Source organism: Pseudomonas sp. 3B-A001-10F, from assembly GCF_056313565.1.
The window spans coordinates 171,296-226,391 of the sequence record NZ_JBQYFW010000004.1; the positions used below are offsets into that span (position 1 = coordinate 171,296).

The window sequence follows — 55,096 nt, forward strand, 5'->3', positions numbered from 1 at the left end:
AACTCAGCCGTGTCCTTCGGCCCCTTGCGGCTGTCCGGCTCTTTCACCGCCAACAAATGCGCCACACCAAAATCCCGCGCACTGCGCAGAATCGGCAAGGTGTCGTCGATAAACAGACTGCGCGCCGGATCAAAGCCGATGTCCGCCTGCAAGGCATCCCAGAACTGCGGTTTCTCCTTGGGAAAACCGTAATCGTGGGAGCTGATCAACCGCTCGAAATACGGCGCCAGTTCGATTCGCTCAAGCTTCAGCGACAGTGAGTCGCGGTGTGCATTGGTGATCATGATCACCCGTTTGCCGGCGCGTTTGATCGCCGCCAGAAACGTATCGGCATCCGGCCGCAAGGCAATCAGGTGCGCGGTTTCCTGTTTCAACTCACGCACCGACAACTTCAGCTCGGCACTCCAGAAATCCAGGCAGTACCACTGCAACTGGCCGGCATGGCGTTCGAACAGCGGCTGCAATTCCATTTCGGCCATGGCCCGGCTGACCCCGTGCAGTTCGGCGTAACGCTGGGGCAGGTGTTCCAGCCAGAAGTGATTGTCGAAGTGCAGATCCAGCAGCGTGCCGTCCATGTCCAGCAGAACGGTATCGATGTCGGACCACGGTAATGAAGGCATGGCAACGTCTCGAACGGTAGAAAGATATCCGACATAAACAATCGGGAAAGCCGCGTTATAGTAGCGCGTTCACGCCAAGGAGCTTTGCATGCGCCAGAAACCCACCGTACTTGCCCGCGAGATCGTCGCCACCAGTCGCCTGTTTTGCGTCGAAGAACTCAAGCTGCGCTTTTCCAACGGCGTGGAACGCACTTACGAACGTCTGGTTGGTAAAGGTGCGGGCTACGGCGCGGTGATGATCGTGGCGATGCTGGATGCCGAGCACGCGGTATTGGTCGAAGAGTACTGCGGCGGCACTGATGAATATGAATTGTCCTTGCCCAAAGGTCTGATCGAACCGGGCGAGGATGTGTTGGCCGCAGCCGAGCGTGAGCTCAAGGAAGAGGCCGGTTTTGGCGCGCGGCAACTGGAGCATCTGACCGAGCTGTCGCTGTCGCCCGGTTACATGAGCCAGAAGATTCAGGTGGTCCTGGCGACTGATTTGTACGAGGAACGTCTGGAAGGCGACGAGCCTGAGCCGATGCGTGTCGACAAAGTGAACCTGCGCGAACTGTCGTCGCTGGCGCTCAATCCTCAGTTTTCCGAAGGCCGTGCATTGGCTGCACTGTATCTGACCCGCGATCTGCTGACCGAGCGCGGGTTCTTTCCAGCATGAGTGAGATATCGATGACGTTTCCCCACCCGTTGATGGCGCCGGTCGTTGAGCTGGCATTGCAGGCCGGCGAGGCGATTTTGCCATTCTGGCGCGCCGGCGTTGAAGTCACGGCCAAGTCCGATGACTCGCCCGTGACGGCGGCGGATCTGGCCGCGCATCACCTGATCCTCGCCGGGCTGACGGCGCTGGACCCGAGCATTCCAGTGTTGTCGGAAGAAGACGCCAACATCCCTCAGAGCGTGCGCGCCGGCTGGCAGCGCTGGTGGTTGGTCGACCCGTTGGACGGCACCAAGGAATTTATCAGCGGCAGCGAAGAGTTCACCGTCAACATTGCGCTGATCGAAAACGGCCGCGTGGTGTTCGGCGTGGTGTCGATGCCGACCAATGGTCGTTTCTACGTTGGCGGCGCAGGCCTCGGTGCCTGGCGTTGCGACAAGGGCGGCACGCCGGTTGCGATTCAGGTGCGCAATGTACCGGGGCCGGGCGAGGCGTTTACCGTAGTCGCCAGCCGTCGCCATTCGAGTCCCGAGCAAGAAAGTTTGCTCGCCGGGTTGAGTGCGAGTCTGGGCGAGTTGCAATTGGCCAATATTGGCAGCTCGCTGAAATTCTGCCTGCTGGCTGAAGGCGCGGCGGATTGCTATCCGCGACTGGCGCCGACTTCGCAGTGGGATACGGCGGCGGCTCAAGGTGTGCTGGAAGGTGCGGGCGGTGAGGTGCTGGATCTGCGCGGGGAGGCGTTCTGTTATCCGGCGCGGGAATCGCTACTCAATGAGTTCTTTTTGGCATTGCCGGCCAAGGCGGCCTGGCGTTCCAGATTGTTGGAGTTGGCTCGCGGTTAAGTGGGCTGATCCGAACCCCCCCTCACCCCAGCCCTCTCCCCCAGGAGAGGGAGCCGACCGAGTTGTCTTGTGTCTCACATCGACCTGAAAGATCAGGTCGATTATGGATTCAGCAAAGCGCTTTCAGGTCGATGCATTTCTGAAGCATCCCCCAATCAGTTCCCTCTCCCTTTGGGAGAGGGCTAGGGTGAGGGGCTTTTGATTGTCAGCGATGCAAAACGTACTGCCCGGTAAATGTCACGGCGTCTTCTTCGCTACCCTGATTGACGATCCGCGTATTCAACGTCAACCGCGCCCGCCCATAACGCCGATACATCGCCAGAAACCTCTTCCACTCCTTCGCATCAGGCGCCGGGCAAATCGCCGTAGCGTCCCCGGTCACCGGAAGCGGATAACTGATCTGCCCTTCCTGAATCACAATGTGCCCGTCGGTGATTCCTTCTTCTTTCAGGCGCAAATGCAACCAGCCCCACCCGGCCAGCACCGCGCCGCAGTAGAGGCTGCCACCGAACATCGTGCTCTTGTGGTTGACGTTCGGGTCGAGTGGCAGATGCAGGCTCAGTTGCTGCTCATGCCAGTCGAGCACCTTAAGGCCCATGTCTCGGGTCAGCGGGATATCGTGATGCAGGACCGATTCCAGATAGCGACTGTCTGTACTCATTCGTTCTCGTCCCCATGGCTGCTGTCGCCAAAGTTGAGGCCATGCTTGCGCAACTTGTCATGCAGGGTCTTGCGCGGAATGCCCAAGGCTTCGGCGAGGCTGCGCACCGAACTGTGCGAGCGCGCCAGTTCAGCAGCGATCAGCGATTTCTCGAAATTTTCCACCTGCTCGCTGAGGCCCCCATTGATGACTTCGACCGTGGTACTGCCACCGCCCTCGGCGTCAGCGTTATCCAGCGCCAATTCCAGGCCGAGGGCGAAACGTTCGGCGGCATTCTGCAGTTCGCGTACGTTGCCCGGCCAGGTGTGGCGCAGCAGCAAGGCGCGTTGCGCCGGTTGCAGTTCATGGGGCGGCAAACCGTGGCGAGCGCTGGCTTCATCGGCGTAATGCTGGAACAGCACCAGCGCATCTTCGCCGCGCTCACGCAGTGGCGGAATGCGCAGTGGCGCGACGTTGAGGCGGTAATACAAGTCGGCGCGGAAGCGGCCCTGGTCAGCGGCCTGACGCAGGTCTTCCTTGGTCGCGGCGATGACGCGGATGTCCAGCGGGATCAGTTGATTGCCACCCAGACGCTCGACCACGCGCTCTTGCAGCATGCGCAGCAACTTCACCTGCACATCCATGCTCATACTCTCGATTTCATCGAGAAACAATGTGCCGCCATTGGCGAATTCGAATTTGCCGATCCGCCGTTTTTGCGCGCCGGTAAACGCGCCGGGTTCGTGACCGAACAGTTCACTTTCCACCACCGACTCGGCAAGCGCGCCGGCGTTGATCGCGACGAACGGGCCGTTTCGGCGGCTGGATAAATCGTGCAAGGCGCGGGCGACTACTTCTTTACCGGCGCCAGTTTCGCCGAGGATCAGCACGTCAGCCTTGGTCGCGGCCAGCGCGCCGATCTGCTCGCGCAGGCGCAGCATTGGGGTCGAATGGCCGACCAGCCGCGCGCTCAGCTCATTGCGATCGCTGAGGGCCAGGCGCAGGCTACGGTTGTCCAGCACCAGGCGGCGCAAGGCCAGGGCGCGGCGCACGCTGTCGAGCAGCGCATCGCTGGCGAAAGGTTTTTCAAGAAAATCATAAGCGCCGGCACGCATGGCCTGCACCGCCAGCGGTACATCGCCGTGGCCGGTGATCAGCAACACCGGTAGTTCGGGATCCTGCGCGTGCAGTTCGCTGAGCAATTCGAGACCGTCCATGCCCGGCATGCGGATATCGCTGACCACCACACCCGGCCAGTCACGCTCAAGCTGTGCGGCCAGGCCTTTGGCTTCGGACAGCGGCAGAATTTTCAGGCCGGCCAGGTCCAGGGTCTGGCCGAGGGCCTGACGCAGGTGCGGATCGTCGTCGATCAACACCACCTGAATGCGATTGTCGATGGTCATGCACTTCGATCCTCGGACGGTTGCAGGCTGACCCCGGGCGCACCGGCGCGCAGCCGCAGGGTAATCAAGGCGCCACCTTGCTTGTGGTTGGCGAACGACAGTTCACCGCCGAAGGCGCGCATCAGCGTTTCACAAATGGCCAGCCCCAGGCCAAGGCCTTGAGTGCGGGTCTTGGTGGTGTAAAAGGGCTCGCTGGCGCGGCCGAGGGCTTCCATGCAAAAGCCCGGGCCGTTGTCGCGAATGTACAGATTGACGCCTTCGGCTGTGGATTCGGCACTCAGCCAGAGCTTGCGCGGCGGGCCTTTCTCGGTGAGGGCGTCGAGGGCGTTGGCTAGCAGATTGCCGAGCACTTGGCGCAATCGGGTTTCCCCGGCCTCGACCCACAGAGTCGCGGCTGGCAGATCGCGGATCAGTTCGACTTCCATGCTGCGACGCCGTTTGGCCAGCAGCGCCAAGGCATCGTCGAGCGCCGGTTGCAGGGCAACGCTTTCCGGCGCGTGGCGATCGCGGCGGGCAAAGGCGCGCAGGTGGGCGATGATCGAGGCCATGCGCCCGGTCAGTTCGCTGATCAGTTTGAGGTTGCCGCGCGCATCGTCGGTGCGCTGATGATCGAGCAGCACTTCGGCGTTTTCCGCGTAGCTGCGGATCGCTGCCAACGGCTGATTGAGTTCGTGGCTGATGCTCGCTGACATCGTCCCCAGCGCCGACAGCTTGCCGGCCTGGACCAGGTCATCCTGGGCACGCACCAGTTCCTGTTGGGCTTGTTCACGCTCCAGCACTTCCTCCTTCAAACGCCGGTTGAGGCCTTCGAGGTCGCTGGTACGTTCCGCCACGCGGCCTTCCAGTTCACGGCGTGCCTTGGCCTCGAAGGCGATGCGCTCCAGATAATGGCGGCGGCGCTGCATCATCAGACCGAGCAACAACATCAGCACCAGCAGCGTGGCGCCGCCGATGGCAACCACAGTGCGCACTGGACGGTCGATCAGCGTGCGCGGGGCAAGGATGCTGACGCTCCAGCCGGTTTCGGCGATGTCGTGAGTCTGGATCAGCCACGCAGTCGGGCTGAGGTTCAGGGGGCGCGGCTCGCGGGTCGGGTAAGGCTGGATGGCGGTGATCGCCGAGCGTTCGCTGTCGCTCAAGTTACGGGTCGAACGGAAGCGCCATTCCGGGCGCGAGGTGAGGATGACCACGCCGTTGTGGTCGGTCACCAGCAGTTGTTCCGGGGTTTTGCCCCACAGGCTTTCGGTGTGGTCGAGGTCGACCTTGATCACCAGCACGCCGATGATTTTTTCGCCGTTGCGCACGGCGGCAGCGAAGAAGTAGCCGCGTTTGGCCGAGGTCGTGCCGAGACCGAAAAAGCGTCCGAGGCGTCCGGCCATGGCTTCACTGAAGTACGGACGGAACGAGAAATTGCGGCCGACGAAACTATCGTGTTTGTCCCAGTTCGACGCCGCCAGCGTCTGCCCGCTGGTGTCCATCAGGTACATGACTTCGGCACCGGTCTGTGCAGCGATGTTCTTCAGCAGGCGATTGGCGTTGCCTTGGCTGACGCCGTCGTCTGGCGCGCCGAGTACCGCGCGCAAGGCCGGCAGGTCGCCGAGAATTTGCGGCAACACTTCATAGCGGTGCAGGGTGCCCAGCAGGTTGGCGACGTACAGGTCTAGGGTCTGCCGGTTCTGCCCGGCCAGTTCACTGCGGTAATAGCGCTCGGCGAGATGTTCCAGCGGCCACAGCAGCGGCGCCAGACACAGGGCCAGCAGGGCGAGGCTGCGCCAGCGGGGTCTGCGGGGGAGGGTTGGTTTCATGAGCCGGATGCGCCTGAGATGTCAGGCGCATTATGCCTAGGCTCAGGCGAAGACGTCAGCGTCCTTGAGCAGGGTTGCAGCCTGATCCTTGGCGGACAGCTTCGGCGCTTCGTCCAGCTGCCAGTCGATGCCCAGCGCGGGATCATCCCAGCGAATGCTGCGCTCGGATGATGGATCGTAGTAGTTGGTGGTCTTGTAGAGGAATTCAGCGAACTCGCTCAGCACCACGAAACCATGGGCAAAACCTTCCGGCACCCACAGTTGACGATGATTTTCGGCCGACAAGCGCACAGCCACCGATTTGCCGAAGTGCGGCGAGCTGCGCCGAATATCCACGGCCACATCCAGCACTTCACCGACGGTCACACGGACCAGTTTGCCCTGGGTGTTTTGCAACTGGTAATGCAGGCCACGCAACACGCCTTTTTGCGAGCGCGAGTGGTTGTCCTGAACGAATTGCGTGTCCAGACCGGTAGCGTCCTGGAACGCCTTGGCATTGAAACTCTCGTAGAAAAAGCCGCGCTCGTCACCGAACACCTTCGGTTCGATGATCAGGACACCGGGCAGGTCGGTGGTGATTACATTCATGGGGAGTTCCATAGGCAGGTGTGAATGGTCGACATTCTTGCGCAAAGTGCCATTTAACGCGAGTGCGGACCGTAAGGGGCGATTCAGTCGACCTCGCCAAAATACCAGCGTTGTTCCTCATAGGTCTGGCCATCGCCATCTTCAACGGTATAGCTCAGGCCTCTCTCTCCAATGCCCGGCGGTAAAACGAGTCCCCATTCCTGGGCCAGGCTCTTACCGGTTTCGACGTATTCACTATCAGCAGGCGGGATATGACCTCGGTGATATTCCATGTCGGTATAGATACATATCTCGCTGGAAAACATTCCTGGCAATAAGATGGCGGCGACCACTCTGCAATCGATAGCATTTTCCGGTCGGGACATACGCAGGTGCTGCGCCGCGTTGATCAAGTGCTGCGCGCACTGCCGACGCAGATCCGCGGTTGCTTGTTTTCCTTGGACCATCGACATGTGAATCGGGATTTTCCAGTTGCTGTATTTTTCCTCTTCGGTGAGGTCGGCCGGAAAGTAACCTTCGAAGTCAGCAGCCCAAGCGGCTAACGCGCGTAGACGGCGAGGGATATTGCGGACTTTTTTGTTGGAGAGGGCGAGGCGGCGCTGGGACATTTTGCGGATTGCTTCCGTGCGGATAACGTTCGAGGGGGCAGGTTGAACAGTGAAGTGTTCAAACGCAATCTGAAATTGCTGTAGGAAAAGTTATTGGTGGGGGGCCGTCACAGTGATGTGCCCTTGATCCGGTCGGGAGTTGGTATAAGGGGTTGCGTCTCGCCAAAAGCAATGGCGATATAGGCGCCTAATAAAATTACAGGGGTCGTTTCATGCCGCTCGCCACGTTGATTCATCGCGCCAGTTTGCCCAGCCCGCAGGTTTCTGCAGAGCAGGCCCAGCAATGGCTGGCGGAGCATTACGGGCTCAGCGGCAGGCTGCAGGCGCTCGGCAGCCAGCAGGATCTGAATTTTCGCGTCGACAGTCCGCGCGGTCGGTTCGTGCTGAAAATCTGCCGTGGCGATTACGCCCTGGTGGAGCTGCAAGCCCAGCATGCCGGGCTCAAGTATCTGGCCGAGCACTCGGCGGTGACGGTGCCGCGGGTGATCGCGGCCAATAACGGCGAGGATCTGCTGTCACTCGAGGTCGGCGGCGAAGCCGTCCATGTGCGGCTGCTGGATTACATCGAGGGCCAGCCGCTCACGCATCTCGAATACTTGGGGCGCGACGTGGTGGCGGGGTTTGGCCGGCTCTGCGGTGAGATGGATCTGGCGCTGGCCGGGTTCGATCACCCGGGCCTTGAGCGCACGTTGCAGTGGGATGCCCGTCACGCCAGTGCCCTGATCAGCCATCTGCTGCCGGTGATCAAGGATGAGCAGCAACGCATATTGATTGCCGATGCGGCCGAACAAGCCGAGCGCCGCTTGCAGCCGTTGCAGGGCAAGCTGCCGGTGCAGGCGATCCACATGGACATCACCGACGACAACGCCGTCTGGGCGCGCGATGCCCTGCGTCACTGGCAGTTGCAGGGCGTGATCGACTTTGGCGATCTGGTGCGCACCTGGCGCATCACCGATCTGTCGGTGACCTGTGCGGCGTTGCTGCATCACGCTGGTGGCGATCCGTTTGTCATCCTGCCGGCGGTGCAGGCCTACCACGCGGTCAACCCGTTGCAACATGAAGAGCTGCAAGCGCTGTGGCCATTGATTGTCGCGCGCGCGGCGGTGCTGGTGCTCAGTGGCGAGCAACAGGTCAGCATCGACCCCGCGAATACCTACAGCCGTGACAACCTAAGCCATGAGTGGGAAATCTTCCGCGTAGCGACATCGGTGCCACAGGCACTCATGGAAGCGGCGATCCTCACTGCCGTCGGTCACGCATTGCCGGTGATCGATAGCGAAGGTTTTGCGCCCTTGCTGCCCGGTCTGGTCGGACGTGAATTTGCCCTGATCGATCTCGGTGTCCTCAGCCCGCATTTCGAGGCCGGCAACTGGGAGCAGGCCGGCATCGATCAGCACCTGTTGAACGAAGCGGCGGCGGCCCATGGTTTGGCGGCAAGCCGTTATGGTCAGTACCGTTTGTCGCGCACCCGTCCCGACAGCGCCGTTGAACCGGATACCTTCCCGCTGCACGTGGAATTGCGCGTGCCCGATGGTACCGCCGTGGAAGCGCCGTTCGCTGGCGTCGTGCATCAGCCAGCAGACGGTGTGCTGCAACTGGATGGCCCGCAACTCAGCGTGCGCCTGTGGGGCGTGACACCTTCGCTGCACAGCGGCGCGGCGCTGGTCAAAGGCCAGGTGCTGGGCGCAGTCAGCGGCCCATTACGGGTGCAGTTGTGCCGGGGCGCGCAGATCAATGCGCCGTTGTTTTGCACCCCTGCGCATGCAGCAGCGTGGCAGGCCCTGTGCCCGTCGCCAGCGGCGTTGTTAGGACTGGCCTGCGATGCCGAGCCGGAGCTGGACGCAAAAACCCTGCTCGAACGCCGCGATGCCAGTTTCGCCCGCACGCAGAAACACTACTACGTTGATCCGCCGCGCATTGAACGCGGCTGGCGTAATCACCTGATCGACATGCAGGGCCGCTCCTACCTCGACATGCTCAACAACGTTGCCGTGCTCGGTCACGGCCACCCGCGCATGGCGGCAGTGGCGGCGCGGCAGTGGTCGCTGCTCAACACCAACTCGCGATTCAACTATGCGGCGGTGGCGGAGTTTTCCGAGCGCTTGCTGAAATTGGCGCCGGAAGGCATGGACCGGGTGTTTCTGGTCAACAGCGGCAGCGAGGCCAATGACCTGGCGATTCGTCTGGCCTGGGCCTACAGCGGCGGGCGCGACATGATCAGCGTGCTTGAGGCCTATCACGGCTGGACGGTCGGCGCCGATGCGGTATCAACGTCAATCGCCGACAACCCGAAAGCCCTGGAAAGCCGACCGGACTGGGTGCATCCGGTGCCTGCGCCAAACACTTATCGCGGTGAATTCCGTGGTCTCGATTCGGCGCCGGATTACGTGCGCAGTGTTGAGCATCACCTGGCGAAACTTGCCGAACAGAAGCGCCAACTGGCCGGGTTTATCTGCGAGCCGGTGTATGGCAATGCCGGCGGTATCTCGCTGCCGCCGGGATATCTCCAGCAGGTATACGCGCTGGTGCGCGCGCAGGGCGGCGTGTGCATCGCCGACGAAGTGCAGGTCGGTTACGGGCGCATGGGCCACTTCTTCTGGGGCTTTGAAGAGCAGGGTGTGGTGCCGGACATCATCTGCATGGCCAAGGGTATGGGCAACGGTCAGCCGCTGGGCGCGGTGATCACGCGACGGGAAATTGCCGAGGCGCTGGAGGCCGAGGGCTATTTCTTCTCGTCGGCGGGCGGCAGTCCGGTCAGTTGTCAGATCGGCATGGCGGTGCTCGATGTCATGGCAGAAGAAAAACTCTGGGAGAACGCGCAGGTGGTCGGTGGCCACTTCAAGGCGCGTCTGGAAGCGTTGATCGATAAACATCCATTGGTGGGCGCGGTGCACGGTTCCGGGTTCTATCTGGGACTTGAGCTGATTCGCAATCGCGAGACGCTGGAGCCGGCGACCGAGGAGACGGTGTTGCTGTGTGATCGCTTGCGTGAGTTGGGGATTTTCATGCAGCCGACCGGGGATGATCTGAACATTCTGAAGATCAAACCGCCGATGGTGACGTCGCGTCAGAGTGTGGATTTCTTTGTCGATATGCTTGATCAAGTCCTAACCGAGGGCCTGTAAAACGCAGCCAATCCCCTGTGGGAGCGAGCTTGCTCGCGAAAGCGGTGTGTCAGTCACCTTATTCAGTTCCTGACACGCCGTATTCGCGAGCAAGCTCGCTCCCACATTTTCTTGGGTTGTTAGTTCGATTTGTATCGGCTTTTATCTGGATTATTTAGACGAAAGGCATTTTTCAAGCTTCTAAAGCCGATATTTATCGGCTATAAAGTCGCCATTGCTCCGGCATGGCGATCTCATGTCCGGTGCGCGCGTTTTCTTTTCGGCCGAATTTCCGGCCGTCAAAGCAACTGCCCGGAGATGATTCATGAGCCGTATCGTTACCGTTGCCGCCACTCAGATGGCCTGTTCCTGGGATCTGGAAGCCAACCTCGAAATCGCTGAAAGACTGGTGCGCGAAGCCGCCGCCAAAGGCGCGCAGATCATCTTGATTCAGGAGCTGTTCGAGGCGCCGTACTTCTGCCAGAAGCCGAACCCGGACTATCTGCAACTGGCGACGACGGTGGAAGAAAACGTCGCGATCAAACATTTCCAGAAAATCGCCAAAGAGCTGCAAGTGGTGCTGCCGATCAGCTTCTATGAGCTGGCCGGCCGTACGCGCTTCAACAGCATCGCGATCATCGATGCCGACGGCAGCAACCTCGGGATTTATCGTAAAAGTCACATCCCGGATGGCCCGGGCTACCACGAGAAGTATTACTTCAACCCGGGCGACACCGGTTTCAAGGTGTGGAACACCCGTTACGCGAAAATCGGCGTGGGCATTTGCTGGGACCAGTGGTTCCCGGAAGCTGCGCGCAGCATGGCCCTGCAAGGCGCGGAAATTCTGTTTTACCCAACCGCGATCGGCAGTGAGCCGCACGACAAGACCATTTCGTCGCGCGATCACTGGCAGCGCGTGCAACAGGGTCATGCCGGCGCCAACCTGATGCCGCTGATCGCCAGCAACCGCATCGGCAACGAAGAACAGGACGGCTACGACATCACGTTCTACGGCTCTTCGTTCATCGCCAACCAGTTCGGCGAAAAAGTGCAGGAGCTGAATAAAACCGAAGAAGGTATTCTTGTGCACACTTTCAACCTCGACGAGCTCGAACACATTCGCAGCGCGTGGGGTTCATTCCGTGACCGCCGTCCGAACCTGTACGGCGCGTTGAAAACCCTCGACGGTTCCCTGGAGTCCTGATCCCGATGACAACTTTGAAAAGTACCCCGCGCGCCGACGGCTTTCACATGCCGGCCGAGTGGGCGCCGCAAACGCAGACCTGGATGATCTGGCCCGAGCGCCCGGACAACTGGCGTCTGGGCGGCAAACCGGCGCAAGCCGCACATGCTGCGGTGGCCAAGGCTATTGCGCGTTTTGAACCGGTCACCGTGGCCGTGTCCGCCGGCCAGTATGAAAACGCCCGCGTGCGCCTCGACGTGCCGAATATCCGCGTGGTCGAGATGTCCAGCGATGACGCTTGGGTACGCGACAGCGGCCCGACTTTCGTCATCAACAACAGCGGCGAAGTGCGCGGCGTGAACTGGGACTTCAACGCCTGGGGAGGTTTCGACGGCGGTTTGTATTCGCCGTGGAATCGCGATTCGCAGGTCGGCGGCAAGATCCTCGAGATCGAGCGCAGCCCGCGTTACCGCACTGAAGGTTTCGTGCTTGAAGGCGGCTCGATTCACGTCGACGGCGAAGGCACGCTGATCACCACCGAAGAATGCCTGCTCAACCGCAATCGCAACCCGCACCTGGGCCGCGAAGAGATTGAAGCGGTACTGAGCGCCAATCTGGCTGTGGATAAAATCATCTGGCTGCCGGACGGTTTGTTCAACGACGAAACTGACGGCCATGTGGATAACTTCTGCTGCTACGTGCGTCCGGGCGAAGTGTTGCTGGCGTGGACCGACGATCCGCAGGATCCGAACTACCCGCGCTGCCAGGCTGCGATGAAAGTTCTGCAAAGCAGCACTGACGCCAAGGGCCGCCCGTTCACGGTGCACAAAATGCCGATTCCGGGGCCGCTTTACGCGACAGAAGAAGAGTGCGCCGGTGTCGATCCGGTGGACGGCACGCAGGAACGCAATCCGTCTGTGCGCCTGGCGGGTTCCTACGTGAACTTCCTGATCGTCAACGGCGGCATCATCGCGCCGAGCTTCGACGATCCAATGGACGCGCCGGCCAAGGAAATCCTGCAGAAGCTGTTCCCGCAGCACGAAGTGGTGATGGTGCCGGGTCGCGAACTGTTACTGGGTGGCGGCAATATCCATTGCCTTACCCAACAGCAACCCGCGCCGCACAAAGAGTGAGTTGAGTCGTAACACCTTGAGTTGATTAACAAATCAGCCGGGTAATGATTAGCTCGCTATGCATCAACTGAGGCCCGCAGCCCGACAGGACCGCGGGCTTCTTTGTATCCGCTTGTCGACAACTAAGAAACATTGGCATAGCTCTTGTATTCATCACCCGTGCACTAGGGAGGGGGAGAACTTCAACAGTTCTGTCATAAACCTTGGATAACGTAGCCGCTCACGAACGGGGAGAGAGCGCTGAAATGAACGCCGAAGTGAACGTAGTCAGCGAGCGGACGTTGCATCCCATGGCCGTAAACGGCGAATCGCTCCAGATTGTCGCGCACTGGTTGAAGTCCAATGGAACGCGTCAGATCAGGGAACCTGATCCGCGCCGGATGATGATCGAGCGTTACCCCGCTGGCCTGTTCAGCGAGGCCGAACTGGAAGCATTGTGGGCTGTGATGGAAGGATAAGAAGCACAACAGGGATTGGTGAAAGCGCTGCCGGGATGGCGGCGCTTTTTTATGCACGACACAAAATCTTTGTGAACACTGCACCTGTGGGAGCGAGCTTGCTCGCGAAAGCGTCCGGTCAGTCAACATCGTCGTTGAATGACCCACCGCATTCGCGATCAAGCTCGCTCCCACAGGATTGGTGTGAAATCAGAAGCTGTAGGTGCCGGTCATTACGACGCTACGTGGTGCACCCGGTTGGATTTGATACTGGCTGGTCGCGGACGCGTAGTACTCACGATCGGTGATGTTGTTCAGCGCCGCGCGTAAATCCCAATCCTTGAAGCGGTAACCGACCAGGGCATCCCAGCGGCCGTAACCCGGCAACACGGTGGTGTTGGCGTTATCGGCATAGCGTTGGCCAACCAGGGTCAGGCCGGTTTCGCCGTACCAGCCCATCTCCGGTTTCCAGGTCAGGAACAGGCTGCCGTTATGCTTGGCAACGTTGTTGATGCGTTTGCCTTCCAGGCCGTTGTTGTCCTTCTCGATCTTCGCATCCTGCAGACCGACGCCACCGCGCATGTACCAGTTGCCGACGAGATTGCCGGTGGCCGTCAATTCGATCCCGCGCGAGCGTTGCAAACCTGACATCACCGTCAGGGTCGGATCGTTTGGATCAGTGGTGCGGCGGTTGTAGAGTTCCAGATCGTAGATCGCCAGCGTGGTGCTCAAGCGGTCATCGAGCCAGTCGCTTTTCACGCCGATTTCTTTCTGCTTGGTCAGCTCGGGACTGAGGTCGTTGGTGTTGCCGGCCGCACCCGGAGTGATGCCGATCAAGCCACCGCCCACCGGCGAAAACGTCTTCGACCACGAGGCGTAGAACGAATGGTTTTGTAGCGGCGTCCAGACCAGGCCGACGCGCGGGCTGGTGCTGTGGCTGTCGCGATCTTCGGAGATGTTGCGCAGCTTGTTGGTCGACTCGATATCGAAAGTGTCGTAACGCAGACCGGCGAGCACTTGCCATTGGTCGTTCAGGCGCAGTTGATCCTGCACGTACACTGCACGGCTTTCGACTTCGGTGTGGCTGCTGCTGGAGACCTGCATGCTGCCGGTGTGGCGCAGATCACGGTTCGGGTTGTACAGGTCGAGCGACGGTACGGGCTGCGCTCCCGGGGTTCTGCCAGTGGCCGCGTTGTACAGCGTCGGGTCGCGGCGCTGGCTGCCGATCTCGATGCCAGTGAGCAGGCGATGCTCAAGGCCCAAGGTATCGAATCCGCCCTCAAGCTCAACGTTGTTATAGACGTTGCGAGTGGTCAGATCCTGCTGCCAATGCTGGCGCGTGACCTTGTTGGTCGCCGGCGTGTAACCGGTGAGGTACGTGTTGTCGAAATCACTGTCGAGCTTGAACACGCCGAGGGTCTGGCGCAGTTGCCAGTTGTCATTGATTTCATAAGTGAGTTTCGAGCGCAGCGATTGCGACTTGTCGTCGATGAAATCGTGATCGTTGCCGTAGGTCGTATCGCGCCCGACATCGGCCGGGCGCCCGTTGATGCCGGGGATGCCGCGATCCGGGGTGCGGTTGTAGCGGCTGTATTCGTACTGCACCAGCCAGTTCAGGTCCGGCGTCAGTTGCCAGCTCATCGACGGCGCGAACAATTGGCGATTGCCACTGACACCGTCGCGGAAGCTGTTTTCATCCATGTTGCCCATGTTCAGGCGCAGGCTGATGTTTTCGCTCGGGTCGCTGCTTAGGTCAGCGTAAAGGCTGCGCAAATCTTCGCTGCCAGCCTGGGCCTCGATGGTCGAGCGACGGCCGAACTCCGGCATCTTGCTCACGCGGTTGACGATCCCGCCCTGACTGCCACGGCCATATAGTACGGCGGCCGGGCCTTTGAGCACTTCGACGCGTTCAATATTGTGCAAGTCGCGCTTGTATTGGCTGTCGTCGCGGATGCCATCCAGATAGAAATCGTTGCTCGCGTCGAAGCCGCGGATGCGCAGGCTGTCGAAACGGGTGTCGGCGCTGCTGCTGACGTTAGGCATGCCGCTCAACGCGTCGCCGATGTCATTGGTGCCGTAGCTGGCGACGTTCGAGGTCTTGATCGAATCGATCGCCTGCGGCACATAACGTACGGGCGTCGAGGTCCGAGTCGCGGTGCTGCTGAGCTTCACCCGAGGGTCATCGGCTTGCGCTTCGGCGCTGATCGCGGTGGCGGGTAACTCGGTCGCGGAGTAGGCAAAACCGCTGGACAGAAAAGCAGAAAGCCCAAGGGTGGCGGGCGTAAGACGGAACGGGGCAGGCATTGAACAGCGCATCCGAAAGGGTGGAAGAATTCGATCGTGCGAATGGTAATGCTTTGCATTTACTTTCGTTAATTATTCCTTATAAGTTCCCTTGGCTGATTGTTTCAATTTGTGTCCTAACCGACACAATCTGACTGGACGAATCATTCGACCGATTCATGAAACAGACTGAAAGCCATTCCGGCGTTTTTCCGCAAGAGTGCGAGGACTAATCTGCCGCCATCGATTTTCCTGACTTTCTGCCGGAGTTTTTCCCATGATTCTTCACTACATCTACGATCCGCTGTGTGGCTGGTGTTACGGCGCCAAGCCGCTGGTGGAAGCGGCACAGTCAGTGTTGCCGGTGAATGCCCATGCCGGCGGAATGATGAGTGGCGCCAATCGCCAGCGTGTTTCCCCGCAACTGCGCAATTACGTCATGCCCCATGACCGACGCATTGCCGAATACACCGGCCAGCCGTTTGGCGAGGCCTATTTCGAAGGTTTGCTGCGTGATCACTCAGCGGTGTTCGATTCGACGCCAGCGATTGCTGCGGTCATGGCGGCTGAAGCCATCGACGGCGGCGGTTTGCGCCTGCTGGGGCGGTTGCAGACGGCGCACTATGTGGAAGGGCGACGCATTGCCGATTCAGCCGTGCTGTTGGAATTGGCGATGCAGATGGGCTATGCGCAGGAAGATTTCCACCTTGCGTTTGAGTCCGTTGATAGCGAGGGGCATATAAAAGCCAGTCGCCAGTTTTTGGCTCAATTGGGTGGTCAGGGTTTTCCAACGATTGCTCTGGAGCAGAACGGCACGTTCCAGTTGATCGACATCAGCCCCTGGCTGGGCAAGCCGCAGGCATTTGCCGATTGGTTGCAACAGGCAATCGTCGTCGATGAAACCGGTAAAACTTCTGCATTTTGTTCTATCGATGGTTGCGCCTAATACGCGCTGGATTCACTGGCTGTTTGCATTTCCCAGCAAGGAGTCAGCGCAAAATTTACGTTTCTTAGACGATTTTTACCTATTTAAAGACGATTCTTGAAATTGACACATTGTTCAGGGCGCGGCTACGATTCGGCCCAACGCCTGTGGCCAACCGCCATGACTCAAAATAAGGAGCAGGCCCGCCATGACATCGTCGTGGGCGGGTCTTTTTGTTTCGGGGTGAATAAAAGAGTGCAAAAGCGCCGTTTCCGCCGTTCGACACAGCGCGTTTCAACCCGTAATAAGGAAAACAAAATGTTGAACAAGCGAATCAGTTTGATCGCACTGGGGATGTTGAGCGCCACTCAGGCCATGGCTAACGACCAGGCCGAGTCCAAGGGTTTTGTTGAAGACAGTAGCCTCAAAGTGCTGCTGCGCAATGCCTACATCAATCGTGATTACAAAGACGGCAACAAAGACAAAGCCGAGTGGGGCCAAGCGGCCATCGGTACGTTCTCGTCCGGTTTCACCCAAGGCACCGTGGGTGTCGGCGTCGACGCTTTCGGTCTGTACGCACTGCGTCTGGACGGCGGCAAGGGCCGCAGCGGCGCCGGTGGTATCGATTTCTTCAAGCAGGAAAATGACGGTCGCGCGAACCATGACATAGCGAAGGGCGGTGCAGCGGTGAAGTTCCGCTTCTCCAACACCGTGTTGACCTACGGCGACCAGATGCCGGCCCTGCCGGTGCTGAGCTACGACAATGTGCGTCTGCTGCCGGAAAGCTACACCGGTACCCTGATCACTTCCAAAGAGATCAAAGGCCTGGAACTGAACGCCGGTCGTTTCACCGCCGAATCGCGCAAGAGCGATGAAGGCCGTGACAGCGGTGGTCTGAAGTCGATCAACGTGTTGGGTGGTAGCTACCAGTTCACCGAGAACTTCAAAGGTGCGTTGTACGCTTCCGACGTCGAAGACGTATTGAAGAAACAATACGTGAACGCCAACTACGTGTTGCCGTTCAACAAGGATCAGTCGCTGACCCTGGACTTCAACGGCTATCGCACCAAGCTCGACAGCTCGTACGTTCGCGAAAACACCGTTCCGGGCGAAAGCATCGTGACCGGTCGCGACAACAAGATCTGGAGCCTGGCCGCGACATTCGCCACTGGCCCGCACTCGTTCACCGTGGCGCACCAGCGCTCCACCGGCGACAGCAACCTGGGCTACGCCTATGGCGGTTACCAGAAAGATCAACACCGCGTCGGTGACGGTGGTAACTCCATCTACCTGGCCAACTCCTACTGGTCCGACTTCAACGCTGAAGACGAACGCAGCTGGCAGTTGGGCTACGGTCTCGACTTCGGCGCATTCGGCGTACCGGGCCTGAGCTACAACTTCGCTTATGTGCGTGGCGACAACATCACCACGTCCACCAGCGAAGGCGGCACCGAGCGTGAGATCTTCAACCAGTTCAAATACGTCGTGCAGTCTGGCCCGGCCAAAGACCTGAGCGTGAAACTGCGCAGCTCGATCCTGCGTGTTTCGCAGAAATCCAGCGAGTACAACGTCAGCGGTAACGAACTGCGCGTTTTCGTGGATTACCCGATCAACATCTTCTGATGCCTGATCCAGTGTAAGAAACATGAGAAAAACCCCGACTGGTTCGGGGTTTTTTTTCGACGGTTATTCGATGAAAACCGGAAAAAACCCGTGTTTTTGTCATGTAAAAGTTGTTTTTAAGCGCCTGCAAACGCCGTTTCAAACAGTGCTTTAAATGCCTGAAATTCTTTCTCATGGACGCAAATTCTCCACCTAATAGATTAGGCCGTTCAACGCAGCGGAGAATTTGGTAATGATCGTTTTGAACAGAGAAGTGGGCGAATCGCTACGGCGCGACAAATATGTCAACGTCCAGGGTGGTGACTTCAATCTCTACGGTCATTTTGCCGACTTCGTCAGACTGACCAAAAGTTGGGAAAACATGGAGCCTGACAGCTACTACGGTCAGGCCGAAGCCGGCATGCGTTACCGTCGTTACAGCGACTTTGAGTACAACCCGAAAACCCGCGAGCTCAAGCAACTCGAGCATCGCGCCTACGTGCAGTCGAAAGAGAACAACGCCTATGTTGGCGGCCTGGTGCGACACTTTCAGGACTTCTCCGATGAAGTGATTACTTCGCCGGTGATGCGCAGCCTGATCGACACCGATTTCGAAGTGTACAAAAGCGTACTGCCGGAAGAGCTGCACGATGAAATCTGGCAGTGCCAGATCCATCAGATCCGCATCGAAATCAAACCCGGCAAGCAACTGGAAATCACCCCTGAAGGCATTCACTGCGATGGCTATCCGTTCAGCGGTGTGCACTTCTGGGGTCGCAATAATGTCGAGGGCGCGGAGAGTCGTTTGTACGACATCCACGAGCATCAACTGGCGTCGACCACTTACCAGGAAATTCTCGACACCACCTACTTCCTCGATCGTGACATGCGCCACTACGTGACCCCGGCCCGCAACACGCACACCCATGCGATGGCGTACCGGCAGATTCTGGCGATCTCCTTCTCGCGGCCCGGGACCGCTTTCGACATTGTTCGCTAATCAGATCACCCCAATCGACGGCGTCGAATGTTCGACGCCAGTGGTGCTGCGACGCGCCACGGCCAAGGATGCGCAGCGCATGGAGCGCTTCTTCCGCCAGTTCGACGAAGTGTCCTTCTGCGAATGGCAGGACGCCAAGTGCCTGCGCGGCGTGCTGATCCAGAAAACCACCACGGCCTATCTCGCCTTCGACGTCGCTGGCGAAATTGTCGGCGCGGTGCTCGGTGGCATGCTCGGCAGTCGCGGCACGATCAATCATCTGGCGGTCAGCCCGCGCTATCGCAGCCAGGGCGTCGGTCAACGCCTGGTTGAAGCGGCGTCGTCCGATATGAAAAGGGTCGGCGTGTTACGGATGTTTCTGTTCGTCGACGATGCTAACCTCGCGGGCAAGCGTTTTTGGACTGCCCAGGGTTTTTGCGAGCCTCATGGCGAACGGACATTTGAGAGGGATCTATGAATGAAACGTCCGGCAGTGCGCCGCTGATGGCTGCCCATCAGCCATCGCGCACGTTTGCCGAAGCCAGCCCGGTTATCGCCGGCTACTTCACGGTGTCGTTCGTGTTCGGGCTGATGGCTGTCAACGCCGGCCTGCCGATGTGGCTGCCGGTGGCGATGTGTTTGTTCGTGTATGCCGGCGCTTCGCAATTCGCCGCGCTGGCGCTGATCTCCAGCGGTGCCTCGCTGACCACCATTGTGCTGACCACGTTTCTGATCAACGCGCGGCACATGCTGATGTCGGTTTACATGGCCAAGGCCCTGCGCGCTCTCGGTTTGAGCCGGATGGAACGCTGGGCTTATGCCGGTGGCCTGACGGACGAATCCTTCGCGTTCCACAGCGTCAAACTCGGCACCGGCGCGCCGGTCAACGTGCGCTATCTGATTGGCTTCAACCTGTTCTGCCACACCTCGTGGGTGCTTGGCGGTTTGCTCGGCGCGGTCTGCGCGCAGTACGCGGCGCACCTGATCAAATATCAGCTCGACTACGCCCTGACCGCGATGATGCTCTACGTGCTGGTGTCGCTGTGCAACACGCGCAACAAACTCATCGCTGCTGCGGCCGCGGTGTTGTGCATGGGCGCGCTGAGCCTGGTCGGCAGCTCGCCGTTCAATGTGTTTATTGCCACGTTTGTGGGCTGCGGAGTGGGTGTATGCCTGACCAAACGTTCCTGATTCTGGTGGTTGCGCTGATGATGGCCGTGACTTTCCTGCCACGCGCGCTGCCACTACAGGTCAACACCGAGCACTGGCCGCCGTTTATTGCGCGGGCGCTGGAATACTTGCCGGTGGCGATCGTCGCTGCGATCAGCCTGACACCCTTGTTGATCAAGGATCAGCACATACAGCTCGATCGCCCGGAATTCTATGCCGCGATTCCGACGTTGTTATGTGCGTATTTCAGCAAAAACCTCTTTCTCAGTGTGGCGGTTGGGACGGCTGCGTACATTGCGCTCGGCTCGTTCATGTAGCGGCAAGTCGACGACATCGTTGAGTGCCTGGTTCGACAACTCCGGATTGTTCACCGCCAGACGCACTTCGAGAAAATCCTCGAACCCGGGGAAAATCGTCAGGCCGTTCTTCTGCGCAGCTTCACGCGAGACCATGCCGACCGCATCCATCTGCGTTATCAGCGACAGCGTCAACGTTTCACTGCACGAATAGACCATGCGCTGGCCGTTCTCGTGATTGCCTAGCCCGGCGTCGAGAAAACGCAAAAAGCTGTGGGAATACGGACAATCTTCCGCAGGACGTACTTGAAACTTGTTGCCCAGCAAGGTCAGAGGATCATTCTCCTGACCACAATGGGCGCCAACCACCTGCACCTGTACATCCGGCAGGACGATACTCGGCAAGCCCGGCCGCTGCGGGCCGATCAGCACCGCGAGGTCGAAGTCTTCGTTCTTCAGCTTGCTGAGATTTTCCATCGACTCGGCGTAGCTGAATTCCATCTGATAATCGGGAAACACCTCGATCAGGCGTCCGATCATTCGCCGGTTGAAGTCAGCCGCCAAAGTGTTGTTCAACGCCACCTTCAACGTACGCTGGCCGGGCACCTTCAGCGCCTCGACCTTCTCTTCCATCTGTTGCGTGGCAATGAGCACTTTGTCCATATAAGGCGTCAGCTCAGTGCCTTGCGGCGTCAGCGTCAGGCCTTTGTTGGAACGTCGAAACAAGCGGAAACCGAACTGCTCTTCGACCTTGTTCAACTGCGCGGCCAAGGCCTGCACAGTCAGGCACGAATGCTCGGCTGCGGCCGACAACGAGCCGGTCTGCACGATGCGCATGAGGTTGCGTAAGGTTCTGCTATCCATGGGTAATGCCCTCTAAAGTGGGCTGGGTATTGTTGTTTACGAGACTGCCGGTCAGGCGCCATATGCTGGCTATATTCCTGTACCTGAGCATAGTTGTCGCGGGTTTAGTAGCGAATTGATGTCCTCGCCGATGGCTGGAGGCTGACACAGGATCGGGGTTTTTGGTGACGTGGGGGTGATGGGGGTCAAAAAAAGTGCGTGGTTTTGGTGCGTGAGATGGGTTTTTGTCGCCGATTCCTAGCGGAATTATTATTCGCTTATGTATTAAAAATTAATTTGTATCCGTATCTGTACTAGGCTCATATTCAGGTACCTAATCAAGGAGGCGGCTAAATGCCCACCTCATCCCCTGCCCTCACCTCACGCGAGCAACTCGACGCCCCCGAAGCCGGCCGCGTCGCGCTGAAGTTCTTCTTCAACCTCATGGAGCGCTGGGGCTGCAGCGCCGAGCAGCAACGCACACTACTCGGCGGCGTGGGCAACACCACGTTCTATAAATACAAACACCTGCCGAACATACGTCTGCCTAACGACACCCTTGAGCGCATCTCCTACCTGATGGGCATTCACAAGGCGTTGAGCATCATCTTCAGCAACAGCCGTGAGCGTGCCTACACGTGGGTCAGTAGTCCGAACACGGCAGCGCCATTCAATGGCCAAACGGCGCTGGATTACATGCTGGCGGGTCGAGTGGTCGATATCGCCGATGTGCGTCGCTACCTCGACGGGGTGCGCGGTTGAAAGTGCCCGATTTGGTTGATGTGCAATGGCCGCGAGCCTACCGGATCGTCAACAGCAGCTTTCCGCCGATTGCGCTGTTCGAAGACGTGCTCGATCCCGAAGACCTGGAAGTTGCCTACGCGCTGGAAGCGCTGACCAACGATCGCCTGATCGAACAGGCCGGGGTTCTTGCCCGAGTGCGTCCCGAAGATCGACTCTCCGGCCCCGGCTCGACTCCGGTGATGGCTGCGTTTACTCATATTGGCAAACGCAGTCGTTTCTGTGACGGCACCTTCGGCGTTTACTACGCTGCGAGCAGCCAAGCCGCAGCCATCTCCGAAACCTGTTATCACCAGGAACGATTTCTTGCGGCGACTCAGGAAGCAGATCTTGAGTTGACCATGCGCACTTACGTCAATCGGGTGGTTAAAGCGTTACACGACATTCGTCACGATCACCCCGAGCTGCACAATCCGGATCCGGAGGCTTATGGGCCGTCTCAGCTATTCGCCCGGCAACTGCGCGAAACCGAGTCGTGGGGACTGCTCTACAACAGCGTTCGCCTGCCGGGCCATGAATGCATCGCGGCGTTTCGACCACCGGCAGTGTCGATCCCGAAGCAGGGTAAGCATTTGCGCTATGTGTGGAGTGCGAGTCAGCAGAAGATTTCGTTTGTGTTTGAGATCAGTCAGGTCTGAAACGCAAAAGCCCTCGCATCAACGAGGGCCTTAAACCGGCGTTTACATCAACGGCTTGTCCGGCGGCGCATCCATCACTTTCACGACATCATCGATCAACGCCTTGCTTAACTCCTGCAGATACTGCGAGGCATAAGCGTGAAGATCAGGGTCGCGCGAGACTGAGGTGTCCGCAGTGAGCAGTCGTGAAATGTGAAGCAAGTGTGAGGCGTGGGAAAGGGCGGCGATTACGGGAACACCACGATTGGTGCGGAACATCGCTTGATTGGAGTGGAAGGAAAAGTGGGTGAGGCCCAGGGTTTTCAGATCTTGAGAGTGGGTCATTTCGGTTCACCTGCCGTTCGAGATGGACGGACTTGAAGTGACCGGTGTGCTGACGGATCAATGCCTTTCATTTGTTAACTCCCTGTATCAAATGAGAGCTGCCAATTCGTTATCAGACGAATGGGGGGCAGCTATGCGCGGGCTGATAAACCGGAGATACAGGAACCCGGCAGACCCGAAGGTCTCCCACGCACAGCCGCCATTGCACTGTAATGCAGACACAAAAAATGCGCCGGCAAACGTGAGTTGGGGCGCTGGTGCGCCTGTATCTTACCCGGGTTATCAGGCCCGGTCGCTGAATTGGCAGCGACGAACTGAACGTTAGCTTGAGGAAGAGCCGATGCACAATCGTGGCCCGTAGTGGCTTTGCTTGGCTTCTCGTTACAACAAATTTCGCAGGATGTCGCGCAATGCGTTTTGTCGGTCACGACTTGTCCTTCGCCTTTTCTAAGCAACAAAACGAGGAGATCAGCGATGGTCGATGAACTGGAGCATTCCAGCAGGATTTACTGGAGTCTGTACGTCAGATGAAGGCCGGTGAGGCCGCGCGCGTAACGCAGATGCTGCTCTCTGCGGCGGAGGAACAAAGCGTCGAGGCATCAAGCACTCTTGGACTGGGAAACCGGGTTGCCATTCACCCCGCCGGTTCAGTGAGCTGAGAAGCGCTGCTCATGCAATTACACTTTTTATGGGCACGCCATAATTATTGCCAGTTCATAATTTGGCATAAAAGCGGAAATTTGAGCGTTTTGGTCAGAAGCTGTGCTTTTTGGGAGAAGGGCGTCTGGCAATTAGATCGACGTGTGCGGAGGAGAGACTCTATTTCTACTGAAGGTGAAACGCGGTTAAAGATATAGACGCCCAGAAACAACAAAGCCCCTGCATTTCTGCAGGGGCTTTGTTTTGTATGGTGCGGTACCGGACGAACGGATCCACGGTTGGCAATCTGTGGTTTAGGCACCACATTTTGCTTTAGGCCTGCGTTCGCTCCTGACATTTCTCCAGACGCAATGGCAAAAAAACAAGACGTATGTTTTCCCTACCCCAAACACCATTGCGGTTGCCGTTTCCAGTCATCTGGAAATCCCATAAGTCTCAAATAACCCGGCTCTCTTTCGTCCATCATTTCGGCCAAGTGAAATTTCCAATGGCTGTCTGGACTGATCAAATCGGTTAGATACGCTAGCATCGTTAGTACTATGAATAGCCGCTGCTTGGGCTGAGGCCGATCGCCAGGTGCATTTTGGATGACCCATTCTTTAGGTAAGGATGGTCGAATCGAGAGCTCTCTGTTCCATAGTCGTGAGTGGTGGGCGCAGCAGTTTCGAATGAAGGTCAAAGTGTGGAGCCAGGAGGCCAGTACTTCGAAGGGGAGATTGAATCTGCTCGCGATCGCTTTCTTGTCGACGCTTTTGCCTATGGCATTGAACAGGGTGGATACCGTCCCAAGGCTAAGCTCTTCCAGAACAGCCCAAGCGGGCGGCAACTCGGGATTGGAATATGTTGATCCGTAGAATCGAAAATAGTTATCGCGCGTGCGATTTTCAATTCGCTGCTGCTGGATCTGATCTGCTCGGCTGCTCTTTTTTATACGATCAATCTCACGTCCAAGTTTGTTGCGTTCCTTGCTCAGTTGATCTCGCAGGGGCCGCAATAAATCCGAATGAGAGTATGACGAGGAGAAGATTGACGCATCAGCTATCCAGTCAGGCCCGTACTTCGGGCACATGTGATTGCTGATAGTCGCTCGTATGGCGACTTCGACACGTTCGATAGCATCCATGGTAATGCGTCGCAACGAACCATCGAAACGGTAGATGTCGACGACTGCTTTCAGACTGCTACCAGGTTTGAAGGTGTGTTCAGGGTTTGTTTCCTGAAAAGGGCGCATATAGGGGCTCAAGCGAAACAGCGTGACCACTTCTAGGAAACGCATGGCGCGCTCGTCGTTTGCGACTTGCAGGCCTCGTTGCTTTAGCAGTTCCAATTGCTGTTCTACGCTGAGGGCCGGCTTGTCGAAGGGCCTCATGTAGCTTTCTCCAGGCAAAAAAAACCCGCACGATTTGAGCTTGCTGACAGGGTCAACCTAGGCTTGGCGGGTGTGTTGGGGTGCATTATAGGTAGGTGTAAGAGCCCGTCAATGTTGGGCTGATGTGAAATTGTAACGGGTCGAGGCGCGCGGGCTGAGTTGGTCTGTTGATTGAGTGGCGTCGCTGATCGCATCTCAGCGATGCTGAAGCTCCTTGGAGTTCCAAACGCCAGAAACAACAAAGCCCCTGCATTTCTGCAGGGGCTTCGTTTTGTATGGTGCCGGCACCAGGAGTCGAACCCGGGACCTACTGATTACAAGTCAGTTGCTCTACCAACTGAGCTATACCGGCGTTGTGGGCGACGATTATAGCGATTGGGAAGATCCTGTAAACCCCTGAATTCAGACTATTTTTGCATCGCGGCAAATTAAGCAACGCGCAATGCGTAACGCAGCATTTGTGCCTTACGCACGATAGGGCTGTTTTGCAGGACAGGCAGTGGAGTTTCGGCTTTCGCGAGGGCGAAATTATTCGCTCGGCGGGCCCATTATTCGGCGGTTATGTCGTTTTGATTGGCAGCTTATGCACAACTGAGAGGCACGAAGTCATACTCAGGCGAGGTTTTGTGAACCCATTCTCATTTTGTTCGCAAATCCCTGTTTTACAGGTTTTTTATTTATGTGAACAAAAAATGACCAGTGTTGTTAAGGCGACGAAACAGGCGCAGATATTGGATCCACGGCAAATCCATCAACAGAGTTATCCACAGGCTGTAAGTTTTTAAGCGCGTTCGGCGAGCAGCAGTAAATTACGCGGTGTGAGCGAGGTGTCGCAAAAAGTGCCGAGGCGTACGACGTATCCCTGTTCGACGAGGAAAAGTGCCCGATCCAGATTCAGCCAAAGCTCCAGTGGTCGTCGGAACAATCCGCGAAGCAATTCGAGGTTGCGAACTTCGGCCAATCGCTGCCAACTGGCGGCTTCGAGTGTCGACCAATCTGGCGAGCCGATTGTGGATAACTCTTTCAGCGCTGCCAGATCGCGGCAGTAATCGGCGAAGGTTTTGTCCAACCAAGCGCTGGGCAGGGACGGGGTGGGCAGGTATTCGTCTATTCCACGTACTTGCCGTTGCAGCAAATCGAAAGCCAAGCGCCGGGCCATGGAGGTGTCACGCTGACGTCGGACCCGTGCACCGGCGGTGACAGTTTCGCTCATGGGTAGAGCCAGATCTTCGAGCGAGAGCTGTAGGACGGATCGCAAACCGACAGAGGACAACGCCTGGTACTCGTTGCGACTGATGCGGTTGTAACAGCAAGGCGCGATCGCCATTTGCTGGCAGCCGGCAGCACTGGCCAGTTGCATCAAGCGCACATGCAGATCGCCGCAGGCGTGGAGGGCGACCGGGGTGTGTTGAGCGCTCAAAACGGTCGAGGCGTCTGCGGCCAGCACATCCTGTTCGACATGCAGCGCGTGCAGGAGATGGCGCTGGCTTAACGCCTGACCGCTGGCGACCAATGCCGGATCGTATTCAACGCAGGTCAACTGTTGGCCATCACTCAACAACCGCCGGCCCAAATGCCCCTTGCCGGAACACCAATCGAGCCAGTGCGTCGGTTGCGAGGAAAAAGACAAACGACTGGCAAACGCTTCAATCTGCTGCCACTTGCGCCCCGGTACATCGACATTCAAGCGATGCCCCGCAGCTTCCAGCGCATGCCCCGGCAACTCACCGACCGCGCTCAGCTCAGCCGACAGCGTCGCCAATGAAGCAAACGGCTGCGGCGCATCGGCCAGATCAGCGGGTTGGTTGTGAGCACTTTCCGCGTCTTCCAGTGAGCGCCCGCGTAGCCACAAGGCCAGCTCCGGGTAGGACGCTTCCCAGGCAAGCGAAAGATGAGTGAACGGACGAGGTTTCCACAGCACCTGATGCTCAATCAAAAAAGCATCCAGCGCGGTGAAGCGGGCGAGTAACTCCTCGCCCGTCAGCACGCAGGAGGAGTCAACGCCCTTGGCAGGCATCGACGCGCAACCATCGCTCCAGCTGTTTGAATGCCTGAACGAGAACAAACGACATCAGCAGGTAAATGACGCCTGCGGTGAAGAACATATCCACGGTGAGGTAGTTGCGGGCAATGATCGTGCGGGTAATGCCGGTGAGTTCGAGCAAGGTCACCGTGCTCGCCAGAGAACTGGCCTTCAACATCAGGATGACTTCGTTGCTGTAGGCCGGCAGGCCGATGCGCGCGGCGCGCGGCAGGACGATATAGAACAATGCCTTGGCCTTTGACATGCCCAGTGCACGCGCGGCTTCGATCTCGCCCGGCGGGATCGCTTGAATGGCGCCACGCAGGATTTCGGCGATATAGGCGGCAGTATGCAGGGTCATCGTGGCGACAGCGCACCAGAAGGGTTCTCGCAAATACGGCCACATGAAACTGTCGCGTACGGCGTCGAACTGAGCCAGGCCGTAGTAGACCAGAAACAGTTGTACGAGCAACGGAGTGCCACGAAAGAAAAAGATGTAAGCGTAAGGAAATGCGCGAACAAACCAGAGCTTGGAGGAGCGCGCGATGCCCAGAGGAATCGCCAGCAACAACCCGAGAATAACGGCGATGCCCACCAGCTCGAGTGTCAGGACGGCGCCCTGAAAGAACTTCGGCAGCCACTTATAGATGACTTCCCATTCCATTACGTCGTCCTCACGAAGCCACGGGCGGCGCGTTTTTCCATGAAGTGCATGGTGGCCATCGCCAATATGGTCAGGCCCAGATACATGACGGCTGCGACCAGATAGAAGGTGAATGGATGCTTGGCGAAGGTCACGGCGTTCTGCGCATTGCGCATGATTTCTTCCAGGCCGATGACCGACACCAGAGCGGTGTCTTTCATCAGGATCATGAACAGGTTGCCAAGGCCTGGCAGGGCGATCCGCCACATCTGCGGCATGATCAACCGGGTGAAGATCCGCCATTTCGACAGGCCCAGGGCCTGACCAGCCTCACGGTGTCCTTTCGGAATGGCCAGGATGGCGCCACGAAATACCTCCGTGGCATAGGCGCCGAAGCACAGTCCAAGTGCGGTTACGCCCGCCACAAAGGGGCTTAGCGCCAGGTCTGGATTGCCAAAGTATTCGCCAATCGCATTCATCGTCTTGACGGTGCCGAGGTAGATCAGCAGAACCCAAAGCAGTTCCGGCACACCACGTACGATGGTCGAGTAGGTTTCGCCAAGCCATTGCAGCGGCTTGTACGGGGAAGTCTTGGCCAAGGCGCCGAGCAGACCGAGTACCAGCCCCAGGCACAGGGCGGTGAGAGCCAGTTGGACGGTCATCAGCGCGCCGGCAGCGAGGGCCGGGCCGAATCCGTAGAGGTCGATAATCATGGGTTTCTGTTCAAATTGCGGCAGGCAAAGTCGGGAGCCGGCGCCGTTCAATCACGGCGCCAGTCCCACAGGTCAGGATCAATAGATGCTGAACGGGAAGTACTTGTCGTTGATCTTCTTGTAGGTACCGTCGGCGACGATTTCCTTCAGGGCAGCGTTCAGCTTGTTGCGCAGTTCGTTGTCACCCTTGCGCACAGCGATGCCGATCTTGTCGCTTTCTACAACCGGGTCGCCCTTGAACTCGTAGTTCTTGCCCGCGTCGCTTTTCAGCCAGTCGTAGTTGGCGTACTTGTCGGCGAGGATCGCGTCGACACGACCGGACGTCAGGTCGAGGTAGGCGTTTTCCTGAGTGTCATAGAGTTTGACGTTGAGATCGCTGCCGTAGTTGTCTTCCAGCCAGGTGCCGGCCAGCGTGGCACGCTGGGTACCGATGGACTTGCCCTTCAGCGAGTCCTTGTCGGTTTTGAAGTCGACGTTTTTCGGTGCAATGAACTGCAGTTTGTTCGAGTAGTACGGGTCGGTGAAGTCGACCGCGCCCTTGCGCTCGTCGGTGATCGACAGCGACGAGATCAGGAAGTCGAACTTCTTCGCGTTCAGGGCCGGGATGATGCCGTCCCAGTCGGAAGTGACCACGGTGCACTCGACTTTCATCTTCGCACACAGGGCGTCGCCGATGTCTTTGTCGAAGCCGACCACGTTGCCGCTGGCGTCTTTGTTGTTGAACGGCGGGTAAGCCGCTTCGATGCCCATCTTCAGTGTTTCGGCCATGGCACCGGCGCTGAACGCCAGGGTGACGGCGGCGGCCAGGAAGACCTTTTTAAAATTCTGCATGCATGTTGCTCCGTTAGCGGTTGCTGGACATGAATTGTTTGCAGCGCGCCGAAAGCGGGTTTTCGAACACCTGCTGAGGCGATCCTTGCTCTTCTATAAGGCCCTGATGAAGGAACACCACTTCGCTGGAGACCTGACGGGCGAAACCCATTTCGTGGGTCACGAGCAGCATGGTACGGCCTTCTTCGGCCAGTGCGCGGATGACACTAAGTACTTCCTGAACCATTTCCGGGTCAAGCGCCGAGGTGGGTTCATCGAACAGGATCACCTTCGGTTGCATCGCCAGCGTGCGGGCAATCGCCGCGCGTTGTTGCTGGCCACCGGACAGTTGCGCCGGGTAGGCATGGCGCTTGTCGGCGATGCCGACCTTGGCCAGCAGCGCTTCGGCGACTTCGATGGCTTCGGCCTTGCTCTGGCCGAGCACGCGACGCGGTGCCTCGATGATGTTGTCGAGGATGCTCATGTGCGGCCACAGATTAAAGTTTTGAAACACAAAACCAATCTCGGAACGCAGGCGGTTGATCTGTTTGCCGTCGGCGGCAATCAGTTCGCCATTTTTGGCGGATTTGAGCTTGAGTTCTTCGCCGGCCACCAGAATCTGGCCCTGATGTGGATTTTCCAGCAGGTTGATGCAACGGAGGAACGTGGACTTGCCGGAACCGGAGGAACCGAGGATCGAGATCACATCGCCGTCGCGTGCGGTCAGCGAGATACCTTTGAGCACCTCAAGCTGTCCGTAGCGTTTATGCAAGTTGCGGATTTCAAGCGCGGGCGTGGCCTCAGCCATGTGCGTTCCTCATATATGTTGCGCTCCTGCTGTTGGATGGCCTTCCTGGCGAGGCGGCCAAGCTAGCATAGCGTTTCAATGGCAGCCAACAGCGCTACGAGCGGTTAACGGGTGGCATGTGGCAGGTTGTCGCATCGGCACAGCAGACTGTCGCCCCATCAACAACCGAACGGGTGTTTGATCGTGCAAACCCGTGGGTGTCGCGTAAAAAAAGGCGCGATGTTGCCAGCTTTGGCGGGGTGTTGGAAGCGCTATCCGGCCGAACGTTCCTGAATCGCTCTTTTATTGTGCATCCCACACTTTTTCGGTGTGTTTCTGGTGCGCTGTTTCGTTTGAAAAGTGAGTCGCAGGGTAACGCTCTGGCGGATTGCCATTAAATCCAAGGACTTGCGATGACTGTCCGGTCGCGCGCAAAGCCGCGGCACAGAAGAGTTTGAAACATTTTGGCGCAAAACTTGCGTGCAGAATAAGGAACGCCCCGTTGGTTTCTTTTTACGAGAAAGAAAATGCCAGAGGGGCCGGACGCAATCGCTTTCCTTGCAAAGGTAGTTTCGATGAGCAGTACCCCAAGCTCCAATGGCCTCGAACAGGGGCTCAAACCGCGTCATGTGACCATGTTGTCGATCGCCGGTGTAATCGGCGCCGGTCTGTTCGTTGGCTCCGGCCACGCCATCGCTGCCGCCGGCCCTGCCGTGCTGCTGGCCTACGCCGCCGCCGGTACCCTGGTGGTTTTAGTGATGCGCATGCTCGGCGAAATGGCCGTTGCCTCGCCGGACACGGGCTCCTTCTCGACATACGCCGACCGTGCCATCGGGCACTGGGCCGGTTTCACCATCGGCTGGCTGTACTGGTGGTTCTGGGTCTTGGTGATTCCACTGGAAGCCAACGCCGCCGCAACCATCCTGCACGCGTGGTTCCCTGATGTCGGCATCTGGGCGTTCGCGCTGGTCATCACCTTGTTGTTGACCGTCACCAACCTGTTCAGCGTAAAGAATTACGGCGAGTTCGAATTCTGGTTCGCACTGATCAAAGTGCTGGCAATCATCGGCTTCATCATCCTCGGCCTTGCGGCGATCTTCGGCTTTTTGCCGAACAGCCAGGTCAGCGGCGTTTCGCACCTGTTCGACAGCGGCGGCTTCCTGCCCAACGGCATGGGCGCGGTACTGGGTGCGATCCTGACCACCATGTTCTCCTTCATGGGTACCGAGATCGTGACCATCGCGGCCGCGGAATCGAAGAACCCGGGCAAGCAAATCTCCAAGGCCACCAACTCGGTGATCTGGCGGATCGGCCTGTTCTATCTCGTGTCGATCTTCATCGTTGTGGCCTTGGTGCCGTGGAACGATCCTACGCTGGCCAATCTCGGTTCCTACCAGACTGTGCTTGAGCGCATGGGCATCCCGAACGCCAAGATGATCGTCGACATCGTGGTACTGGTCGCGGTGACCAGCTGCCTGAACTCGGCGCTGTACACCTCGTCGCGCATGCTCTTCTCCCTCGGCAAGCGTGGCGATGCGCCGGCCATGGCGACACGCACCAACAAAAGCGGCACACCTTACTGGGCGGTCATGCTGTCCACCGGCGCTGCGTTCCTGTGCACCTTCGCCAACTACGTGGCCCCGGCGGCGGTGTTCGAATTCCTGCTGGCCAGCTCCGGTGCGATCGCACTGCTGGTGTACCTGGTGATCGCTTTCTCGCAACTGCGTATGCGTAAACAACGCATGGCGCGCGGCGAGAAAATCGTCTTCAGCATGTGGCTGTTCCCGGGCCTGACCTACGCGGTGATCATCTTCATCGTCGCAGCCCTGACCATCATGTTGTTTCAGGAAGCGCACCGCGTGGAGATCCTCGCGACTGGTCTGCTGAGCCTGATGGTGGTGGCTGCCGGTTTGCTGGTGGCACGCCGTCGCAAACTGGAAAAACGTGGTGCGGTGGTGTTGAACTGATCCGTTACGCGTAATGCAAAACGGCCGCTGTCAGTGATGACGAGCGGCCGTTTTTGTTTCTGCTAACGGTTTCGAAATATTCTGCGCTTCAGATCCGAATCAGCTTTGCTCTCGCGAGAGCATGAAGTCTGAGCTGCATTTCTCTCCGTCGAACCATTCATCCCAAGTTGGTTGTTTGAGAGATTTAACAGGGTCGCTCTCGAGGTTCGCTGCTGAGTCTTCTGCTTTCGGGATTTGCCCGTCCTCGCGTGAGTCTGCTGTCTTCATCTGACTTCCTTTTCCTGATCGTGCGTGGACGTGAAGCGGAAAAAATTACTCGGACTTGGGTTCGGTGTCTTCAACCGACTTGCCATAAGCATCCAGCGCAACCCCGAAATCGGTGATGAACTGCGGTTCGCTCAGCCAGGCTTGGGCCTCTTCGATCGTTGCGCCTTCGGCCCACATGCGGTAGTCGATCAACATGTCGGCGGCCAGGTGGGTGGCGGCCATGCCTTCGTTGTCGGCGTTTTCCATGTCGAGCAGTTCTGGATGGTCAACGATGATGAACGCCAGTTCACGCAGCAGGGTCAGCAGCATCTCGTTGCGGCTGATGGCTTCGGCGTCGCGCATTTTGCTGAACATCGCCAGGGTGTATTCCGGGATCGGCTCGGCGAGGTGGTCGAGGTCTTCGTCCTGTTCCAGCGGCTTGCGGCCGACCATACGGATTTGCTTGGCTTTGGCCTTGGCGCGTTTGGCGCGTTTCTGTTGCTTGTTCAGGGATGCCATGGGAGCTCAGTTCTTCTGTTGGGTTTGCGCGGCGATCGCGTCGGACGCCGCCACATAGTCGGCCTGGAAGGCCGGGGATTCGATCCACGCCAGCGCGCCGGCCTCGTCGGTTTCCTGCGACCACTGGCGATACTCGATCAGCGCGGCGAGGATGAAATCCATCGCGCCTTCTTCGCCTTCCTGCTCGTAGACCAGTTCCAGCAGCGGGTCTTCGAGGAACGCGGTGCACAGCGCTTGCTGGCTGATCTTCTCGGCGTCGATCATTTTCTTGAACAGCTCGGTCAGGTCCACCGATTCGAAGTCGATGCGATCATCGTTCGGGTCCAGCTCGACCGGCGCTTCGGCGCGTTTGGTACGGTTCTGTTTGGCCTTGGCTTTGGCCCGGGTGGCGCGTTTTTGCTGCTTGTTGGCGGAGGCCATGATGTGTTCCGTCGTGCGTTGAGAGGGGCTCAGCTGCGCGGCACTTGCCGCCCGGGGGTATCGGGGGCCAGTTCTCCGGTTTGCAGCCAGGTCAGAGCGATGGGCCATAGTGTGGCTTGGTATGCGCTGCGAAAAAAGGCGAAATGTCCGACTTGTTGTTCGTTGATGTCCTGCGGTTCGATGCGCAAGTGGGTTTTTGCAGCGTTACTGAAGTAGTCGAGCAGGCGTTCGATGGCGGGAAGGGTGCCGTAGGGATCGTCGCTGATGCTGATCGCCAGTGTCTGTGCGCGGATGTTGGCGAAGGGCAGGGCGCCGCTCTTTTTCATCAACGCGCGACCACTGGGGCGCTGTTCGTAACGCGCTGCAGGCGTGCTCCAGTCGCGCACTACACCGGCCGGCGTATCCTCCAGCCAGCCAAGACGTTTGCCCGGGAAGTAACCGCAGACCAGCGTCAGCAGTGGCATCAACACATGCCATTTGCCGAACATGCGCCAGCGCTGTTCGGGGGCGTAATCGCGCCAGTAGGCGAACTGCGCACCGACGGTGACCAACCGTCGGATAAACTTTCCCGACTCACCGAGGCCAGCGGCGCAGCCACCAAAACTGTGGCCGACCACATCGATCGGCTGACTGGAAAACTCCCGTTGTGCGCGTTTGAGCATCGCTTCGAAATCCAGCGCGCCCCAGTCTGTCCACGAGGCCTCAAGGCCTTTCATTGAGTCGGGTCGAGATTCGCCGATGCCACGGTAGTCGAAGATGATCACGTCGAAACCATTGGCGAACAGATAGGCCGCGAAACGCGAGTAATGGCGACAGCGCACGGACGTGGCGGCGTTGATGATCACCACCGGGCGCTGAAGGTCGGGCAGGGCATGGCGCCAGGTGAAACCGCCAAGGACAAAACCGTCGGCGGCTGTTTCCTTGAAGGCTTCATTTTGCAGCTCGGCGGCCAATAGCGGCTTGCGCTGCACAGCTGGCAATGGAGGCGTGTCCTGAAAACTCATGGCGCTCGACCTTCGCGGGTAGCTGGCAACAATAGTCTCAGTGCATCCAGCGGACAATCCGCAGCGCTTATTCAGTGGACTCGGTGAGCAAGCGTTCCTCGATCAATGCTTGCTCTCTTTGCAGCTCCGCTCGCAGTTCTTCCACACTTGGCAGCACCGTTTTATAGCTGCTGGCAAACAGTTGCTCACTGCCTTTGAGTATTGAGTAGCGCGCGACGGCCTCGTTGTCCTGTGAACACAGAATGATCCCGACAGTGGGTTTGTCGCCTTCACTGCGCTTGAGTTCGTCGTACATGCGCACGTACATGTCCATCTGTCCGACATCACGCGCACTGAGCTGGCCGCGTTTGAGATCAATGATCACGAAGCATTTGAGCAAGTAGTTGTAAAACACCAGATCGATGTACAGATCCGAGCCACCGGCGCTGATGCGTTGTTGTCGAGCGACAAAGGAAAACCCTTTGCCCAGTTCAAGCAGGAAGCTCTGCAGGTGATCAATGAGCGCTTGTTCAAGTCCGGTTTCGTTAACCTTGCCCGGCGATGGCAGGCCGAGAAACTCGAGAATGACGGGGTCGCGAATGAACTCGCGTGGATTGCAGTTCAGGGCGGCAATGTTGGTTGTGGCTTCGTCGATCACACCGGCCTTGTCCCGGCTCATCAGCAGGCGTTCGTAGTAGAGCGTATTGATCTGGCGATCCAGAGCGCGGCTGGACCAGTTGAGGGTGGCGCACTCATCCATGTAGCACTGGCGAGCCTTGTCACTTTCAACCCGCAGGAGCCTGCGATAGTGCGTCCAGCTCAATTCGGGACGCAGTGCGTCTCGAATTGGGAAGGTCTGATAGAAAAGGCGCATCTTGCGCAGGTTGGTCTCATCAAATCCCTTCCCGAATTGAACCGTCAGATCCTTCGCCAGTATGGCCAGCAACTGCTTGCCATACCCCGCTCGCCGGGCGCCGTCCTGTTCAAACTCAACAATATGCCGGCCAATCTGCCAACAGGTCTGAACCTGAATCGCATCGACCACATGCAGCACTTGTTGCCGTGCCTGACGGATCAGTTCGCCAAGATCGCCCTGTAATGAATCGATTTTCGGGTCTTGCAGGTCAGCAGGTTTCAGCTGGCTCATCGAATTTTCCGCATCATTGAACAGAAGCGTCAGCATGCCGAGAACCGCTTGCGAAGGATGTCGGCCGAGCCTGCGAAGCCAGCAGGAAGACGGGATGGGTGTTGCAGGAAGTTGCTGGCGAAGAGCGCTTTTGGTGGTTTCGGTCTGTAGTCCATTTCGTACAGGTCCCGAGCGATTAATCACGGGTGCCAGGCGCGGAGGGCGCGGTTGATTGTGCGTACAATCGCGGCCCTCACGCTTTATGGTTAGAAGGATGTTGGCATTGAAAGGGATTTTGCTTTTTGGCTCCGTGGCGAGCCTTGTTGCGCTGTTGGCCGGTTGTGGAACGATGACGGGGCGCTTGAGTGGCGCCTCGCCAGAGCCTTACTACAAGGGTGTCGACGGTAATTTACGCCTGCTCGGCGTGAGGGATGACGACGGCAAGCCAACAGCGGTGATCTGTTATGTCACGATCGTTTGCCCTTTGATTACTGTCGTATCGCTACCGGTAGATGCCGCCGTGGATACCGTTCTGTTGCCCATCGACTACGTCAACACGCTCTGAAACCGCTCACCCGATTATCGTCGTATGCGCTTGCCTTTGGGCTTCTCCACCGGCTCGTGCACTTTGCGATAAATCCATAGGCCGAACACCCCGGCAGCCAGCAGAAACACGGTTCCTAGGCTTTGCGAGACAAACTCGATCCAGAACCGTCGTGGTTGCACAGCCAGGTAATAGGTGTGCTTGGGGCCACGGTTGGTGGTGGTGATGGCGCCGCTGATCCAGCTGTCGATCAGTATGTAGATCGATGCACAGAGGGCGAAGGCAATCAGTACGCCGACGAGCACGGTCAGCCAGAAGGTTGTCCGGCTCTGGCGATACGGCGGCGGATGGGGCAGGGGAATGCGGGTTCTTTTCTGATTCATGAAGTGTTACTGCAAACGTCCTTTTGCGCTCAGGAAACGGCTGGTTCTTGATGTTGCTCAGTCAGGTTTTGCCGTCCGTCAGAGGGTCGCCCGGCGAGGTGTGCGCTTTCGGCAATCACCTTGAGGATCTCGATCACTCCCGGAGTCAGCGCAGTGCCAAGGCAGATGCGCACACCCGTGGTTGCATGTCCGTCGGCGAAGAAGATGCCGTTGCCGGCCACGTGGCAGCCGCGTTCGCTGGCTAAATCCTGCAATGCCGACATGTCGGTGTGTAGCGGCAGTTCAATCCAGTGGATGAACCCTCCACGTGGCGGTACGTACACGGTGCCCGCAGGGAAATCCGTGCGCACCAGCGCTTCGACAAAACTGGCCAGCGACGACAGTTGCGAGCGGAGTCTGGCGCAGTGCTCTTCCATGTAGCCGCGCCCGATAAATTCGTTGAGGACATTTTGCGCAAGGCTGGAAACCGCCAGATTGCGCGAAAACATCTGCGCCAGAATGGCATTGCGGTACTTGCCAGCCAGACACCAGCCGACGCGATAACCCGGCGCGATGGTCTTGGAGAACGACGAGCAGTAAATCGTCTGCCCGCTGGTGTCGTAGCTCTTGATGGCGCGGGGGCGATCGCCTTCCGGCACCAGGTCGAAGAAGATGTCGTCCTCGATAATCGGCACGTCCGCTTCGCGTGCGATCTGTGACAGCCGTGCGCGAGTCTCGTCGGGCATGATGAAACCTCGCGGGTTCTGCAGGGTTGGGTTGAGAAAGATCACCGCGACCTTTTTCAGCTTCAACGCTTCTTCGAGGTGATCGACATCGAGACCGAGTTTGCCGTGCGTGCGGATGGGCAAGGCGCGCATGCCCAGACGTTCGATGGTCTGCAGGATGCCGTAATACGTCGGCGTTTCGATAGCGACCGTAGCGCCTTTCGAGGCGACGGCTTCGAGGGCCAGTTCCAGGGCAATGGTGTCGCCCGACGTCACCAGAATATCGTCCGGCCCGCAGACCACGCCACGGGTCAGCATCAGCCCGGCGATGCGTCGTCGCAGTGCCGGCAGACCGGGCGGTGCGACCAGTCCGGTGAGCGAGTTGTCAGCTTTGCCAGCCAATACCGACAGGCACTTGTTGAGCAGCACGTTGGGTGTGAGGTCGCTGTGCAACACCGCTGAATTCAACGACGCGGTGGTGCGCGAGGCCGCTTGGGAGAGCATCGCGACCACCGCATGATTGACGTTGACGGTGACACTGGAGAAGTCAAAACCCCTGGCGGGTTTTGCTTGTCCGGAGGCTGAGACGAAGTAGCCGATACGCGGTTTGGTCGAAACGTAAGCATCGGCTTCCAGATCCGCCAACGCGCGCTGAACGGTGGTGATGCTGGTTTCAAACATTCGCGCCAGCGTACGGATCGAGGGCAGTTTCGCTTCGGCTGCCCATTCACCGCTGTCGATCTGACGAATAATCCAGTCCTTGACTATCCGCCAGCGCTTGTCCGGTAGATCAAACCTGTCCATAAGTTCTCTGTGATGTTTCGAAACAATTCAGAGAAAGTAGAGCAAAACGATCCCCGTTGCAGCAACTATGACGATGTTGAGCGCAACCAGGCCGAAGGCGAATCGGATCAGGTTGTTTTCTTCATGCCGATTGGCGCCCGCCAGCCCGGTGATCAGCGACAGGATCGACAGCGACCCCAGTGCGCCATGCCCGGCGGCACTGTTGACCATCGCGGCCAGCCAGGCACCGTGTTCGCTGCTCAGCGCGGCGATGGAGGGCATGACGAGGGTGTTGCCGCCGACGTTGGAACCGGTGACGTAACCGGCAAGCCCCGCCAGCACTGCGATGGTTGGCGCCAGGGAAATCCCCGACAACGATTGCAGTGTGCGCTGTGCTTCGACCAGGAAACCGGCGTTGACCATCACCTGCGACAGCAGCAGGAACAGGAAAATCGTCGTGACCGGAAATTTCGCCCGGTTGAACAGCGCTCGCCACGGGAAACCTGCGGCGGCGCTTTGCTTGATTGCCATCAACAGCGTGACGATCAGCAACGCCAGCCCCGGGGAGGCCAATGGCTTCCACGAAACATGCTCGCCTTTGATGATCCACAGCGCATCCCAGCCCGACAGGACGAACAACCCGCGCGACGCAACGATTACCCCCAGCAAGGCCAGATAGGGCCAGGCTGCGTTCGGCCAGCGCACCAGTTTCTTCCGTTGTGCATAAGAGATCCCCAGGCCGACGCAAGCCACCGCCAGACCGGCCAGCACACCGGAGACTTCCGGGCCGATCCACAGGTTGATGGAAAACAGCACCGCGACGAACAGCGCCGTCACCACGATCAGTCCAAGCCACGGCGAAACCTTACGGATGCCACCCTGCCACAGAGCAATCGCCGCCAGGCAGAGGAACACTGGCGCACTGATCAGCGCCGAATGACTACCAAGGGTTTGCGCCGGCAAGTGCGCCAATAGCGCGCCGATCACGGTGGCCAGACCCAGTGTGCCCCACGGCATGATGACCATCCCGGCGAGGGCGATTTTCATCCCCGACTGGCGGGTGAACAGCCCCATCAGCAACGGCACGGTTGCGATCAGCGAAACACCGAAACCGGTCATCGCTTCAAGCAGCGGTGCGAGGCCCAGCACGATGAAGATGACTTGCGCCGGCGGCGTCCAGCCGAGTTCCTTGACCCAGGCGCCGATGGCCTGCGGCGCACCACCGCGCTCGACCAGGATGACGAAGGCCAGCCCCGGGATGATCACGCACGCCGTGCTGAGAAACAGGATGGTGGTGTCCTGAAAGATGGCCGTGCTGATTGCCGCCGACACAGGCCCGGCTGCGCCCAAGGCCCACAGCACGAGCACCAGCACTACGCCGGCCAGTGCCGCTTGCACTGGCGGTCGGCGGACGATCAGGATCAACGCGATCACCAGCGCGATCGGTGACATTTGCAACAAGAGAGAACTCATACCCGGTTTTCCTTAACTTAATCGTGAGTCTGCCCGCTGTACTCGGTCGCCCGCATGGACGCCCGCTCACAAAAAGTCTGATACCACTCGGTCAGGCGTGCTTGAGCGGAAAAGTCCGAGAGTTGGCGAAAGGCGATCCAGTCGAGCGCGGTCGCCAGGGCGATATGGCCGAGGGTGATCGGGCCATTGAGGTCGACGTGTTCTTCGATGAAACGGTAAGCCTCCTTGAGTTTGAACGCCTGACCGTCGGCATAGGCCGGATAGCGCAAGGCCTCGGGGCGGCGCTCGACTTCCCAGCGCAGCTTGATGCCGACATCGCACATGCCCTGCGCCAATGCTTGCAGGCGCAGCGCCTTGTAGCGCTCAGGGCCGTTTGCCGGGATGAGTTTCGGCCCGTCGCTCAGGTCGTCGAGGTATTCACAGATCACGATGGAATCGAACAGCGCCGTGTCGTCAGGCAGGATCAGCACCGGCACTTTGCCCAACGGATTGGCCTTGTAGATGGTCTCGTTTGGCGACGTCGGGCTGGTCTCGTGGTGGATCACTTCCAGGCTCGACGCGATGCCGAGTTCGTGAGCCAGCACCAGCACCTTGCGGGCGTAGGGTGAATGCGTCTGGTAGAAAAGCTTCATGCTGAAGTCCCTGTCTCAAGGATGGCAGTGGCTGCTCGATGGGCGTCCATGAACAGACGCGAAGGCGCGCCCGCCGAGGTGACGTAGTGGTTGTAGTAGCAAGAACCTTCGGCGAGCGGGCCGAGTACCCAAATGTTGCGCACCGGTTCGCCAGCGCTCGATTTCGGGTGGCACGCGGCGTCGACATCGATGCCGTCGATGCCTGGTTCGTCGGTTCTCGGGCGGATCAGGCCCAGCCGCGCCAGATCACGCACCGGCGCGCAGTCGCTGTTGCTTACGCCGCTGCTCTGGACATAACCGGCGACGCGTTTGAAGTCGTTGATCGCAGGGCGCGAGCCGGGCTTGAGAAATGTCAGCAGACCGGCGTCACACAGAGCGAGCAGGTCGGCGTGGCGCTCTTTTTGCGGGCCCGCAACGAGGCGGTTGATTGCCTTGTGCCAACGGCCATAGAACTGCCGATGCGACGCGTCGGTCAGCCCGTCGAAATCGACGGCCTCACGCAGGCGGTCACGCAGATCGCGCCAGACTTCGATGGCGGCTTTGATCGCCGATCCTCCGCGCCCTAGGCGCGACTCGTGCAAATCGGCTTCGAGGGTGTCGTAGATCCAGGCGTGATAGTTGTAGGGCTGCACGTCGTCCGGCAGTGCATGCCAGATCAGCGCTTGCGGATCGATCGAGCCGCTGGTCGCTTCGTACTCACGCAGTAACGCCTCACAGGCGCCAACACCGGGTTCGCCAACAACGCTAACGGCCCTGAGTCGCTCCAGCACCTGCTCTGGCGCTGATGGGCTGTGCACGACGGCGACGGCCGCAGCACGCATCTCCAGCAGCATCAGCGGCAGGATGTCCTGTTCGAAGTCCAACTGTCGGTTATTGCTGCTTGCCCGCAGGGATTCGATGCGCGCACTCGTCAGCAGTACGGCGCGATGGCGCGGGCATTCAATCAGGCCGTTGGGTCGGGTGCGAAACGGCAGCCCGTCCCGCGACTGGATAAAAATCACCGGCTCCTGGCCCGAGGGCTGATAGGCGTGACTGCCGTCGGCCATGCGCTTGTAGCTTCCGCCTCTGCCGGAGGTCAGCGCCGCCAGGGTGTCCATCGCACCCAGCCCGAGCCCTTCAACCAGCACGGTTTCGCCGGGCTCGATGGTGGCGAGGCTGCCGGGCAGCGGATAGACATCATCAACGCGGTTGCGATCCGCCGAGCGCAGGCGACCGGTATGGCCGACCGTCAGAATCAGCCGATCCACGGTGACCGCAGCCCCCGAAGCGGTCTGCAGCAGGTATTGCTGACCCGCGTTGCTCTCGACCGCGGTGACGGCCTGCTGATGCAGGTTCACGCTCACCCAGTGCGGTGCCGTCGCGAGGATTTGCGCGAAGGCGTCCGCCAGATAGGCGCCGAGCAAATGGCGCGGCAGAAAGTCCTGCGGCTCGACGTCACGGCCGTCGGCGGCGAGCAGTCCGCTGTCCGCGTCGACCTTGATGCGCTGCCCGTGGCACCACGTCAGGAAATCTGCGCCCGGTCGTTCCCGCGCATCCGCCAGGTTTCCGAAGGCTGCTGCGTCGGGGAAAACCCCGAGTTGACCGGCAACGGTGTTGAGCAGCAGATAGTCCGGTTGATCCGGCCAATGCGCGCCGCTTCCGAGCACATTCGGATCGAAAATATCGATGACGACTGGCTGCTCCGGGCGGGTTTCAGCAAGGCTCAGCAGGCGTTCGAAAATCGATAGCCCGCGCGAGCCGCAGCCCACCAGGCCGATGTGCAGAGGCGCCGTCACCATCTGCGCTCCTCCCCGAAGAAGGAGGGGATGGCGACCGCCGAACCGTCCTTGACCGCGATGTCGTGGATCATCCGGCCAATCGCCAGGTCGAGGATGCCCATGCCGAACGGCGAATAAATCAGCGGCTTGTCCGTGGCAACCTGCAGGTCGCCGCGAATCAATTGCCCGACGGTGCCGGTAACGAAATCACGATGCCCGTACTTTTGCTCGGCCAGATGCGGCGAGGTATTGGCTTTCAGGCAATGGGTCACGTCATCGAAGTAGTTGTAACTTTCTTCGATGATCTCTGCGCCGATATCCCGCAGCGAGATGTTCAGCACGATCTGCCCCGGGCGGAAGGTGCCGCTGCCGTTGACGTAGGGTTCGCCGGCACTGGTGGCGAACACCACGATGTCGGCGCTCAGTGCCTCGTCCAGCGACAACAGCTGTACATCCGGCACCCCGAGTTGCTTGCCGAACGCCGCCAGCGCATGTGCTGATTCTGCATTGAGGTCGTGAATGCCCACGCTATCGAACGACCAGTCATCGGCGATGAACGTCTCAAGGATGTTCCGAGAAATCACCCCGCCGCCAATGATCGAGAGTTTCTGTGCGCTCTTGCTCTGGTCATTCAGCCACCAGGCACCGAGCACCGCCGACGCTGCGGTGCGCACGGCACTGATCAGCGCGCCTTCAAGCAGCGCGTAGGGATAGCCGGTGTCCGGATCGTTGAGGATCAGCACCGCCGAAGCGCGCGGGATGCCCGACTTGATGTTGTCGGGATAGCTGGCAATCCACTTGATCCCGGAGACGGACTGATCGCCCTCGCTGTCGACGATCGCTGCCGGCAAAGCAATGATCCGGTTCGCCGGTTGCGCCGGAAAACGCAGGAAGTAGCTATCCGGGTTAACGGTTTCGCCGCGCTCGTGGGTCAGGTAGGTCTGGGCAACCATGTCGATGGTTGCGTGACGCAGGCCGTTGAGGATTTCCTTGACGACAGCGCCGGGGATTACATGGAACGGTTGAATCGGGTTGTGTGTGGTCATGGGGATTACGCCGAGAGTGCCAGTGCGATTTCTGGGAAGAGGGGTTGCAAAGCGTTTGCGCCGATCCGCTGGGTGACCCAGTCGTCGGAGTAGATGGTTTCGAGGTAGCGCTCACCCATGTCGGGGGAGATCGCCACAACGACATCGTCAGGACGGATGTGCGGCGCCCATTGCTGGATGCCCGCCAGGACCGTGCCGGTGGAACCACCGAAAAGCAGACCGTAGCGTTGCGCCAGCCAGCGGCAGACTTTGATCGTCTGTTCCTCGGCGATCGATACGAAGTCGTGAATCCCCGACGGCTCGAAGATCTCCGGCAGACGGCTGGTACCCAGCCCCGGGATATGCCGCGTACCGCCCGGCAGACCGAAGGTCACCGAGCCGACCGTATCGACGGCAATCACTTTGGTGTGCGGATGGTGTTCGGCGAAGTAGTTCTTGCAGCCCATCAAAGTACCGGTGGTACCGGCGCCGACGAACAAGTAGTCCACGTGTGGAAACTTATGGGCGATGGACTTCGCGGTCGCTTGATAGTGAGCGAGGGGGTTGGTCGGGTTTTTGTATTGATTGAGCCAGATGTAGTCGGAGTTCTCTGCGACCAGTTGCTCGATCAAACGGATACGCGAATTCAGGTAGCCGCCGTTTTCGTCACGCTGATCGACCATGATCATTTCGGCACCCAGTGCCTGCATGAGTTTTCTGTTCGGCGCAGAAATGTTCGGGTCGATCACACAGACAAACTTGTAACCCTTTGCGGCGCAAACCATGGCCAGCGCGACCCCCAGATTCCCCGAGGAAGACTCGACCAGGCGGGTCTTATGGTGAATCCGGCCCTGGTTTTCCAGATCCGTGATCAGGGCATGTGCGGTTTTGAGCTTGATCGATCCGGCAGGATTCAGTCCTTCGATTTTCAGCTGGATCGTTGCGCTGCACAGATCGCCAATCTGCACATAACTGTCTTCATTGATAAGTTGCTTGATCATACGTCGTCCGTTTCGCTCTTTTGCCGGGCGCACAGGGGCGCCAGCATTCATCCTGGAATGTTTGAAAAGCAGTAAATGCAGTTCGCCTGTTGGGTTTGTTTTTAGATTTTTTAGCTGGACAGGAAGTGACCTTGCGGTGGACGCCGATCTATTCAAAAAATCAGGTTTTGCGCTCTGAGGGCTTCAGGGGCCCAGAGTGTTGCGGGGCGCAAAGTAGAGCCAGTCGTTGGCTCGCCAAGGCTTGGAGGAATACTGGCGAATTTTCCTACATGGGGAGAGATACAGATTTTGGGTATTTTTCAGTACAGGCGGGTTTGAGGTGTATCGAGAGGAGGGCGTTGCGGGGCGGAGAGCGAAGCGTGATCAAATCGCAGGTATAAAAAAACCCTGAATCTTGCGATTCAGGGTTTTCGGTATTTGGTGCCCAGAGACGGAATCGAACCGCCGACACGGGGATTTTCAATCCCCTGCTCTACCGACTGAGCTATCTGGGCAACGGGGCGCATTAAAAGGGTTTTTCGGATTTACGTCAACGACTTTTTTAAAATTTCTTAAATTAATTCCGTCGCTTACGATCCGGCCCCCGATTTTGCAGGGTTTACTCAGCAGGCGGAACGTAGCCTTCGGCCTTGGCGTATTCCTCGCCGGAGAAGTACTTGTCCATTTCGCCCTGAAGATATTTGCGGTCTTCGGCGTTCATCATGTTCAGACGCTTTTCGTTGATCAGCAAGGTTTGGTGTTTCTGCCAGTCAGCCCAGGCCTTGGCCGAGACGTGGTCAAAAATATCCTGACCTTTGGCGCCCGGGAAAGGGGCGCGGTCCAGCGCGGGCAATTCTTCTTTGTACTTGCGGCACATTACGGTGCGGGTCATGGCGACTCTCCTGCATTCAAGACGGCGGCCGCGCGTTCGAGCAAGGTTTTGACCGGGGCGGCGAGGCCCAGGCGCGGCGGGGTGGCGAGGTTATACCAGAGCCAGTCGGCCTCGGCCACGTGATGGGCGGCCTCCTGCACCTGAACCAGCCAGGGTTCGATGGACAGCTGGAAATGGCTGAACGTGTGAACGAGGTTCGGCAGCGCCTGCTGCTCGCCCATGGTCAGCGAGTGCTGATCGGCGAGATGTTGCAGGTCATCGAGGTCGTCGAGTTCCGGCAGGCTCCACAGACCGCCCCACAAACCGCTCGAGGGGCGACGGTAAAGCAGAATTGCACCATCGCCGTTGGCGAGCATCGGCATCAGCGTGCGCTTCTGCGGAATGGCTTTGCGCGGCTTGGGAATCGGGTAGCGGGTTTCGAGGCCGAGCATGTGCGCTTCGCAGCCACGCTCCAGCGGACACAGCGGGCAGCTCGGTTTGCTACGCGTGCACAGTGTGGCGCCGAGATCCATCATCGCCTGGGTGTAGGCGTTGACCCGATCGTGCGGCGTAAAGCGTTCAGCGGTGGCCCACAGTTGTTTGGCGACCTTCGGTTCGCCGGGGTAGCCCTCTTGCGCGGTAAAGCGCGCCAGCACGCGTTTGACGTTGCCGTCGAGAATCGGCGCGCGCAGACCCATGCTGATGCTCGCGATGGCGCCGGCAGTGGACAGACCAATGCCTGGTAGATCCGTAAGCTTTTCAACGTCACGCGGAAACTCGCCAGCGTATTGGCTGACTACGATCTTCGCAGTCTTCTGCAAATTGCGCGCGCGGGTGTAGTAACCCAGCCCGGTCCACAGGTGCAGCACTTCGTCTTCCGGTGCTTCGGCCAGCGCCTCGACTGTCGGTAGCGCGGCCATGAAACGGTCGAAGTAATTGAGCACGGTGCTGACCTGGGTCTGCTGCAACATGATCTCCGACACCCACACCCGATACGGGTTGATGTTCTGCTGCCAAGGCAGATCGTGGCGGCCGTGGCGGTCGAACCAATCCAGCACCGCCGTGGAAAATTGCTCCGCTCTCATCGCTTGAACAGCCCCTTCAATGCGTTTTTCAATTCCGGGCTGACCTTGTCACCGAGTTTTTCGTCGATTTTTTCACTGAGCTTGTCGCCGGCCAGTTTGGTCGCGACCTGACCGAGGCGATCGTTGTCGACGCGGCAGGCCTTGGCGCCCAGCTCCAGCGGACCACGGCAGCGCAGTGGCCATTCGATGCCGACGAATTTTTCGCCGACCTGACACGCCGGATCCGGCATGGCGCTGGTGTCGCCTTCGACAATGATGCCGACGCGATAGTCCATGCCGAGCACGCGCAAGTCGATGTCGCCGTCACCGTTGACGGTCATGCCGGGGATGCGCACTTTCAGGTCCGGGTTGCTGGCAATGCCATTGCGGAAAGTCAGGTTGCCCTTGAGTTCCTGGAATGGCGTGTCTTTACCGCGTGGTTCGCCGCTGAGGGTTTTGCGGTTAAGCGTGGCGATGCCTTTGCACAGTTGCTGTTCAAGATTGGCGTTGAGCAGCACGCCGTTGTTGATCACGAAACTGGCGTTGCCGTTAAGCGTATCGATCAGCGCCTGCTGGCTGTTGCCGCTGCCGGTGATATTGCTGGTGAGGGTCACCAGACCTTTGACGGGCGGGTTCTTGCCTTGGCTTTCGAGGATTTTTTCTACAGGCACGCGATTGAGCTTGGTCTGCAGGTTCAGTACAGGCGCGCTCGGGCGTACATCAAGGGTGCCATTGGCGGCGAAACCGCCGTTGTACAGTTCGCCGCTCAGGTTGGTCAGGGTCAGCAAGCCGCTTTGGCCGGTGGCTTTCAGTGCGGCGTTCTGGATCGGCAACTTGTCGATGGTCAGTTGGCCAAAAGTCAGGTCGGCGTCGACGTCGAGTTTGGCCAGGCGCTCAACCGGTAGCAGGCGCTCGGTGCTCCAGGCGGTTTTGCTCGGTTTGTCCGGCAGCGGCGTGGAGCCGGCACCGGCCATGGCATCGGCTTCGGTGCTGGCGACTTCGCCCTGACGCACTTGCGTGGCGCTGTTGGCTTGTGCCGATTTCGGCGGCAGGTAGCGGTCAGCGTTGAACGTATCGGCCTTGAGAATTGCCCGCAGCGATTGTTTGGCGAAGTCTTCGACGGCGATGCGGCCGCTGAAGCTGCTGTCGTCGAGTTTCAGATTGATATTGTCGAAGGCAATGCTGGTTGGCGTGGCGGCCACGCGGCTGACCAGTTCGACTTTGCTCAGGCTTCCTTCGGCCATGGCCGGGAGTTTCTGGCCGATGCTGTCGACGAATTTCGCCAGATCGAACTGGGCGATGGAGAGCCCGCCAGTGATCTGCGGAGTCTTGTCGAGGTCATTGGCTTTCAGCTCACCCAAGGCGCGCAACTGGTTGGCAGAGATCTTGATACCGGTCCATTCGGCGACGTTCGCCGCTTTGTCCAGCGATAACTGGCCCTGAGCTGCGAAGGTCATGGTCTTGCCTTGCAACGGATCGCCGGCCAATTCACCGGAAAGCTTCATATCTTCGAACCTGTAGCGCTGCAGCGCGCGCTCGATGCGCAGCTCGCCAGTGAGCTCGGTACGCACGCGCAGGACCGGCTGGTTGGTGCCGAGGAATGCCGTGGCTTTCACCGGAATATTCGTCGAATCGTGTACCGGGCCGGTGCTCAGCTGGATGCTCTCGGCGCTGAATTGCTTGCCGGTCAGCTCGTCGTTGTATTCAACGCGGGCGTTGTTGACGGTCAGGCTGTCGATGTCGAGGCGGATCGGCTGTGGCGGTTTTTCCGGTTGGGCAGGCGCTTCTGCAGTGGCTGCGCTGGCAGGTGCCGGGCTGCCGGCAGGTGCGGCGGCTGTCGGCACCTTACCGATGTCTTCCCAGTTGCCGTGGCCGTTTTTGTCGCGTTTCAGGCGCAGGTTCAGTCCTTCAACGCGGACATCGCTCATTTGCACTTCGCGGCGCAACAGCGGTAGCACCCGCACGGACAGGCCGAGCATCTGCAGATCGGCATACGGTTCAGTCGGATTGATCAGGGTGGCAACGCTGGCCTCGTGCAGTTCCAGGCCGAGCCACGGGAACAGGCTCCAGCCGATGTCGCCATTGAGCGTCAGCTCGATGTGGGCCTTGTCGCGGGCTATCTGGCGAATCTCGTCTTTGTAATCGTTGGGATCGAAGAGGTGGGTCAGGGCAAAACCTGCCGCCACAATGATCAGCAACAATCCGAGAAGTACCAGACCCAGGATTTTGCCGAACGCTTTCATGGGCGAGTCCTTGTAGTTAGTCGAATTCGTAATTTAGCCGGGGAGTATAGCGCTGCAATTGCCCGGTTCGGTGTGGCGTCATGTTGCCAGTACCTCCAGCGGGAGGTGTAACTTCGCTGCAATTGCCAAGGCTTCAGGATGCCCGGCAGGCGCCAGCAGACGCAGTTCAGCCCCCGCTTGCGACGCCATTTTCTGCGCTTGGTTCACCAGCCGTTCAGCAACTCCACGGCGACGGGTAACTTTTCGTACGCATAAATGGGACAAGTACCAAACGTAGTGGTGCCTCTGCAGGCGCGCGGCACCGAGCAAGCGGTCGTTGAAACGCCCGGCAATAAAACTTCCCTCGGCGAGAGTGCGGTCGATCAGATTGTTTTCACCGGAAAACGGCGCAAACAGCCAGTCCGGCGCGTCGCGATAAATCTTCCGCAAATCCTCCTGGTCCTGATAATTGGCGGCGTTCAGCGCTTGTACGACGATTGGCATGACATTTTCCTGAGTGATACGAGATCAGACGACAGAAAAAAGGTGATATCAGTTTGGTTTTTCTGTCACGTGCAAATGGTAACCTTCGCCCGTTCGTCCGTCCTTCTGCGACTTAACGTCGCGCCTTCAAGGAGCTTCACCCAAAAAAACGGTCATGCCTGCGTGCATAAAGGCCGGGGGTGAACAGTGGCTGGCGAACCATACTAATAATTGGGGGATACACAATGAGCACGAGCATCACGGCGGACGGCCTCAAAGCCGATCAGCCCGCGTTCCTGTCCAAGGAACGCATCATCGCCAAGCCCGGTTTCAACCGTTGGCTGGTTCCACCGGCCGCTCTGGCCATCCACCTGTGCATCGGCATGGCCTACGGCTTCTCGGTGTTCTGGTTGCCGCTGTCCAAGGCGCTGGGCGTGACTGCTCCGGTGGCTTGCGCACCGGACATGAGCTTCATCGCACAAGTGTTCTCGTCGCAATGTGATTGGCCGATCTCGATGCTCGGCTGGATCTACACGCTGTTCTTCATCTTCCTCGGCTGCTCGGCAGCGATCTGGGGTGGCTGGCTGGAACACGCGGGGCCACGCAAGGCCGGTGTCGTATCTGCACTGTGCTGGTGCGGCGGTCTGCTGATCTCCGCGTTGGGTATTTATACCCACCAGATCTGGCTAATGTGGCTCGGCTCTGGCGTGATCGGCGGTATCGGTCTGGGCCTGGGCTATATCTCGCCGGTCTCGACCCTGATCAAGTGGTTCCCGGATAAGCGCGGCATGGCTACCGGCATGGCAATCATGGGCTTCGGTGGCGGCGCGATGGTCGGTGCACCGCTGGCAACCGCGCTGATGAGCCACTTCGCTTCGCCAACCGGTGTCGGCGTCTGGCAGAGCTTCGTCGCCATGGCCGCGATCTACTTCGTGTTCATGATCGGTGGTGCTCTGGCTTACCGCGTTCCGCCAACCGGCTGGAAACCTGAAGGCTGGACCGCTCCGGCGAAGAAAGCCTCGAACTCGATGATCACCCACCGTCACGTGCACGTGAATGTGGCGTGGAAAACCCCGCAATTCCGTCTGGTCTGGCTGGTGCTGTGCCTGAACGTGTCTGCCGGCATCGGCATCCTCGGCATGGCTTCGCCACTGCTGCAGGAAGTGTTCGGCGGCAAACTGCTGGGTGTCGATGTGCCGTTTGGTCAGCTCGACGCCGGGCAACTGGCTTCGATCGCTGCGATTGCTGCCGGTTTCACCGGTCTGCTCAGCCTGTTCAATATCGGTGGCCGCTTCTTCTGGGCTTCGTTCTCGGACTACCTGGGCCGCAAAAACACCTACTTCGTGTTCTTCGCCCTGGGTTTTGCCCTGTACGCGCTGATCCCGAACATGGGCCATTTGGGCAACGTTGCGCTGTTCGTGGCGGCGTTCTGCATCATTCTGTCGATGTACGGCGGCGGTTTTGCCACGGTGCCGGCGTATCTGGCCGACCTGTTCGGTACGCAGATGGTCGGTGCGATCCACGGTCGTCTGCTGACCGCTTGGGCTGCGGCCGGGGTGCTCGGTCCGGTGCTGGTGAACTACCTGCGTGAGTATCAGTTGAGCATCGGCGTTGAACGCGCTGCCGCTTACGACATCACCCTGTACATCCTCGCAGGCCTGCTGGTGTTGGGCTTCCTGTGCAACCTACTGGTGCGTCCGGTAGCTGACAAGTACTTCATGACCGACGCTGAACTGGCTGCCGAACAGGCGCTGGGTCACGACAAAGGTGCTGATGCCAGCACGGTCCTGGAGTGGAAAGCCGCCCCGGGCAGCAAGCCGCTGGCGATCGCTGCGTGGCTGGTGGTGGGTATTCCGTTGGCGTGGGGTGTGTGGGTGACCCTGCAGAAAACGGCGGTACTGTTTCACTAAGGTCGCCTGTACCTGATCGTTCCCACGCTCTGCGTGGGAATGCCTCCCGTGACGCTCTGCGTCACATTCGAAGCGGACGCAGAGCGTCCGGGGCTGCACTCCCACGCAGAGCGTGGGAGCGATCATTGCCCTTTATGGCTTGTATGGACATGTCTACCCGCGACAGCCGGGCGTTCTATCCGTCAGCCATCTCACCTCTCGTGTTTCTGTTTGCGCCTCGCGTGCCTATAATGGCTGCCTTTTTCGCCCAATGATTTTGCGGAGCTGGTGATGGCCGAACGTAAGGCGTCTGTCGAGCGCGACACTCTGGAAACCCAGATCAAAGCCTCGATCAACCTTGATGGCACCGGAAAGGCCCGATTCGATATCGGTGTTCCTTTTCTTGAGCACATGCTGGATCAGATCGCCCGTCACGGGTTGATCGACCTGGATATTGAATGCAAGGGCGATTTGCATATCGACGACCACCATACGGTGGAAGACGTCGGTATCACCCTCGGCCAGGCGTTTGCCAAAGCCATCGGCGATAAAAAAGGCATCCGTCGCTACGGTCATGCCTATGTACCGCTCGACGAAGCGCTATCGCGTGTGGTCATCGACTTCTCCGGTCGCCCGGGCCTGCAGATGCACGTGCCGTACACTCGCGCCACCGTGGGCGGCTTCGACGTTGACCTGTTCCAGGAATTCTTCCAGGGCTTCGTCAACCATGCGTTGGTCAGCCTGCACATCGACAATCTGCGTGGCACCAACACCCACCACCAGATCGAAACCGTGTTCAAGGCTTTCGGCCGCGCGCTGCGCATGGCTGTCGAGCTGGATGAGCGCATGGCCGGGCAAATGCCATCGACCAAAGGCGTTCTGTAATGCAGACGGTTGCAGTTATCGATTACGGCATGGGCAACCTGCACTCGGTGGCCAAGGCCCTCGAGCACGTCGGCGCCGGTAAAGTGCTGATCACCAGCGATGCCGCCGTGATTCGCGAAGCTGACCGCGTGGTGTTCCCCGGTGTTGGCGCAATTCGCGATTGCATGGCGGAGATCCGTCGCCTCGGCTTCGATTCACTGGTGCGTGAAGTCAGTCAGGATCGTCCATTTCTTGGCATCTGTGTCGGCATGCAGGCCTTGCTCGACACCAGTGAAGAGAACGACGGCGTCGACTGCATCGGCCTGTTCCCGGGCGCGGTGAAGTTCTTCGGCAAAGACCTGCATGAAGACGGCGAGCACCTGAAAGTCCCGCACATGGGCTGGAACGAGGTGAAGCAGAAGGGCAGCCACCCGTTGTGGCACGACATTCCGGACATGGCGCGTTTTTACTTCGTGCACAGCTACTACATCGCCGCCGCCAACGCGCGGCAGGTGGTCGGTGGCGGTCATTACGGTGTCGATTTCGCTGCGGCGCTGGCCGATGGCTCGCGTTTCGCCGTGCAGTTCCACCCGGAGAAGAGCCATACCCATGGCCTGCAATTGCTGCAGAACTTCGCTGCGTGGGACGGTCGCTGGTAAATGGCTGCCAAGAAGTCCAAGCCGCCGATTCTGACCCTCACTCCCGAACAGGAGAACGAGGCCAATCGCAAGATTCAGCGGTTCATGGAAGACCGTTTCGAACTGGATCTCGGTTCGTTCGAAGCGGCGGAAATTCTTGAGCTGTTTACCCGCGAAATTGCTCCGCACTATTACAACAGGGCGATTTTCGATGTGCAGACCCACCTCAAAGAGCGGTTTGAAAGCATCGAAAGCGACCTGTGGGCGCTCGAGAAAAACTGATTTCCGAGCCAAGCTGAACATTCAAATTTGAAGGTTTGCCAGATGCTGATTATTCCCGCTATCGATCTTAAAGACGGTGCCTGCGTACGTTTGCGTCAGGGCCGCATGGAAGATTCCACGGTGTTCTCCGATGACCCGGTGAGCATGGCTGCCAAGTGGGTGGAGGGCGGTTGCCGCCGTCTGCATCTGGTCGATCTGAACGGCGCTTTTGAAGGCCAGCCAGTCAACGGCGAAGTGGTGACTGCGATCGCCAAGCGCTATCCGACTTTGCCGATCCAGATCGGTGGCGGCATCCGTTCGCTGGAAACCATCGAGCACTACGTCAAGGCTGGCGTGAGCTACGTGATCATCGGCACCAAAGCCGTGAAAGATCCGGCGTTCGTCGCTGAAGCCTGCCGCGCGTTCCCGGGCAAGATCATCGTCGGTCTGGATGCCAAAGACGGTTTCGTCGCCACCGATGGCTGGGCTGAAATCAGCACCGTGCAGGTCATCGATCTGGCCAAGCAGTTTGAAGCCGACGGCGTCTCCTCGATCGTTTATACCGACATCGCCAAAGACGGCATGATGCAGGGTTGCAACGTGCCGTTCACCGCTGCGCTGGCCGCTGCCACCAAGATCCCGGTGATCGCTTCCGGCGGCATCCACAATCTGGGTGACATCAAGTCGCTGCTCGACGCCAAAGCGCCAGGCATCATCGGCGCCATCACCGGCCGGGCGATTTACGAAGGCACCCTCGACGTCGCCGAAGCGCAAGCTTTCTGCGATTCGTACCAAGGCTGAGGACTGACCATGGCGCTGGCCAAACGCATCATCCCTTGCCTGGACGTGGACAACGGCCGGGTCGTCAAAGGTGTGAAGTTCGAAAACATCCGCGACGCCGGTGACCCGGTGGAAATCGCCCGTCGTTACGACGAGCAGGGTGCCGACGAGATTACTTTTCTCGATATCACCGCCAGCGTCGATGGCCGTGACACTACGCTGCATACCGTCGAGCGCATGGCCAGCCAGGTGTTCATTCCGCTGACCGTTGGCGGCGGCGTGCGCACCGTGCAGGACATTCGCAATCTGCTGAATGCCGGCGCGGACAAGGTATCGATCAACACCGCTGCCGTATTCAACCCGGAGTTCGTCGGTGAAGCGGCGCAGCATTTCGGCTCGCAGTGCATCGTTGTCGCCATTGACGCGAAGAAAGTCTCCGGCCCGGGCGAAACCCCGCGCTGGGAAATCTTCACCCACGGCGGGCGCAAGCCAACCGGCCTCGACGCGGTCGAGTGGGCGAAGAAAATGGAAGGCCTCGGTGCCGGTGAAATCCTGCTGACCAGCATGGATCAGGACGGCATGAAAAACGGTTTCGATCTCGGCGTGACCCGCGCGATCAGCGATGCGCTGGGCATCCCGGTGATCGCTTCCGGCGGCGTCGGCAATCTGCAGCACTTGGCTGACGGCATTCTCGAGGGCCATGCCAGTGCGGTGCTGGCGGCGAGTATTTTCCACTTCGGCGAATACACCGTGCAGGAAGCCAAGGCCTATATGGCCCATCGCGGGATCGTGATGCGTTAGATGGCCATCGGTGCTGTGGCGGACTTCGCGTCGAGCGAGACCCGCCACATGATTCATTCTGCTATCCGGGATTGCGTAGGGTGCAAGTGATCAGTCCGAACCTCTGAAACACTCAGGTTTCGATCCATCGTGTAACTGCATAGCGTCAATGGCAGCGCCTGAACGGGGGTGTAAAACCCGTCGTCGACTTTGCTGTAGTGCTCAGGATTGATCTCGGAGCAATTGGTTTCTTCTGCCGGCCCCGTGTATATCCGGGTCCAGAGATTGCGATCCGCCTCTTCGCGGTACTTTATAAAAAGATAATCGCCGTCTGGCTCAATGGTGAGTGTCGGCGCGGGTAATTGCATCGGAACGGGAGTTACGACTCTTGCTGCCAGGATTTGGGCGTTTCCAAGAAGTCGGCTATCGGCTTGTTGATCGATTGAGTTCACGCCAATCAAACATAAATAATGCAGTCCGGGTTCTCGGCCAATCTCTGATTGCACTTTTGCGTTGGTTGTACTGATTCGGTCGCTGTAGTGGTCAGGTGAATAACAAGCCTGTGCATCACGAACAGTCTTGAAGCGATAGAACTCGGTACTCATGGAAAAATTGATATCCCATTTTGGCGCTGGTTGTTTAGTGTCGTTGGGTGTTTTGTGCAGTCCGATATCTGTAATGGCTCTTGAGTTTAATCTGAACTGAAAGTTTGAGTTGGGAGTGAGTGCGCAGTTTTCTGTGTCGAGACGGAATGTTCCATTGGCGAAACAAGCAGTCAGATAGTCGACAGGAAAACTTTGGCTAGCCTGATGCGGCAATAGAGATTGTGTATTTTTATCTCCACACAGACCATGCCAGAAACACAAGTCATCCGAAGGAATACCGTAAGTAGTGCCGGATAATATGCCGGTCACTTGTCCCGTTTCAGCATCGATCACCGGAGCGCCGGAGGAGCCTGGTTCAATACCCTTGCAGTCTTGTTTCTGGTAGTCGATGTGAACATTCAAATACTTGATCAGGGTTGTGTGCGTCGGCTCTTGTGTGCAAATCGAAAGCCTCAGGCCGGCTGCAGTGGCGGGCGCGCTTACCAGGTTCACCTGACTGACGTTGCGTGGCCTCGCCGCCGCGAGCTTGAGTGGGGTTACTCCGTCTTTCAACAGGCTGTCCAGTGAGGTGCCTAACTGCAATATAGCGATATCAGTACTGGCGAAACTGGCCCAATTGACCTTGTCGATGTCATAACGCTTGGCGTCCGCGAGTGTGTCATGGAAAAAATTGAACTGTATCTGACCTTGATAAGCAATGTCGGCGATTGTGCCGACTCTGATGGAAGTGCAGTGCGCATTGGTCATTACGTAAGCTGGCCCGTTTGCTTCTTTGCCTGTTTCGCGAGTGTCTAGGAGGAATGCGCTGCAATAAGGTCTATCGTCTTTGAAAATTTTGCCAATGCCGTTCCAGTGATTAAAGTCGCCACCCGCGTTACTTAGCAGAATTGCTTCCGGCGCTTCGGCTGTAGTGCCTGCGCAGGAGATTAATGGAAGTGTGAGTGCCATTGCTGAGCACGCAAAAAATATTCGGACTTTATTAGTCATGATCAATCCTTGACCGTATTTCAGGAATTAATGGAGTAACTGTGTTTCGCTGGTGAGTGTAATTCGTTGTGCTGTTCGGTATGTGCTGGCTAATGTGACTAGTTGTGAGTGCTGTTGTCTGCAAGTCAAACATGTGAGGTCGGTGAAGGCCGCAGGAATCTCTGATTCGGCTGAGAACTGTTCTTTCGCATGCTGTTTTTTTGATACGTCAGCACGTGCTGATGCTTTT

General features: G+C 58.7%; 53 protein-coding genes, 2 tRNA genes and 1 pseudogene (1 of these 56 only partly in view). 23 read left to right on the plus strand and 33 right to left on the minus strand.

Going from position 1 to position 55,096, the window contains the following annotated elements:
* A protein-coding gene (gene yrfG / locus AC0ZWN_RS06295) for a GMP/IMP nucleotidase (RefSeq protein ID WP_476334439.1) crosses the window boundary here: on the minus strand, window positions 1–620 show its 5' portion. Its footprint begins 43 nt before the window's first position; the window shows 620 of its 663 coding nt (coding positions 1–620); it begins with the start codon at window positions 618–620; the stop codon falls past the left edge of the window.
* A gap of 88 nt (window positions 621–708) precedes the next feature.
* Here yrfG and nudE point away from each other — a divergent pair, with 88 nt between their 5' ends.
* Both nudE and cysQ read left to right on the plus strand, forming a co-directional pair.
* On the plus strand, window positions 709–1,275 hold the full coding sequence (nudE, locus tag AC0ZWN_RS06300; protein ID WP_034151897.1) for an ADP compounds hydrolase NudE: 567 nt from the start codon (window positions 709–711) through the stop codon (window positions 1,273–1,275).
* An 11-nt stretch (window positions 1,276–1,286) separates the two neighbouring features.
* Window positions 1,287–2,114: a 3'(2'),5'-bisphosphate nucleotidase CysQ gene (gene cysQ / locus AC0ZWN_RS06305; protein ID WP_476334440.1), complete on the plus strand. Its 828-nt coding sequence runs from the start codon at window positions 1,287–1,289 to the stop codon at window positions 2,112–2,114.
* Window positions 2,115–2,319: 205 nt separating this feature from the next.
* Here the strand turns inward: cysQ and AC0ZWN_RS06310 are convergent, their stop codons facing one another.
* The 5 genes from AC0ZWN_RS06310 to AC0ZWN_RS06330 all read right to left on the minus strand — a co-directional run bounded on the left by AC0ZWN_RS06310 (window position 2,320) and on the right by AC0ZWN_RS06330 (window position 7,158).
* Entirely contained in the window at window positions 2,320–2,775 is a 456-nt protein-coding gene (locus tag AC0ZWN_RS06310) for a YiiD C-terminal domain-containing protein (protein ID WP_186620734.1), read from the minus strand.
* On the minus strand, window positions 2,772–4,157 hold the full coding sequence (locus AC0ZWN_RS06315) for a sigma-54-dependent transcriptional regulator (RefSeq protein ID WP_476334442.1): 1,386 nt from the start codon (window positions 4,155–4,157) through the stop codon (window positions 2,772–2,774). Before AC0ZWN_RS06315 ends, AC0ZWN_RS06310 begins: the two co-directional genes overlap by 4 nt.
* A complete protein-coding gene (locus AC0ZWN_RS06320; protein WP_095047127.1) occupies window positions 4,154–5,962 on the minus strand; it encodes a sensor histidine kinase in 1,809 nt (602 codons plus the stop codon). Before AC0ZWN_RS06320 ends, AC0ZWN_RS06315 begins: the two co-directional genes overlap by 4 nt.
* A 42-nt stretch (window positions 5,963–6,004) precedes the next feature.
* On the minus strand, window positions 6,005–6,550 hold the full coding sequence (gene rfbC, locus AC0ZWN_RS06325) for a dTDP-4-dehydrorhamnose 3,5-epimerase (RefSeq protein ID WP_476334443.1): 546 nt from the start codon (window positions 6,548–6,550) through the stop codon (window positions 6,005–6,007).
* An 83-nt stretch (window positions 6,551–6,633) separates the two neighbouring features.
* Window positions 6,634–7,158, minus strand: coding sequence for a DUF3916 domain-containing protein (locus AC0ZWN_RS06330; RefSeq protein ID WP_099757728.1), 525 nt, complete (start codon window positions 7,156–7,158; stop codon window positions 6,634–6,636).
* A 212-nt stretch (window positions 7,159–7,370) separates the two neighbouring features.
* On the opposite strand from AC0ZWN_RS06330, the gene AC0ZWN_RS06335 reads away from it, so the two are divergent.
* From AC0ZWN_RS06335 to AC0ZWN_RS06350, 4 genes are all read left to right on the plus strand, one after another.
* Window positions 7,371–10,283, plus strand: coding sequence for an aminotransferase (locus AC0ZWN_RS06335; RefSeq protein WP_476334445.1), 2,913 nt, complete (start codon window positions 7,371–7,373; stop codon window positions 10,281–10,283).
* A gap of 304 nt (window positions 10,284–10,587) precedes the next feature.
* Window positions 10,588–11,466: an N-carbamoylputrescine amidase gene (gene aguB, locus AC0ZWN_RS06340; RefSeq protein WP_476334446.1), complete on the plus strand. Its 879-nt coding sequence runs from the start codon at window positions 10,588–10,590 to the stop codon at window positions 11,464–11,466.
* Window positions 11,467–11,471: 5 nt separating this feature from the next.
* A complete protein-coding gene (aguA, locus tag AC0ZWN_RS06345) occupies window positions 11,472–12,578 on the plus strand; it encodes an agmatine deiminase (protein WP_476334447.1) in 1,107 nt (368 codons plus the stop codon).
* A gap of 245 nt (window positions 12,579–12,823) precedes the next feature.
* Window positions 12,824–13,036: a hypothetical protein gene (locus AC0ZWN_RS06350; protein ID WP_008080512.1), complete on the plus strand. Its 213-nt coding sequence runs from the start codon at window positions 12,824–12,826 to the stop codon at window positions 13,034–13,036.
* Window positions 13,037–13,225: 189 nt separating this feature from the next.
* On the opposite strand, the gene AC0ZWN_RS06355 is transcribed toward AC0ZWN_RS06350, so the two are convergent.
* Window positions 13,226–15,319 (minus strand): TonB-dependent receptor, encoded by a 2,094-nt coding sequence (locus tag AC0ZWN_RS06355; protein ID WP_476334448.1) that lies wholly within the window; start codon window positions 15,317–15,319, stop codon window positions 13,226–13,228.
* A 256-nt stretch (window positions 15,320–15,575) separates the two neighbouring features.
* On the opposite strand from AC0ZWN_RS06355, the gene AC0ZWN_RS06360 reads away from it, so the two are divergent.
* The 6 genes from AC0ZWN_RS06360 (at window position 15,576) to AC0ZWN_RS06385 (ending at window position 20,291) form a co-directional block, all read left to right on the plus strand.
* Entirely contained in the window at window positions 15,576–16,244 is a 669-nt protein-coding gene (locus AC0ZWN_RS06360; RefSeq protein ID WP_460089521.1) for a DsbA family protein, read from the plus strand.
* 297 nt (window positions 16,245–16,541) lie between these two features.
* A complete protein-coding gene (locus AC0ZWN_RS06365) occupies window positions 16,542–17,846 on the plus strand; it encodes an OprD family porin (RefSeq protein WP_093430007.1) in 1,305 nt (434 codons plus the stop codon).
* A 232-nt stretch (window positions 17,847–18,078) separates the two neighbouring features.
* Window positions 18,079–18,825, plus strand: a complete 747-nt coding sequence (locus tag AC0ZWN_RS06370; RefSeq protein WP_034151909.1) for a 2OG-Fe dioxygenase family protein — start codon at window positions 18,079–18,081, stop codon at window positions 18,823–18,825.
* A 79-nt stretch (window positions 18,826–18,904) separates the two neighbouring features.
* A complete protein-coding gene (locus tag AC0ZWN_RS06375) occupies window positions 18,905–19,282 on the plus strand; it encodes a GNAT family N-acetyltransferase (protein WP_008080517.1) in 378 nt (125 codons plus the stop codon).
* Window positions 19,279–19,995: an AzlC family ABC transporter permease gene (locus AC0ZWN_RS06380; RefSeq protein ID WP_454564082.1), complete on the plus strand. Its 717-nt coding sequence runs from the start codon at window positions 19,279–19,281 to the stop codon at window positions 19,993–19,995. Before AC0ZWN_RS06375 ends, AC0ZWN_RS06380 begins: the two co-directional genes overlap by 4 nt.
* Complete coding sequence (locus AC0ZWN_RS06385) at window positions 19,974–20,291, plus strand: AzlD domain-containing protein (protein ID WP_007909127.1); 318 nt, start codon at window positions 19,974–19,976, stop codon at window positions 20,289–20,291. Before AC0ZWN_RS06380 ends, AC0ZWN_RS06385 begins: the two co-directional genes overlap by 22 nt.
* Here the strand turns inward: AC0ZWN_RS06385 and AC0ZWN_RS06390 are convergent.
* Window positions 20,208–21,134, minus strand: a complete 927-nt coding sequence (locus tag AC0ZWN_RS06390) for a LysR family transcriptional regulator (RefSeq protein ID WP_476334451.1) — start codon at window positions 21,132–21,134, stop codon at window positions 20,208–20,210. The genes AC0ZWN_RS06385 and AC0ZWN_RS06390 overlap by 84 nt on opposite strands.
* A 333-nt stretch (window positions 21,135–21,467) precedes the next feature.
* On the opposite strand from AC0ZWN_RS06390, the gene AC0ZWN_RS06395 reads away from it, so the two are divergent.
* The gene (locus AC0ZWN_RS06395) at window positions 21,468–21,875 is read left to right on the plus strand and encodes an MbcA/ParS/Xre antitoxin family protein (protein WP_134176230.1); all 408 of its coding nucleotides are present in this window, start codon (window positions 21,468–21,470) and stop codon (window positions 21,873–21,875) included.
* A gap of 11 nt (window positions 21,876–21,886) precedes the next feature.
* Window positions 21,887–22,552, plus strand: coding sequence for an RES family NAD+ phosphorylase (locus AC0ZWN_RS06400; RefSeq protein WP_476334501.1), 666 nt, complete (start codon window positions 21,887–21,889; stop codon window positions 22,550–22,552).
* A 42-nt stretch (window positions 22,553–22,594) separates the two neighbouring features.
* On the opposite strand, the gene AC0ZWN_RS06405 is transcribed toward AC0ZWN_RS06400, so the two are convergent.
* Window positions 22,595–22,876: a DUF3077 domain-containing protein gene (locus tag AC0ZWN_RS06405; protein ID WP_064388945.1), complete on the minus strand. Its 282-nt coding sequence runs from the start codon at window positions 22,874–22,876 to the stop codon at window positions 22,595–22,597.
* A gap of 474 nt (window positions 22,877–23,350) precedes the next feature.
* Between AC0ZWN_RS06405 and AC0ZWN_RS06410 the strand changes: the two are divergent.
* Window positions 23,351–23,460 (plus strand): annotated as a pseudogene (locus AC0ZWN_RS06410) (helix-turn-helix domain-containing protein); the annotation flags it as partial.
* A 455-nt stretch (window positions 23,461–23,915) separates the two neighbouring features.
* Here the strand turns inward: AC0ZWN_RS06410 and AC0ZWN_RS06415 are convergent.
* From AC0ZWN_RS06415 to AC0ZWN_RS06445, 7 genes are all read right to left on the minus strand, one after another.
* Window positions 23,916–24,905: an Abi family protein gene (locus AC0ZWN_RS06415; protein WP_116256360.1), complete on the minus strand. Its 990-nt coding sequence runs from the start codon at window positions 24,903–24,905 to the stop codon at window positions 23,916–23,918.
* Window positions 24,906–25,181: 276 nt separating this feature from the next.
* Window positions 25,182–25,257, minus strand: a tRNA-Thr gene (locus tag AC0ZWN_RS06420).
* A 429-nt stretch (window positions 25,258–25,686) separates the two neighbouring features.
* Entirely contained in the window at window positions 25,687–26,922 is a 1,236-nt protein-coding gene (locus AC0ZWN_RS06425) for a methyltransferase (RefSeq protein ID WP_476334452.1), read from the minus strand.
* Window positions 26,903–27,592, minus strand: a complete 690-nt coding sequence (locus AC0ZWN_RS06430) for an ABC transporter permease (RefSeq protein WP_099757735.1) — start codon at window positions 27,590–27,592, stop codon at window positions 26,903–26,905. The genes AC0ZWN_RS06425 and AC0ZWN_RS06430 overlap by 20 nt, the downstream gene beginning before the upstream one ends.
* Window positions 27,592–28,284: an ABC transporter permease gene (locus AC0ZWN_RS06435; protein ID WP_095047149.1), complete on the minus strand. Its 693-nt coding sequence runs from the start codon at window positions 28,282–28,284 to the stop codon at window positions 27,592–27,594. The genes AC0ZWN_RS06430 and AC0ZWN_RS06435 overlap by 1 nt, the downstream gene beginning before the upstream one ends.
* 78 nt (window positions 28,285–28,362) lie before the next feature.
* Complete coding sequence (locus AC0ZWN_RS06440; protein ID WP_099757737.1) at window positions 28,363–29,115, minus strand: ABC transporter substrate-binding protein; 753 nt, start codon at window positions 29,113–29,115, stop codon at window positions 28,363–28,365.
* Between the two features lie 13 nt (window positions 29,116–29,128).
* On the minus strand, window positions 29,129–29,902 hold the full coding sequence (locus AC0ZWN_RS06445; RefSeq protein WP_093430016.1) for an ABC transporter ATP-binding protein: 774 nt from the start codon (window positions 29,900–29,902) through the stop codon (window positions 29,129–29,131).
* 554 nt (window positions 29,903–30,456) lie between these two features.
* Between AC0ZWN_RS06445 and gabP the strand changes: the two genes are divergently transcribed.
* Complete coding sequence (gene gabP, locus AC0ZWN_RS06450) at window positions 30,457–31,848, plus strand: GABA permease (RefSeq protein WP_093430017.1); 1,392 nt, start codon at window positions 30,457–30,459, stop codon at window positions 31,846–31,848.
* 312 nt (window positions 31,849–32,160) lie between these two features.
* Here the strand turns inward: gabP and AC0ZWN_RS06455 are convergent, their stop codons facing one another.
* The 4 genes from AC0ZWN_RS06455 to AC0ZWN_RS06470 all read right to left on the minus strand — a co-directional run bounded on the left by AC0ZWN_RS06455 (window position 32,161) and on the right by AC0ZWN_RS06470 (window position 35,163).
* Window positions 32,161–32,613, minus strand: coding sequence for a hypothetical protein (locus tag AC0ZWN_RS06455; RefSeq protein WP_476334455.1), 453 nt, complete (start codon window positions 32,611–32,613; stop codon window positions 32,161–32,163).
* Window positions 32,614–32,619: 6 nt separating this feature from the next.
* Window positions 32,620–33,033 carry a hypothetical protein gene (locus AC0ZWN_RS06460; protein WP_008080543.1) on the minus strand — a complete coding sequence of 138 codons (414 nt, stop codon included), beginning with the start codon at window positions 33,031–33,033 and terminating at the stop codon, window positions 32,620–32,622.
* Between the two features lie 29 nt (window positions 33,034–33,062).
* Window positions 33,063–34,037 carry an alpha/beta hydrolase family protein gene (locus AC0ZWN_RS06465; RefSeq protein WP_476334457.1) on the minus strand — a complete coding sequence of 325 codons (975 nt, stop codon included), beginning with the start codon at window positions 34,035–34,037 and terminating at the stop codon, window positions 33,063–33,065.
* A gap of 67 nt (window positions 34,038–34,104) precedes the next feature.
* A complete protein-coding gene (locus AC0ZWN_RS06470) occupies window positions 34,105–35,163 on the minus strand; it encodes a PDDEXK nuclease domain-containing protein (protein ID WP_476334458.1) in 1,059 nt (352 codons plus the stop codon).
* 253 nt (window positions 35,164–35,416) lie between these two features.
* Here AC0ZWN_RS06470 and AC0ZWN_RS06475 point away from each other — a divergent pair, with 253 nt between their 5' ends.
* The gene (locus AC0ZWN_RS06475; protein WP_257356823.1) at window positions 35,417–35,707 is read left to right on the plus strand and encodes a YceK/YidQ family lipoprotein; all 291 of its coding nucleotides are present in this window, start codon (window positions 35,417–35,419) and stop codon (window positions 35,705–35,707) included.
* A 14-nt stretch (window positions 35,708–35,721) separates the two neighbouring features.
* Here the strand turns inward: AC0ZWN_RS06475 and AC0ZWN_RS06480 are convergent, their stop codons facing one another.
* From AC0ZWN_RS06480 to AC0ZWN_RS06535, 12 genes are all read right to left on the minus strand, one after another.
* Window positions 35,722–36,069 carry a hypothetical protein gene (locus AC0ZWN_RS06480; RefSeq protein WP_476334461.1) on the minus strand — a complete coding sequence of 116 codons (348 nt, stop codon included), beginning with the start codon at window positions 36,067–36,069 and terminating at the stop codon, window positions 35,722–35,724.
* A 29-nt stretch (window positions 36,070–36,098) separates the two neighbouring features.
* On the minus strand, window positions 36,099–37,577 hold the full coding sequence (locus AC0ZWN_RS06485; RefSeq protein WP_095047155.1) for an aminotransferase-like domain-containing protein: 1,479 nt from the start codon (window positions 37,575–37,577) through the stop codon (window positions 36,099–36,101).
* Between the two features lie 27 nt (window positions 37,578–37,604).
* The gene (locus tag AC0ZWN_RS06490; protein ID WP_476334463.1) at window positions 37,605–39,029 is read right to left on the minus strand and encodes an L-lactate permease; all 1,425 of its coding nucleotides are present in this window, start codon (window positions 39,027–39,029) and stop codon (window positions 37,605–37,607) included.
* A 17-nt stretch (window positions 39,030–39,046) separates the two neighbouring features.
* Entirely contained in the window at window positions 39,047–39,661 is a 615-nt protein-coding gene (locus tag AC0ZWN_RS06495) for a glutathione S-transferase family protein (protein ID WP_034153023.1), read from the minus strand.
* Window positions 39,658–41,439, minus strand: a complete 1,782-nt coding sequence (locus AC0ZWN_RS06500; protein WP_476334464.1) for an FAD/NAD(P)-binding protein — start codon at window positions 41,437–41,439, stop codon at window positions 39,658–39,660. Before AC0ZWN_RS06500 ends, AC0ZWN_RS06495 begins: the two co-directional genes overlap by 4 nt.
* Window positions 41,433–42,464, minus strand: a complete 1,032-nt coding sequence (gene sbnB / locus AC0ZWN_RS06505) for a 2,3-diaminopropionate biosynthesis protein SbnB (RefSeq protein WP_476334465.1) — start codon at window positions 42,462–42,464, stop codon at window positions 41,433–41,435. The genes AC0ZWN_RS06500 and sbnB overlap by 7 nt, the downstream gene beginning before the upstream one ends.
* Window positions 42,465–42,469: 5 nt before the next feature.
* Window positions 42,470–43,444: a 2,3-diaminopropionate biosynthesis protein SbnA gene (gene sbnA, locus AC0ZWN_RS06510; RefSeq protein ID WP_476334466.1), complete on the minus strand. Its 975-nt coding sequence runs from the start codon at window positions 43,442–43,444 to the stop codon at window positions 42,470–42,472.
* A 418-nt stretch (window positions 43,445–43,862) separates the two neighbouring features.
* Window positions 43,863–43,938 (minus strand) — tRNA-Phe (locus AC0ZWN_RS06515).
* Between the two features lie 104 nt (window positions 43,939–44,042).
* Window positions 44,043–44,315, minus strand: coding sequence for an oxidative damage protection protein (locus AC0ZWN_RS06520; RefSeq protein ID WP_016986336.1), 273 nt, complete (start codon window positions 44,313–44,315; stop codon window positions 44,043–44,045).
* Window positions 44,312–45,379, minus strand: coding sequence for an A/G-specific adenine glycosylase (gene mutY, locus AC0ZWN_RS06525; protein ID WP_476334467.1), 1,068 nt, complete (start codon window positions 45,377–45,379; stop codon window positions 44,312–44,314). Before mutY ends, AC0ZWN_RS06520 begins: the two co-directional genes overlap by 4 nt.
* Complete coding sequence (locus AC0ZWN_RS06530) at window positions 45,376–47,601, minus strand: AsmA family protein (RefSeq protein ID WP_476334468.1); 2,226 nt, start codon at window positions 47,599–47,601, stop codon at window positions 45,376–45,378. The genes mutY and AC0ZWN_RS06530 overlap by 4 nt, the downstream gene beginning before the upstream one ends.
* 78 nt (window positions 47,602–47,679) lie before the next feature.
* Window positions 47,680–48,084, minus strand: coding sequence for an acetyl-CoA sensor PanZ family protein (locus tag AC0ZWN_RS06535; RefSeq protein ID WP_476334470.1), 405 nt, complete (start codon window positions 48,082–48,084; stop codon window positions 47,680–47,682).
* A 224-nt stretch (window positions 48,085–48,308) separates the two neighbouring features.
* Between AC0ZWN_RS06535 and AC0ZWN_RS06540 the strand changes: the two genes are divergently transcribed.
* From AC0ZWN_RS06540 to hisF, 6 genes are all read left to right on the plus strand, one after another.
* The gene (locus AC0ZWN_RS06540; RefSeq protein WP_095047160.1) at window positions 48,309–49,973 is read left to right on the plus strand and encodes an OFA family MFS transporter; all 1,665 of its coding nucleotides are present in this window, start codon (window positions 48,309–48,311) and stop codon (window positions 49,971–49,973) included.
* Window positions 49,974–50,243: 270 nt separating this feature from the next.
* A complete protein-coding gene (hisB, locus tag AC0ZWN_RS06545) occupies window positions 50,244–50,837 on the plus strand; it encodes an imidazoleglycerol-phosphate dehydratase HisB (RefSeq protein ID WP_007909204.1) in 594 nt (197 codons plus the stop codon).
* A complete protein-coding gene (hisH, locus tag AC0ZWN_RS06550; RefSeq protein WP_476334472.1) occupies window positions 50,837–51,475 on the plus strand; it encodes an imidazole glycerol phosphate synthase subunit HisH in 639 nt (212 codons plus the stop codon). Before hisB ends, hisH begins: the two co-directional genes overlap by 1 nt.
* Complete coding sequence (locus AC0ZWN_RS06555) at window positions 51,476–51,736, plus strand: DUF2164 domain-containing protein (protein WP_003220751.1); 261 nt, start codon at window positions 51,476–51,478, stop codon at window positions 51,734–51,736.
* Between the two features lie 42 nt (window positions 51,737–51,778).
* Complete coding sequence (gene hisA, locus AC0ZWN_RS06560) at window positions 51,779–52,516, plus strand: 1-(5-phosphoribosyl)-5-[(5-phosphoribosylamino)methylideneamino]imidazole-4-carboxamide isomerase (protein WP_003220753.1); 738 nt, start codon at window positions 51,779–51,781, stop codon at window positions 52,514–52,516.
* A 9-nt stretch (window positions 52,517–52,525) separates the two neighbouring features.
* Window positions 52,526–53,296, plus strand: coding sequence for an imidazole glycerol phosphate synthase subunit HisF (gene hisF / locus AC0ZWN_RS06565; protein ID WP_007897430.1), 771 nt, complete (start codon window positions 52,526–52,528; stop codon window positions 53,294–53,296).
* A 53-nt stretch (window positions 53,297–53,349) separates the two neighbouring features.
* On the opposite strand, the gene AC0ZWN_RS06570 is transcribed toward hisF, so the two are convergent.
* Window positions 53,350–54,867, minus strand: coding sequence for a S1 family peptidase (locus AC0ZWN_RS06570; protein WP_476334474.1), 1,518 nt, complete (start codon window positions 54,865–54,867; stop codon window positions 53,350–53,352).
* Window positions 54,868–55,096: the final 229 nt, after the last annotated feature.

Excerpts from the sequence above, each read along its gene's own strand:
- nudE (WP_034151897.1), top strand. The coding sequence starts at position 709 with ATGCGCCAGAAACCCACCGTACTTGCCCGCGAGATCGTCGCCACCAGT.
- cysQ (WP_476334440.1), top strand. The coding sequence starts at position 1,287 with ATGACGTTTCCCCACCCGTTGATGGCGCCGGTCGTTGAGCTGGCATTG.
- AC0ZWN_RS06310 (WP_186620734.1), bottom strand. The coding sequence starts at position 2,775 with ATGAGTACAGACAGTCGCTATCTGGAATCGGTCCTGCATCACGATATC.
- AC0ZWN_RS06315 (WP_476334442.1), bottom strand. The coding sequence starts at position 4,157 with ATGACCATCGACAATCGCATTCAGGTGGTGTTGATCGACGACGATCCG.
- AC0ZWN_RS06320 (WP_095047127.1), bottom strand. The coding sequence starts at position 5,962 with ATGAAACCAACCCTCCCCCGCAGACCCCGCTGGCGCAGCCTCGCCCTG.
- rfbC (WP_476334443.1), bottom strand. The coding sequence starts at position 6,550 with ATGAATGTAATCACCACCGACCTGCCCGGTGTCCTGATCATCGAACCG.
- AC0ZWN_RS06330 (WP_099757728.1), bottom strand. The coding sequence starts at position 7,158 with ATGTCCCAGCGCCGCCTCGCCCTCTCCAACAAAAAAGTCCGCAATATC.
- AC0ZWN_RS06335 (WP_476334445.1), top strand. The coding sequence starts at position 7,371 with ATGCCGCTCGCCACGTTGATTCATCGCGCCAGTTTGCCCAGCCCGCAG.
- aguB (WP_476334446.1), top strand. The coding sequence starts at position 10,588 with ATGAGCCGTATCGTTACCGTTGCCGCCACTCAGATGGCCTGTTCCTGG.
- aguA (WP_476334447.1), top strand. The coding sequence starts at position 11,472 with ATGACAACTTTGAAAAGTACCCCGCGCGCCGACGGCTTTCACATGCCG.
- AC0ZWN_RS06350 (WP_008080512.1), top strand. The coding sequence starts at position 12,824 with ATGAACGCCGAAGTGAACGTAGTCAGCGAGCGGACGTTGCATCCCATG.
- AC0ZWN_RS06355 (WP_476334448.1), bottom strand. The coding sequence starts at position 15,319 with ATGCCTGCCCCGTTCCGTCTTACGCCCGCCACCCTTGGGCTTTCTGCT.
- AC0ZWN_RS06360 (WP_460089521.1), top strand. The coding sequence starts at position 15,576 with ATGATTCTTCACTACATCTACGATCCGCTGTGTGGCTGGTGTTACGGC.
- AC0ZWN_RS06365 (WP_093430007.1), top strand. The coding sequence starts at position 16,542 with ATGTTGAACAAGCGAATCAGTTTGATCGCACTGGGGATGTTGAGCGCC.
- AC0ZWN_RS06370 (WP_034151909.1), top strand. The coding sequence starts at position 18,079 with ATGATCGTTTTGAACAGAGAAGTGGGCGAATCGCTACGGCGCGACAAA.
- AC0ZWN_RS06375 (WP_008080517.1), top strand. The coding sequence starts at position 18,905 with ATGGAGCGCTTCTTCCGCCAGTTCGACGAAGTGTCCTTCTGCGAATGG.
- AC0ZWN_RS06380 (WP_454564082.1), top strand. The coding sequence starts at position 19,279 with ATGAATGAAACGTCCGGCAGTGCGCCGCTGATGGCTGCCCATCAGCCA.
- AC0ZWN_RS06385 (WP_007909127.1), top strand. The coding sequence starts at position 19,974 with ATGCCTGACCAAACGTTCCTGATTCTGGTGGTTGCGCTGATGATGGCC.
- AC0ZWN_RS06390 (WP_476334451.1), bottom strand. The coding sequence starts at position 21,134 with ATGGATAGCAGAACCTTACGCAACCTCATGCGCATCGTGCAGACCGGC.
- AC0ZWN_RS06395 (WP_134176230.1), top strand. The coding sequence starts at position 21,468 with ATGCCCACCTCATCCCCTGCCCTCACCTCACGCGAGCAACTCGACGCC.
- AC0ZWN_RS06405 (WP_064388945.1), bottom strand. The coding sequence starts at position 22,876 with ATGACCCACTCTCAAGATCTGAAAACCCTGGGCCTCACCCACTTTTCC.
- AC0ZWN_RS06415 (WP_116256360.1), bottom strand. The coding sequence starts at position 24,905 with ATGAGGCCCTTCGACAAGCCGGCCCTCAGCGTAGAACAGCAATTGGAA.
- AC0ZWN_RS06425 (WP_476334452.1), bottom strand. The coding sequence starts at position 26,922 with ATGCCTGCCAAGGGCGTTGACTCCTCCTGCGTGCTGACGGGCGAGGAG.
- AC0ZWN_RS06430 (WP_099757735.1), bottom strand. The coding sequence starts at position 27,592 with ATGGAATGGGAAGTCATCTATAAGTGGCTGCCGAAGTTCTTTCAGGGC.
- AC0ZWN_RS06435 (WP_095047149.1), bottom strand. The coding sequence starts at position 28,284 with ATGATTATCGACCTCTACGGATTCGGCCCGGCCCTCGCTGCCGGCGCG.
- AC0ZWN_RS06440 (WP_099757737.1), bottom strand. The coding sequence starts at position 29,115 with ATGCAGAATTTTAAAAAGGTCTTCCTGGCCGCCGCCGTCACCCTGGCG.
- AC0ZWN_RS06445 (WP_093430016.1), bottom strand. The coding sequence starts at position 29,902 with ATGGCTGAGGCCACGCCCGCGCTTGAAATCCGCAACTTGCATAAACGC.
- gabP (WP_093430017.1), top strand. The coding sequence starts at position 30,457 with ATGAGCAGTACCCCAAGCTCCAATGGCCTCGAACAGGGGCTCAAACCG.
- AC0ZWN_RS06455 (WP_476334455.1), bottom strand. The coding sequence starts at position 32,613 with ATGGCATCCCTGAACAAGCAACAGAAACGCGCCAAACGCGCCAAGGCC.
- AC0ZWN_RS06460 (WP_008080543.1), bottom strand. The coding sequence starts at position 33,033 with ATGGCCTCCGCCAACAAGCAGCAAAAACGCGCCACCCGGGCCAAAGCC.
- AC0ZWN_RS06465 (WP_476334457.1), bottom strand. The coding sequence starts at position 34,037 with ATGAGTTTTCAGGACACGCCTCCATTGCCAGCTGTGCAGCGCAAGCCG.
- AC0ZWN_RS06470 (WP_476334458.1), bottom strand. The coding sequence starts at position 35,163 with ATGAGCCAGCTGAAACCTGCTGACCTGCAAGACCCGAAAATCGATTCA.
- AC0ZWN_RS06475 (WP_257356823.1), top strand. The coding sequence starts at position 35,417 with ATGTTGGCATTGAAAGGGATTTTGCTTTTTGGCTCCGTGGCGAGCCTT.
- AC0ZWN_RS06480 (WP_476334461.1), bottom strand. The coding sequence starts at position 36,069 with ATGAATCAGAAAAGAACCCGCATTCCCCTGCCCCATCCGCCGCCGTAT.
- AC0ZWN_RS06485 (WP_095047155.1), bottom strand. The coding sequence starts at position 37,577 with ATGGACAGGTTTGATCTACCGGACAAGCGCTGGCGGATAGTCAAGGAC.
- AC0ZWN_RS06490 (WP_476334463.1), bottom strand. The coding sequence starts at position 39,029 with ATGAGTTCTCTCTTGTTGCAAATGTCACCGATCGCGCTGGTGATCGCG.
- AC0ZWN_RS06495 (WP_034153023.1), bottom strand. The coding sequence starts at position 39,661 with ATGAAGCTTTTCTACCAGACGCATTCACCCTACGCCCGCAAGGTGCTG.
- AC0ZWN_RS06500 (WP_476334464.1), bottom strand. The coding sequence starts at position 41,439 with ATGGTGACGGCGCCTCTGCACATCGGCCTGGTGGGCTGCGGCTCGCGC.
- sbnB (WP_476334465.1), bottom strand. The coding sequence starts at position 42,464 with ATGACCACACACAACCCGATTCAACCGTTCCATGTAATCCCCGGCGCT.
- sbnA (WP_476334466.1), bottom strand. The coding sequence starts at position 43,444 with ATGATCAAGCAACTTATCAATGAAGACAGTTATGTGCAGATTGGCGAT.
- AC0ZWN_RS06520 (WP_016986336.1), bottom strand. The coding sequence starts at position 44,315 with ATGACCCGCACCGTAATGTGCCGCAAGTACAAAGAAGAATTGCCCGCG.
- mutY (WP_476334467.1), bottom strand. The coding sequence starts at position 45,379 with ATGAGAGCGGAGCAATTTTCCACGGCGGTGCTGGATTGGTTCGACCGC.
- AC0ZWN_RS06530 (WP_476334468.1), bottom strand. The coding sequence starts at position 47,601 with ATGAAAGCGTTCGGCAAAATCCTGGGTCTGGTACTTCTCGGATTGTTG.
- AC0ZWN_RS06535 (WP_476334470.1), bottom strand. The coding sequence starts at position 48,084 with ATGCCAATCGTCGTACAAGCGCTGAACGCCGCCAATTATCAGGACCAG.
- AC0ZWN_RS06540 (WP_095047160.1), top strand. The coding sequence starts at position 48,309 with ATGAGCACGAGCATCACGGCGGACGGCCTCAAAGCCGATCAGCCCGCG.
- hisB (WP_007909204.1), top strand. The coding sequence starts at position 50,244 with ATGGCCGAACGTAAGGCGTCTGTCGAGCGCGACACTCTGGAAACCCAG.
- hisH (WP_476334472.1), top strand. The coding sequence starts at position 50,837 with ATGCAGACGGTTGCAGTTATCGATTACGGCATGGGCAACCTGCACTCG.
- AC0ZWN_RS06555 (WP_003220751.1), top strand. The coding sequence starts at position 51,476 with ATGGCTGCCAAGAAGTCCAAGCCGCCGATTCTGACCCTCACTCCCGAA.
- hisA (WP_003220753.1), top strand. The coding sequence starts at position 51,779 with ATGCTGATTATTCCCGCTATCGATCTTAAAGACGGTGCCTGCGTACGT.
- hisF (WP_007897430.1), top strand. The coding sequence starts at position 52,526 with ATGGCGCTGGCCAAACGCATCATCCCTTGCCTGGACGTGGACAACGGC.
- AC0ZWN_RS06570 (WP_476334474.1), bottom strand. The coding sequence starts at position 54,867 with ATGACTAATAAAGTCCGAATATTTTTTGCGTGCTCAGCAATGGCACTC.